General features: G+C 70.1%; 45 protein-coding genes and 1 pseudogene (2 of these 46 only partly in view). 21 read left to right on the forward strand and 25 right to left on the reverse strand.

The window, feature by feature from the left end:
- Both Q664_RS32165 and Q664_RS32170 read right to left on the reverse strand, forming a co-directional pair.
- Positions 1-121, reverse strand: partial view of a xanthine dehydrogenase family protein molybdopterin-binding subunit gene (locus Q664_RS32165; RefSeq protein ID WP_043404122.1) — the start only. 2,042 nt of this gene lie to the left of the window's left edge; only the first 121 of its 2,163 coding nucleotides appear in the window; its start codon is at positions 119-121; its stop codon lies beyond the left edge, outside the window.
- Entirely contained in the window at positions 118-627 is a 510-nt protein-coding gene (locus Q664_RS32170) for a (2Fe-2S)-binding protein (RefSeq protein WP_043404124.1), read from the reverse strand. The genes Q664_RS32165 and Q664_RS32170 overlap by 4 nt, the downstream gene beginning before the upstream one ends.
- A gap of 438 nt (positions 628-1,065) precedes the next feature.
- Between Q664_RS32170 and Q664_RS32175 the strand changes: the two genes are divergently transcribed.
- The gene (locus tag Q664_RS32175) at positions 1,066-2,394 is read left to right on the forward strand and encodes an aminotransferase class V-fold PLP-dependent enzyme (RefSeq protein ID WP_200883795.1); all 1,329 of its coding nucleotides are present in this window, start codon (positions 1,066-1,068) and stop codon (positions 2,392-2,394) included.
- Positions 2,395-2,630: 236 nt separating this feature from the next.
- Here the strand turns inward: Q664_RS32175 and gndA are convergent, their stop codons facing one another.
- The 3 genes from gndA to zwf all read right to left on the reverse strand — a co-directional run bounded on the left by gndA (position 2,631) and on the right by zwf (position 6,375).
- Positions 2,631-4,052 carry an NADP-dependent phosphogluconate dehydrogenase gene (gene gndA, locus Q664_RS32180; protein ID WP_043404125.1) on the reverse strand — a complete coding sequence of 474 codons (1,422 nt, stop codon included), beginning with the start codon at positions 4,050-4,052 and terminating at the stop codon, positions 2,631-2,633.
- 113 nt (positions 4,053-4,165) lie between these two features.
- A complete protein-coding gene (pgl, locus tag Q664_RS32185; protein ID WP_043404127.1) occupies positions 4,166-4,834 on the reverse strand; it encodes a 6-phosphogluconolactonase in 669 nt (222 codons plus the stop codon).
- Positions 4,831-6,375, reverse strand: coding sequence for a glucose-6-phosphate dehydrogenase (gene zwf / locus Q664_RS32190; RefSeq protein WP_043404428.1), 1,545 nt, complete (start codon positions 6,373-6,375; stop codon positions 4,831-4,833). Before zwf ends, pgl begins: the two co-directional genes overlap by 4 nt.
- Positions 6,376-6,628: 253 nt before the next feature.
- Here zwf and Q664_RS32195 point away from each other — a divergent pair, with 253 nt between their 5' ends.
- The 6 genes and pseudogenes from Q664_RS32195 to Q664_RS61380 all read left to right on the forward strand — a co-directional run bounded on the left by Q664_RS32195 (position 6,629) and on the right by Q664_RS61380 (position 11,548).
- Positions 6,629-6,970: a hydrogenase maturation nickel metallochaperone HypA/HybF gene (locus Q664_RS32195; protein ID WP_043404129.1), complete on the forward strand. Its 342-nt coding sequence runs from the start codon at positions 6,629-6,631 to the stop codon at positions 6,968-6,970.
- Positions 6,971-7,077: 107 nt separating this feature from the next.
- A complete protein-coding gene (locus Q664_RS32200; RefSeq protein ID WP_052518934.1) occupies positions 7,078-8,736 on the forward strand; it encodes a serine/threonine protein kinase in 1,659 nt (552 codons plus the stop codon).
- 24 nt (positions 8,737-8,760) lie between these two features.
- Entirely contained in the window at positions 8,761-9,657 is an 897-nt protein-coding gene (locus tag Q664_RS32205; RefSeq protein WP_043404131.1) for a DUF2381 family protein, read from the forward strand.
- Between the two features lie 30 nt (positions 9,658-9,687).
- Positions 9,688-10,374 carry an imm11 family protein gene (locus tag Q664_RS63140; RefSeq protein ID WP_043404133.1) on the forward strand — a complete coding sequence of 229 codons (687 nt, stop codon included), beginning with the start codon at positions 9,688-9,690 and terminating at the stop codon, positions 10,372-10,374.
- A gap of 235 nt (positions 10,375-10,609) precedes the next feature.
- A pseudogene (locus Q664_RS63215) lies at positions 10,610-10,899 on the forward strand (hypothetical protein); the annotation flags it as partial.
- 157 nt (positions 10,900-11,056) lie between these two features.
- Positions 11,057-11,548 carry a hypothetical protein gene (locus Q664_RS61380; protein WP_235216959.1) on the forward strand — a complete coding sequence of 164 codons (492 nt, stop codon included), beginning with the start codon at positions 11,057-11,059 and terminating at the stop codon, positions 11,546-11,548.
- A 49-nt stretch (positions 11,549-11,597) separates the two neighbouring features.
- On the opposite strand, the gene Q664_RS32225 is transcribed toward Q664_RS61380, so the two are convergent.
- The 6 genes from Q664_RS32225 to Q664_RS32250 form a co-directional block, all read right to left on the reverse strand.
- The gene (locus Q664_RS32225; RefSeq protein WP_043404135.1) at positions 11,598-13,616 is read right to left on the reverse strand and encodes an ABC transporter permease subunit/CPBP intramembrane protease; all 2,019 of its coding nucleotides are present in this window, start codon (positions 13,614-13,616) and stop codon (positions 11,598-11,600) included.
- Positions 13,617-13,626: 10 nt separating this feature from the next.
- Positions 13,627-14,352 carry a heme ABC exporter ATP-binding protein CcmA gene (gene ccmA, locus Q664_RS32230; RefSeq protein WP_043404137.1) on the reverse strand — a complete coding sequence of 242 codons (726 nt, stop codon included), beginning with the start codon at positions 14,350-14,352 and terminating at the stop codon, positions 13,627-13,629.
- A gap of 131 nt (positions 14,353-14,483) precedes the next feature.
- Positions 14,484-16,196 (reverse strand): GNAT family N-acetyltransferase, encoded by a 1,713-nt coding sequence (locus Q664_RS32235; RefSeq protein ID WP_043404139.1) that lies wholly within the window; start codon positions 16,194-16,196, stop codon positions 14,484-14,486.
- 64 nt (positions 16,197-16,260) lie between these two features.
- Positions 16,261-17,448, reverse strand: a complete 1,188-nt coding sequence (locus Q664_RS32240) for a tetratricopeptide repeat protein (RefSeq protein ID WP_043404141.1) — start codon at positions 17,446-17,448, stop codon at positions 16,261-16,263.
- A gap of 106 nt (positions 17,449-17,554) precedes the next feature.
- Positions 17,555-18,505 carry a hypothetical protein gene (locus Q664_RS32245; protein ID WP_043404143.1) on the reverse strand — a complete coding sequence of 317 codons (951 nt, stop codon included), beginning with the start codon at positions 18,503-18,505 and terminating at the stop codon, positions 17,555-17,557.
- A 79-nt stretch (positions 18,506-18,584) separates the two neighbouring features.
- Positions 18,585-20,144 carry an FAD-binding oxidoreductase gene (locus Q664_RS32250; RefSeq protein WP_063934792.1) on the reverse strand — a complete coding sequence of 520 codons (1,560 nt, stop codon included), beginning with the start codon at positions 20,142-20,144 and terminating at the stop codon, positions 18,585-18,587.
- A 161-nt stretch (positions 20,145-20,305) separates the two neighbouring features.
- Here Q664_RS32250 and sitA6 point away from each other — a divergent pair, with 161 nt between their 5' ends.
- Positions 20,306-21,025 carry a SitA6 family polymorphic toxin lipoprotein gene (gene sitA6, locus Q664_RS32255; protein WP_043404145.1) on the forward strand — a complete coding sequence of 240 codons (720 nt, stop codon included), beginning with the start codon at positions 20,306-20,308 and terminating at the stop codon, positions 21,023-21,025.
- A gap of 25 nt (positions 21,026-21,050) precedes the next feature.
- Positions 21,051-21,773: a SitI6 family double-CXXCG motif immunity protein gene (gene sitI6 / locus Q664_RS32260; protein WP_043404148.1), complete on the forward strand. Its 723-nt coding sequence runs from the start codon at positions 21,051-21,053 to the stop codon at positions 21,771-21,773.
- 10 nt (positions 21,774-21,783) lie between these two features.
- Here the strand turns inward: sitI6 and Q664_RS32265 are convergent, their stop codons facing one another.
- Positions 21,784-23,856, reverse strand: a complete 2,073-nt coding sequence (locus tag Q664_RS32265; protein ID WP_043404151.1) for a neutral/alkaline ceramidase — start codon at positions 23,854-23,856, stop codon at positions 21,784-21,786.
- Positions 23,857-24,181: 325 nt separating this feature from the next.
- On the opposite strand from Q664_RS32265, the gene Q664_RS32270 reads away from it, so the two are divergent.
- A complete protein-coding gene (locus Q664_RS32270) occupies positions 24,182-24,964 on the forward strand; it encodes a hypothetical protein (protein ID WP_043404154.1) in 783 nt (260 codons plus the stop codon).
- A gap of 67 nt (positions 24,965-25,031) precedes the next feature.
- On the opposite strand, the gene Q664_RS32275 is transcribed toward Q664_RS32270, so the two are convergent.
- Both Q664_RS32275 and Q664_RS32280 read right to left on the reverse strand, forming a co-directional pair.
- Positions 25,032-26,051: an alpha/beta hydrolase family protein gene (locus tag Q664_RS32275; RefSeq protein ID WP_063934790.1), complete on the reverse strand. Its 1,020-nt coding sequence runs from the start codon at positions 26,049-26,051 to the stop codon at positions 25,032-25,034.
- 75 nt (positions 26,052-26,126) lie between these two features.
- Positions 26,127-28,076: a metallophosphoesterase gene (locus Q664_RS32280; protein ID WP_043404159.1), complete on the reverse strand. Its 1,950-nt coding sequence runs from the start codon at positions 28,074-28,076 to the stop codon at positions 26,127-26,129.
- 232 nt (positions 28,077-28,308) lie between these two features.
- Between Q664_RS32280 and Q664_RS32285 the strand changes: the two genes are divergently transcribed.
- The 4 genes from Q664_RS32285 to Q664_RS32300 all read left to right on the forward strand — a co-directional run bounded on the left by Q664_RS32285 (position 28,309) and on the right by Q664_RS32300 (position 32,113).
- Positions 28,309-28,842 carry a type II secretion system protein gene (locus tag Q664_RS32285; RefSeq protein WP_043404162.1) on the forward strand — a complete coding sequence of 178 codons (534 nt, stop codon included), beginning with the start codon at positions 28,309-28,311 and terminating at the stop codon, positions 28,840-28,842.
- A complete protein-coding gene (locus Q664_RS32290) occupies positions 28,839-29,243 on the forward strand; it encodes a type IV pilus modification PilV family protein (protein ID WP_043404165.1) in 405 nt (134 codons plus the stop codon). Before Q664_RS32285 ends, Q664_RS32290 begins: the two co-directional genes overlap by 4 nt.
- Complete coding sequence (locus Q664_RS32295) at positions 29,237-30,283, forward strand: prepilin-type N-terminal cleavage/methylation domain-containing protein (RefSeq protein ID WP_043404168.1); 1,047 nt, start codon at positions 29,237-29,239, stop codon at positions 30,281-30,283. The genes Q664_RS32290 and Q664_RS32295 overlap by 7 nt, the downstream gene beginning before the upstream one ends.
- Before the next feature lie 90 nt (positions 30,284-30,373).
- Positions 30,374-32,113: a hypothetical protein gene (locus Q664_RS32300; RefSeq protein ID WP_152622459.1), complete on the forward strand. Its 1,740-nt coding sequence runs from the start codon at positions 30,374-30,376 to the stop codon at positions 32,111-32,113.
- Here Q664_RS32300 and Q664_RS32305 read toward each other — a convergent pair.
- A complete protein-coding gene (locus Q664_RS32305) occupies positions 32,107-32,820 on the reverse strand; it encodes a YqiA/YcfP family alpha/beta fold hydrolase (RefSeq protein ID WP_043404173.1) in 714 nt (237 codons plus the stop codon). The genes Q664_RS32300 and Q664_RS32305 overlap by 7 nt on opposite strands.
- Before the next feature lie 294 nt (positions 32,821-33,114).
- Between Q664_RS32305 and Q664_RS32310 the strand changes: the two genes are divergently transcribed.
- The 4 genes from Q664_RS32310 (at position 33,115) to Q664_RS32325 (ending at position 40,164) form a co-directional block, all read left to right on the forward strand.
- Positions 33,115-33,906: an SDR family oxidoreductase gene (locus Q664_RS32310; RefSeq protein ID WP_043404176.1), complete on the forward strand. Its 792-nt coding sequence runs from the start codon at positions 33,115-33,117 to the stop codon at positions 33,904-33,906.
- 15 nt (positions 33,907-33,921) lie between these two features.
- The gene (locus tag Q664_RS32315; protein ID WP_043404179.1) at positions 33,922-34,713 is read left to right on the forward strand and encodes a PhzF family phenazine biosynthesis protein; all 792 of its coding nucleotides are present in this window, start codon (positions 33,922-33,924) and stop codon (positions 34,711-34,713) included.
- A 424-nt stretch (positions 34,714-35,137) separates the two neighbouring features.
- A complete protein-coding gene (locus Q664_RS32320) occupies positions 35,138-36,382 on the forward strand; it encodes an exonuclease SbcCD subunit D C-terminal domain-containing protein (RefSeq protein ID WP_043404182.1) in 1,245 nt (414 codons plus the stop codon).
- Positions 36,379-40,164, forward strand: a complete 3,786-nt coding sequence (locus tag Q664_RS32325) for an AAA family ATPase (protein WP_043404186.1) — start codon at positions 36,379-36,381, stop codon at positions 40,162-40,164. Before Q664_RS32320 ends, Q664_RS32325 begins: the two co-directional genes overlap by 4 nt.
- Before the next feature lie 4 nt (positions 40,165-40,168).
- On the opposite strand, the gene Q664_RS32330 is transcribed toward Q664_RS32325, so the two are convergent.
- Positions 40,169-41,056, reverse strand: coding sequence for a TIGR02266 family protein (locus tag Q664_RS32330; RefSeq protein WP_043404442.1), 888 nt, complete (start codon positions 41,054-41,056; stop codon positions 40,169-40,171).
- A gap of 229 nt (positions 41,057-41,285) precedes the next feature.
- On the opposite strand from Q664_RS32330, the gene cglD reads away from it, so the two are divergent.
- Positions 41,286-44,615, forward strand: a complete 3,330-nt coding sequence (gene cglD / locus Q664_RS32335) for an adventurous gliding motility lipoprotein CglD (RefSeq protein WP_043404188.1) — start codon at positions 41,286-41,288, stop codon at positions 44,613-44,615.
- Positions 44,616-44,696: 81 nt separating this feature from the next.
- Here cglD and Q664_RS32340 read toward each other — a convergent pair whose 3' ends face one another.
- Positions 44,697-45,440, reverse strand: a complete 744-nt coding sequence (locus Q664_RS32340; RefSeq protein WP_043404191.1) for an SAM-dependent methyltransferase — start codon at positions 45,438-45,440, stop codon at positions 44,697-44,699.
- 130 nt (positions 45,441-45,570) lie between these two features.
- Here Q664_RS32340 and Q664_RS32345 point away from each other — a divergent pair, with 130 nt between their 5' ends.
- A complete protein-coding gene (locus Q664_RS32345; protein WP_043404193.1) occupies positions 45,571-46,320 on the forward strand; it encodes a YceI family protein in 750 nt (249 codons plus the stop codon).
- Positions 46,321-46,401: 81 nt separating this feature from the next.
- On the opposite strand, the gene Q664_RS52955 is transcribed toward Q664_RS32345, so the two are convergent.
- The 7 genes from Q664_RS52955 to Q664_RS32375 all read right to left on the reverse strand — a co-directional run bounded on the left by Q664_RS52955 (position 46,402) and on the right by Q664_RS32375 (position 55,548).
- Positions 46,402-46,785, reverse strand: a complete 384-nt coding sequence (locus Q664_RS52955) for a DUF2914 domain-containing protein (RefSeq protein ID WP_052518939.1) — start codon at positions 46,783-46,785, stop codon at positions 46,402-46,404.
- Between the two features lie 26 nt (positions 46,786-46,811).
- Positions 46,812-50,147, reverse strand: coding sequence for an ATP-binding protein (locus Q664_RS32350; RefSeq protein WP_043404196.1), 3,336 nt, complete (start codon positions 50,145-50,147; stop codon positions 46,812-46,814).
- 107 nt (positions 50,148-50,254) lie between these two features.
- A complete protein-coding gene (locus tag Q664_RS32355) occupies positions 50,255-52,012 on the reverse strand; it encodes a M14 family zinc carboxypeptidase (RefSeq protein ID WP_043404200.1) in 1,758 nt (585 codons plus the stop codon).
- A 48-nt stretch (positions 52,013-52,060) separates the two neighbouring features.
- Positions 52,061-52,999 (reverse strand): MBL fold metallo-hydrolase, encoded by a 939-nt coding sequence (locus tag Q664_RS32360; RefSeq protein ID WP_043404204.1) that lies wholly within the window; start codon positions 52,997-52,999, stop codon positions 52,061-52,063.
- A gap of 96 nt (positions 53,000-53,095) precedes the next feature.
- Complete coding sequence (locus tag Q664_RS32365) at positions 53,096-53,413, reverse strand: hypothetical protein (protein WP_160174546.1); 318 nt, start codon at positions 53,411-53,413, stop codon at positions 53,096-53,098.
- A gap of 168 nt (positions 53,414-53,581) precedes the next feature.
- Entirely contained in the window at positions 53,582-54,241 is a 660-nt protein-coding gene (locus Q664_RS32370; protein ID WP_043404211.1) for an HNH endonuclease, read from the reverse strand.
- Positions 54,238-55,548 carry an AAA family ATPase gene (locus Q664_RS32375; protein ID WP_043404214.1) on the reverse strand — a complete coding sequence of 437 codons (1,311 nt, stop codon included), beginning with the start codon at positions 55,546-55,548 and terminating at the stop codon, positions 54,238-54,240. Before Q664_RS32375 ends, Q664_RS32370 begins: the two co-directional genes overlap by 4 nt.
- A 239-nt stretch (positions 55,549-55,787) precedes the next feature.
- On the opposite strand from Q664_RS32375, the gene Q664_RS32380 reads away from it, so the two are divergent.
- Positions 55,788-56,306: a GFA family protein gene (locus tag Q664_RS32380; protein ID WP_043404219.1), complete on the forward strand. Its 519-nt coding sequence runs from the start codon at positions 55,788-55,790 to the stop codon at positions 56,304-56,306.
- 27 nt (positions 56,307-56,333) lie between these two features.
- Here the strand turns inward: Q664_RS32380 and Q664_RS32385 are convergent, their stop codons facing one another.
- Positions 56,334-56,824: the 3' portion of a biotin transporter BioY gene (locus tag Q664_RS32385; RefSeq protein WP_052518941.1), read on the reverse strand. 106 nt of this gene lie beyond the right edge of the window; only the last 491 of its 597 coding nucleotides appear in the window; the start codon falls outside the window, past its right edge; the stop codon is at positions 56,334-56,336.

Here is a 56,824-nt window from a genome sequence, read left to right on the forward strand (position 1 = left end):
CGGCCAGGCGCATGGCGGGCAGGCCCAGGGCGAGCGCCCCCACGCCCCCCACGCCGAGGCCCAACAGGAACTGCCGGCGCGTGGGGCGCCAGCTCTTCTTCGGAGCCACCGCGTCACTCATGGCTTCGTCTCCTGGGTCAGCGGCTTCGTCTCCTGCGCCAGCTGCTGCGCCGCCGAGAGCACGGCCTTCTTGATGCGGCAGTAGGTGCCGCAGCGGCAGTAGTTGTTCTGCATGGCCTCCACCACCTGGTCGGGCGTGGGGCTCGGGTTGCGCTCGAGCAGGGCGGCGGCGCTCATCATCTGCCCGCTCATGCACCAGCCACACTGGGGCACCTGCACGTCGAGGAACGCCCGCTGCACGGGGTGCAGCTGGGGTTGGCCATCCGGCCCCGGGGTGGACAGGCCTTCCACGGTGCGGATGCGCGCGCCGGCCAGCGTGGACACCGGGGTGAGGCATGCGCGCGTGGCCACTCCATTCACATGGATGGTGCACGCACCGCAGATGCCGGCACCGCAGCCGAAGCGGGTGCCAACCAGGCCCAGCTCGTCCCGAAGGACCCACAGCAGCACGCGGTGGGGGTTCTCCTCGGGAACCTCGTACTCCCGGTCATTGATGGTGAGCTTCATGTGTTTTTCAGGGGGGCGGGCAGGGGTTGTGCTTCCTCTGCCAGGGGGGTGAGGAAAGATAACCCAGCGGGACGGAGTGCGCCTCGGGTTCTCATTCCTCCGCCTGCCTCCATGCTCGCCGATACTCCGGGTGCGCATTCCGTGGGGTGTGCTTCTTTTGCGTGTTGATGGACGCCACCGGAGCCCTTCAGCATGGCACCACACATGAAGACCGCGACCTCCGCTCGTTTCCTGGCCGGGCTCCGCCGTGGAGCCGCGTGGCCGCCGTGCGTACGTGGTTCCGTGGACGGCGGGTCGGGAAATCCCCCGAGTCCCGGTGAACGCGGGCCCAATGACGTGAAACACTTGCAACGTCGGAGAATGTGAGAAGTGCGTATGGAATGCCCATGCGCGGACCGTTAGGCTTTGCATGACAATCCTTGGCAAGGAGTTGCGTGCATGCTGAGCCGGCGCGGTTTCCTCCTCACCAGTACGCTCGCCGCGGGGGCGGGTGTCGTTCCCACCGGAGTCGCCGCGGAGAAGAAGCCGGGGGGTGCTCCTTTCGACTCGAAGAACTGGGGCGCCGTGCGGCGGCAGTTCGACCTCGACCCGAATTACATCCACCTCAGTCTCTTCTTCCTCTCGTCGCATCCTCGCCCGGTGCGCGAGGCCATCGCCGCCTACCGCCAGCAGCTCGAGTCCAATCCGCTCCAGACCGTGGAGCGGCTGGCGTTCGGCGGGCCGCCCGAGGAGTACGTCCCCGCGAAGGTGTGCAACGCGATTGCCTCGTACATCGGCGGGAGCGCGGATGACATCGCGCTGACCCAGAACACCACCACCGGCCTCGCCGTCATCTACCAGGGTCTGCCCCTGAAGCCGGGGGATGAGATCCTCACCACCACGCACGACCACTTCGTTCACCACGAGGCCATCCGCCTCGCGGCCGAGCGCGCTGGCGCGACGTGGCGGAAGATTCCGCTCTTCGACTCGTACGACAGTATTTCCGCCGATGACATGGTCGAGCGTCTGCGCAAGGCCATCCGTCCGGAGACACGCGTGGTGGGCGTGACGTGGGTGCACTCGAGCAGCGGGCTCAAGCTGCCCCTCCGGCGCATCGCCGATGCCCTCGCCGTGGTGAATCGCGAGCGCTCCCCGGATCGCCGGGTCTTCTTCGTCGTCGATGGAGTGCATGGACTCGGCGTGGAGTCGCCGGACATCGTGGCCATGGGGATGGATGCGTTCTCCGCGGGGACGCACAAGTGGATATTTGGTCCGCGCGGCACCGGCTTCGTCTGGGCCCGCCCCGAGGTGTGGTCCGTCATGCGGCCCCTCATGCCGAGCACCTCGTCCGCCGAGCTGTTCTTCGCCTGGGCCGGCGAGAAGCCTCCCGATATGCCCGCTCGCGCCACCTGGTTCTCCCCCGGCGGCTTCCAGGCCTTCGAGCATTATTGGGCCGTCCCCCCTGCCTTCGAGTTCCATCGGGCCATCGGCCCCGCTCGCATCACCGAGCGCATTCATGAGCTGAATGCCCAGATGCGCGAGGGTCTGGCGAAGATGCCTCACGTCACCTTGTACACGCCCCGCTCGAAGGAGCTGTCCTCCGGCATGGTCTGCTTCGATGTGAAGGGCATGTCGCCGCAGCAGGTCGTGCAGCGGCTCGCGGAGCGGAACAGGGTGCTTGCCTCGACCACGCCCTACGCCGTGCCCTTCGCGCGGGTGGCGTTCGGCATCCAGAACACCACGGCCGAAGTGGAGAAGACGCTCGCCGCCATCCGCTCCATGGCCTGAGTGGGCGCCGGGCGCTACGGCTCGATGGAAGATTGGCCAGAGACGGTGGGGAACACAGACGAGCTCCTCCGGTAGGAAGAGCATCGTCTGGTTCTTGAACCCGTCATGGGAGAACACCGGGCCGGCGACGAGGTGCGGCGTCATGGGTTCAACCCGGGAAATGCATACCCTCACCCTGTCCCTCTCCCAGAGGGAGAGGGGATTGGGGCGAAGTGGGGAATTGGAAGCGCTTGATTTCAGCTCCAGTCCGAGTGGACGAAGCCCGCCTCGGGCTTGTCCCGGCGCTGGTAGGTGTGCGCTCCGAAGGCGTCTCGCTGCGCCTGCGTCAGGTTCTGCGGCAGCTCCGCGCTCCGGTAGCTGTCGAAGTATGCCAGGCTCGCGCTGAACACCGGCACTGGGATTCCCAGCCGCGCCGCCACCCCCACCGTCCGCCTCCACGCCGGCGCCATCTTCCCCAACACCGGCGCCAGGCTGTCCGCCAACATCAGGTTCGACAGGTCCGGTTTCTTCTCGAAGGCCTCTCGCAACGGCGTGAGCAGCTTCGCGCGGATGATGCACCCCGCCCGCCAGATGCGCGCCATCTCCGCCAGCGACACGTTCCACTTGTACTCGTTCGACGCCGCCTGGATCAGCCGCATTCCCTGCGCGTACGTCACCACCCGCGCCGCGTACAGCGCGTCATGCGCCCACGCCGCCAGGTTCGTCTTCTCCTCCGCCGACAGGCCCTCTCCCTGCGGTCCCGGCAGCACGCGGCTCGCCGCCACACGCTCGTCCTTCATCGAGGACAGGTTGCGCGCGTCCAGCGCCCCCGCGATCGACGGCACCGGCACCCCCAGGTCCAGCGACACCTGCACCGTCCACTTCCCCGTCCCCTTCTGGCCCGCCTTGTCCAACACCATGTCCACCAGCGGCTTGCCCGTCTCCCCGTCCTTCTTGCGCAATACCTTGATGGTGGTTTCCAGCAGGAAGGACTCGGCGATGCCCTCGTTCCACTTCGCGAAGAGGTCCGCCACCTGCTCCGCCGGCAGCCCGAGCCCACGGCGCAGCAAGTCGTACGTCTCCGCCAACAACTGCATGTCCGCGTACTCGATGCCGTTGTGCACCATCTTCACGAAGTGTCCCGCTCCATCCGGACCCACGTGCGTGACGCACACCCCCGCCTCGCTCTTCGCCGCGATCGCCTCCAACACCGGACGCACCGCCGCGTACGCCTCGGCCGGGCCTCCCGGCATGATCGACGGGCCGTACCGCGCTCCCTCCTCGCCACCCGAGACGCCCACCCCCATGAAGTTCAGCCCCTTCTGCTTCCACGCCTCCTCGCGCTTGCGCGTGTCCTGGAACCAGGAGTTGCCACAGTCCAGCACCACGTCCCCCGGCTGCAGCAGCGGCTCCAGCTTCTCCATCATCGAGTCCACCGCCGCCCCCGCCGTCACCATCAGCATGATGCGGCGCGGCCTCTCCAGCGCCGCCACGAAGTCCTCCAGCCTCGCGTGGCCCTTCAGGCTCTCGGGTGCGCCCTTCGTGCGCAGCTCGTCGAAGCGCTCGGGGTGCCGGTCCCACACCGCCACCCGGTAGCCGTGGTCCGCTACGTTGAGCGCCAGGCTCTGCCCCATCACTCCCATCCCCGCCACTCCGAACTGCGCGTGTGCTGTGGTCATTGCGTTGACTCCTGTGCCCGCCGTGGGCTCACGGCGTCCAACCCTGGGTTCTCGATACCCTCACCCCGTCCCTCTCCCGGGGGGAGAGGGGTGATTGGCGGGGGAGGGGACTGTTACTCCTGGCCCGCCGCGCTCCGGTCCATCATCCACTGCGCGTGCTCCACCTTCGCCGCCGGCAGGTCCTCCCCCGCCAGCACCCGGCGCACCATGTCCCGCTTGCCCGCTCCACTCACCAACCCCAGCACCTTCCTCGCCGACCTCAGCACCGGCAACGTCAGCGTCATCCTCCACGGCGGCGGCTTGGGTCCCACCACCGCCAGCACCCGCTGCTCCTCCTCCTTCAACGCCTCGTGCCCCGGGAAGAGCGACGCCGTGTGCCCGTCCTCGCCCATCCCCATCACCACCACGTCCAGCACCGGCGGCAACCGCCGCGCGTAGTCCCGCGCCGCCTGCTCCCGGTCCGCCCGCTCTCCCTGCATCCGGAAGATTTGATGCGGCGCCACCCCCAGCGGCTTGAAGAGCGCCTCCTCCGCCAACAGGTAGTTGCTCTCCGGGTGGTCCGGCGGCACGAAGCGCTCGTCCACGAAGTAGAAGTCCACCAGCGCCCACGGCACGTCCCGCTTCGCCAGCTCCCGGTACACCGGCTCCGGCGTGCTCCCGCCCGACAGCGCGAGGCTCGCCCGCTGGCCTCCCGCCACCGCCTCCACCAGCTGCCGCGCCACCCAGTCCGCGCCCGCCCTCCCCAACTCCTCCTTCTCCACCACGATGGGCGCCGGCCTCATCCCTTCAGCTCCATCCACCGCCGTCCGTCCCGGCCCAGCAGCGCAGACGCCGCGTCCGGCCCCGCGCTCCCCGGCTCGTACGTGTGCAGCGCTCCTCCCTTCCCCGAGTCCAGCGACTCGATGATGGGCGTCACCCACCCCCACGCCTGCTCCACGCTGTCCTCCCGCGCGAAGAGCGTCGTGTTGCCCCGCATGCAGTCCAACATCAGCCGCTCGTACGCCTCCGGCACCGGCTTGTGGAAGCTGTTGGCGTAGTCGAAGTCCATGGTGACTCCGGCGATGTTGATGTCCTCGCCCGGCACCTTCGACTCGAAGCTCAGCGCGATGCCCTCGCGCGGCTGGATGCGCAGCGTGAGCACGTTGGGCTGCAACCGCTGGCACGTGTCGCTCGTGTTGAAGAGGCAGTGCGGCACGGACTTGTAGTGGATGGACACCTCCGTCACCCGCTTGCTCAGGCCCTTGCCCGCGCGCACGTAGAAGGGCACCCCCTGCCAACGCCACGTGTCCACGTACGTCTTCAAGGCCACGTACGTGGGCGTCCTCGAGTCCTTCGCCACCCCCTGCTCCTCGCGGTAGCCCCGGTACTGCCCCTGCACCACGTACTTCTCCACCTCGCTCCCCACCATGGGCCGCAGCGCGCGGAACACCTTGTTCTTTTCGTCCCGGATGTCCTCCGCCGCGAACGACACCGGCGGCTCCATCGCGCACAGCGCCAACACCTGCAACAGGTGGTTCTGCACCATGTCCCGGATGACGCCCGTCTCGTCGTAGAAGCGCCCGCGCCCCTCCACTCCAATCTTCTCCGCCGCCGTTATCTCCACGTGGTCGATGTGCTGCCGGTTCCACAGCGGCTCGAAGATGGCGTTGGCGAAGCGGAAGACGAGGATGTTCTGCACCGTCTCCTTCCCCAGGTAGTGGTCGATGCGGAAGATCTGCTTCTCGTCCAGCACCGCCGCCAGCGCCCGGTTGAGCTCCTTCGCCGTGGTCAGGTCCCTCCCGAAGGGCTTCTCGATGACGAGCCGCCTCCAGGGCCGCTTCTCCCCGGCGCTCTCCCGGTACAGCAGCCCGGCGCTGGACAGGCCCTCCAGCAACGAGGGGAACGTGGAGGCCGGCGTGGCCAGGTAGTAGAGCTGGTTGCCCTGCGTCCCGAAGCGCTCGGCGGTCCGCTCCAGGTGCTCTCTCAGGCGCTGGTAGGAGGCCGGGTCGTCGTACGCCCCCGTCATCATCTCCAGCTTCGAGGACAGCCGCTCCCACGTGGCCTCGTCCAGCGGCTGCGTGCGGGCGAACTTCTTCAGCCCCTCCTTCACCTGCGCGCGGAACTGCTCCAGGTTGTGCTCCGAGCGGCTGAAGGCCACCACCGCGAAGTGCTCCGGCAGATTCCCCTGCCGCGCCAGCTCGAAGAGCGCCGGGAAGAGCTTGCGCTGCGCCAGGTCCCCCGTGGCCCCGAAGAGGACCATGACGCAGGGGTCCGGCCTGCCCGCGAGCAGCAGTGGATCTCCCTCGCGGGGATGGGTCTCGATGTGTACGCCCTGCTCGTCCATGTCACCCTCCGGAACGCGGATGCGGGGGAACATATGCGCTCGGCTCCTCGCGGGTGCATCAATACGTCGTCACATGCCCCCTCCCACTCGGCCGAGCCCTCAGTCCGGTGCCGGATGTGGGAGGGCAACCGTTGGCCGGATGACGTGCCTTGTCCCCCCCGCTCGCGGCGCCTCGGGGCGGACACGTACGCTGGCACGGACTCCTCCCGCGTCCTTCCCCCCGGAGGCCCCGCCTCCCCCCGAGAGTGTCCCCATGTACGAGTCCGCGCTTGCCCGGCAGGTGCTCGACACCGTCCTCCAGCGGTCCGTCTTCCATCGGACCTCGCGCATCCGTGTGGTGCGCGGCTGGGTGGCTGAGACGGAGTCCCTGTCCTCGGAGCGGCTGTCCTCCCAGTTCGCCACCCACGCCCGGGGCACGCCGGCCGAGGGGGCCCGGCTCCTGCTCCACCTCATCCACGTGGAGGCGCGCTGCCGCACCTGTGGCCGCACCTACGCCCCCGAGCACCACCTGCTGCGCTGCCCCGTGTGTGGCAGCGGCGACGGCGAGCAACTCGGGCAGACGGGCCTGGCCGTCACCGCCATCGAGGTGGACTGAGCTTCCCACCGGGCTTCTCAAAGACGTCCTGTGAAACAGCCCCTACCCAGTGCGTCCGGGGCCCCCACCCACCGGTCGGGTAACCTGACCGCTGGAGGTGGGTGTGGATGCACGATGAGATGGACGGGCCCGGTGTGGGCGGGCGCGTGGCGGGCTTCACCCTCGAGGGGGAGATCGCCACCGGCAGCTTCGGCACCGTCTTCAGGGCCTCCCGGGATGGGCGCCGCTTCGCCGTGAAGCTGGTGCGCATGGGCCCCCGGAGCGAGCGCGAGGTGGACGCGCTGCGCCGGGCCCAGGTCCCCAATGTCGTCGGCTTCCTCGGCTACAGCCTCTGGCCGGAGGACGCGCCCCGCTTCCTCGTCCTGGCCCTGGAATTGGTGGAGGGCCGCCCGCTGGACGTGTGGGTCCGCGAGGAGAACCCGTCCGCGCTCGAACTGGTGGAGCGGGTGCTGGTGCCGCTGGTGGACACCCTGGCGGACGTGCATGCCGCGGGCGTGGTGCACCGGGACGTGAAGGAAGCCAACATCGTCATGCGCGAGGCGGACGGGCAGCCGGTGCTGGTGGACTTCGGCGCCGCCGCGTACGAGGGCGCCCGGCGCCTGACGATGCAACTGCCGCCGGGCACCCCGGAGTACCGCAGCCCCGAGGCGCTGCGCTTCGCGAAGCAGTGGGAGGGCGAGCCCTATCCCCTCGGCCCCTCGGACGACCTGTGGGCGCTGGGGGTGATGCTCTACTGGCTCCTCACGCGCGAGCTGCCCTTCGGGGACAGGAAGAACCCGGGCCTGGTGCGCGTCATCCTCGAGGAGACGCCACCGGCTCCCCAGGTGCTCAACCCGCGGGTGCCCCCGGCGCTGAGCGCGCTGTGCCTGCGTATGTTGGAGAAGACGCCCGAGGCCCGCTTCGCGGATGCCGTGGCGCTCGAGGACGCGCTGGAGGACGCGGCGGCCCGGGCGGATGACTCCTGGCGCGTGCCGCTGTTTCCCGGCGGGAAGCGCTCCGAGCCGGCTCCGGTGCCACGTCCCCGTCCGGAGGGACGGAGATGGCCCTGGGTTGCCGGGCTCGGCGCCGCCGTGCTGGGGGGCGTCCTGTGGGGGGCCTCCCGGATTCCAGAAGCCATCCAACGTCCCGCGTCCACCACCCCTCTCCCGTCGCAACAGGCTGTCCCACGCCAGGAAGTCGCGTCCGCTCATCCGACGGGAGACGTTGGCCAGGGCGCGGCTTCCGAGGCGTCACCCCCTTCCACTTCCGCGCCCGTCGCCCGTGCGACGCCGCGAAGCGAGGAACCCGCCATGAAGAAATCCCAGAAGACCCGCTCCCTGCTCGCCGCCGGCTGCCTCGCTGGCTCCGGCTGTGCGAGCGGTCCGCCGCAGCGCCCGCCTCCCGCCCCGGCCGAGTGCCCACCCGGCGCCGCCGCCACCCGCGAGCGGTTCCAGATTCCCGCGGGAGAGGTGCAGCCCACCATCTTCCCCGACTCCTGGAGCTCCCGGATCGCCGTCATCCGCGAAGGCGAGGTCACCGTCGAGATGCTGGGGACCTGGGGAAAGCTTCCGGAGCACACCCGCTTCAGGGGCCAGGCCATCTTCGGGACGGGGCGAGTCTATGGCCGCTTCAGCGAGGCCCTCCTGCCAGGAGGGGAGATCCTGCCCGTCTGCCTGGAGTGGGTGTCTCCCGCGGGCGTTGGCTGGGAGATGCGGCCGGGGAGCACGGCGAAGGAAGCGCGCATCTGGTGGGATCCCCGCATCATGTCCGTGTTCAGCTTCCGCTAGTCCCCGCGCTGGAGGACGTCTTCCGTGCTCTCATCTCCGCTCTGGTCCCTCCTGGCACTCCTGCCCTTTCAAGGCGCCGTCGTGGAGCAACCCCCGTTGGCTCGCTGCGAGGACGTCCAGCGCATCGAGCTGGCACTCGAGCCGTCCGCCGCGGCCCGGGAGATTTGTGTCAGTCCCGGGCTCACGACGAGCCTGCACTTCGACGCTCCCGTGAGCGTGGATCTGCAGGACGAGGTGCACTTCGAGGCGGTGGTTCGTGATCGCAAGCTGCTCACGGTGATGCCGCCCCCCGAGATGAGCGCGGGGGAACGGCTGCGGCTCACGGTCCGCTTCGAGGGAGAACCGGCCTCGAGTGGTACCACGTTGATGCTGGTGGGCCGTTCGGGGCAGGCGACCCACCAGGTGGAGGTGTCTCGAGACGAGCGCACCCGGGAGTCGCTCCGGCGGGAATTGCTGCAAGAGCGCGCCAGGACGGCACAACTGCGCGAAGCGCTGGCGAGAACCCAGGCCATGCTCGAGCAGTCGGGGGGATTGCGCAGCCTCATCGCCAGCAAGACGATGGGGCCCAGCGGAGTCCAGGCCCAGGCGATCCTCCTGGAGTTGCCCGGGCAGCCGGAAGGAGGCCTCTCCTGGGTGAGCGGGATCAGCTACCGCGCCAACAAGACCGTGGCGGCGGAGGTGTGGCTGCTCAACTCAGGGCCGGAGCCGTGGCGGGTGGCCGGAGGCTCGCTGGTGGACGCGCGGGGCGTGGAGATGAAGGGGTTGAAGTTCCGGCAGGACGAGGACATCGCGCCCGGCCAGCTCAAACCGGTCATCGTGGAGGTGGATGCGTCCTACGCGCAGGCTCGCGGCGAGTTGACGCTGACGCTGTGGGACGAGCGGGGCCGCACCATCACCCTTCCCAAGGTCACCTTCCCGTAGACGGGGCTCCAGGACGGGCATGGTTCTCCAATGGCCATTGAATCCCCCACATCGCCGCGCTTCTTCGTTTTGAAGCATGAAAGAAGGGGGAGTCACGATGTCGAGTTCACCGGCATTGATAACAATGTAGGTGAAGCATCGAGATGCCCGCGGTGTAGAGACTTCATCGGCTCGCTGCCGTGGTTGCCACCCTATCGCGGTACATTGGAACTTTACGGAAAGGACCCTGGCGATTTGGTCAGAGGCGTCGGTGATGAAGTCCTCATCAGCGAGCGTCTGGTTGAAGCCTTTCGTGCGGAGGGGCTCACTGGCTTGCGAGGTTTCCATCCAGTGGAAGTGCTGCGAGTACGCAGGCAGCGCCGTGGTCCCAAGACACCCATGACACCCAGGTACTTCGTGGTCACTCCCGTCTTTGGTAGTGCGGCAGTAGACGAACACCGCAGCCGCATCCGGCGCTCCTCGGCCATCACTTGTAACTGGTGCCGAGAGACCGGAGTGGACTCCATCCACGGGGTGGTTCTCGAGCAGCACAGCTGGAATGGCGATGACATTTTTACCGCCCGCGGTCTGCCCGGCTCCATTGTCGTCTCCGGGCGCTTCGCGGACTTCGTGGCCCGGCATGGCTTCACCAACATGAAGCTGACGCCCACGGAGGAGTACACGTGGGATCCCCTGCGGCGCGGCCCGCCGCCCTCGGATGCCAGCGGACAGGCCTGAGTCTCCCTGGCACATCGGTCTGGCCTCTCAGGGGATGGCCACGGCCTGTGAGGCGTTGCGCCAGACGGACAAGAAGCTGGCGGATGCTCTGGAGGCGGCGGCCAGGCAGGAGGCGAGAAAGGTGGCGGAGGCCGCCCATGCGCGGCAAGGCGCCGAGGAGTCAGGGGCGTCGGAGTCCGAGGTGGAGGAAGCCACGCAGGCGTCCTCCGATTCACCCGAGCCTCCCGAGTGCAAGGGCCAGAATCACCACGTCATTTCCAAGCGCATCGCCAGGGCCCTGAAAGCGCACCCCGTTCTCAGAGGGCTCTACAAGGCTCGGGATGAGCGTTTCGTCGCCCGGGCCACAAGGACGAGGAATCACACTGCGGGTATCAGCGGTGGCACCGAGACGTGGATGATGAGGTGGTAGCATGGTTGCGCAAGACCGAAGACGCGACTCGCGAGCAATTCGAAGCCTTCCTGCGTGAGATCTATTCCCGGCCAGACATGCTCGCGAGATTCCCCAATGGGTATGGCGTCCTCTAATTCCCCGCGCTTCTTCGTTCTGGACAATGAGAAGTGGGAGAGTCACGACACCGAGTTCTACAGAGTCGACGAAGACGACGACGTAGGCGAGGCGCCTCGATGTCCACGGTGCGGAAGATTCATTGGAATGCTGCCCTGGCTCCCCCCCTACCGTGTCGTGTTGGAACTCTATGGCAAGGAGTTGGGCGACTTCGCGGAGGGAGTTGGTAATTCGCTTGTCAGTGAGCGCTTCGCCGAGGCCTTTCGTGCGGAGGGACTCAGGGGGTTGGAGGGCTTTCACCCCGTAGAGGTGCGGCGGGTGCGCAGGCAGCGCCGGGGTCCCAAGCCTTCCATCGTGCCTGGTTATTTCCTGGTCACGCCCATCTTCGGCAGTGCGGCGGTGGACGAGGCTCGCAGCCGTTTCCGGCGCTCCGCGCCCATCTCCTGTGATTGGTGCCGCTTGACCGGAGTGGATGGCATCTACGGATTTGCTCTCGAGCAGGGGAGTTGGAATGGCGATGACGTCTTCATCCCCCGTGGCTTGTCCGGCACCATGGTTGCCTCGGAGCGCTTCGCGGACTTCGTCGCCCGGCATGGCTTCACCAACATGAAGCTGATTCCCACGGAGGAGTACACGTGGGATCCCCTGAGGCGCGGTCCTCCCTCCTGAACTCCGGGCGGACAAGCCTGAGACTCCGTGGCTCGTCGCGCCTCGCCGCTCAGTCCGCCTCGGGCAGTGGCACGGGCGCGGCCTGTTCAGGGGCCGGCACCGTGGCCTCCCCGCGCAGCAGCCACAGCGCCACCACCCCGGGCACGCACAGCGCGAGCGCCACCTGCCACGACTGCGTCCACACCGGCGGCGTCTCCATCCGCGCCCACAGCACGCCGCTGGCGTTGTTGACGAAGTGGAGGACGACTCCGGCCAGCAGCGAGCGCGTGCCCAGCGTGGCGTAGCCGAGCACCAGCCCCACCACCGCGGCGATGAGCACGTGCACCGGGTGGATGTGGAGCAGGCCGAAGGTCAGCGCGCTTCCCACCACCGCCACCGTGCGCGAGCCCGTGCGGGACAGCCCCGACAACATCACCCCTCGGAAGGCCGCCTCCTCGCACACCGCCGGAGCCACCGCCACCACCGCCAGCGCCAACGCGAGCGGCCAGCGGGCACTCTCCTTCATCAGCAGCTCCATCAGCCGCGCGAACTCCTCCGTCCCCGGCGGCGACACGGCCTCCAGCACCCGGCCCAGCACCCCCTGCAGGCCGAGCACTCCCGGCACCAGCAGCACCACCGCGAGCGCCCCGCGCCCCGTGGGCAGCCGCAGCGAGAACACCTCCCGCATGTCCGCTCCCGAGCGCTTCACCCACAGCACCGCCACCGCAAGGAAGATGCCCACCTGGCTCACCGCCAGCACGCCCCACAGCGGCAGCCGCTTCCACAGCAGCACCCCCGCCAAGAGCGAGGCCACCAGCACCACCGCGAAGTAGAGCAGGGCGCTCCCGGGCGAGAAGTGGTCTCCCCGCCCCACCTTCCGGCCGAACACGTCCCTCCACGGCTTCTCTCCCGACAGCAGCACCTGCTCGCTCTCGAAGATCCGCGCCGCGAGGAGCAGCCCCGCCACCGCCCACGCCAGCGTGCTCGTGAACACCACCCCGAAAATCCCCGCCGACACCTTCGCCATCAGCAGCTCGCGCAGCAGCAGCGACACGTTGACGATCGGCACCAGCGCCAGCGTGGGCGTCAGCTCCAGCCCCGGCACGATGGCCGCATAGGCCGCCACCATCACCAACAGCAGCAGCGGGGTGAGGTAGTTCTGGCCCTCCTTGAAGCTGCGCGCCATCACCCCCACCGCGAGCATCATCGCGCTCACCAGCAGCGCCAGCGGTACCAGCGCGGCGAACACCGCCACCAGCACGCCCATGCTCACCTGCACCTGGCCCACCGCTCCTCCGGCGATGGCCGCGATGGCCAGTCCCAGCGCTCCCAGGTTCATCAGCGCCCCGCCCAGCGTGAAGAGGCTCACCACGCCGTACTTGCCCAGCACCACCTCCAACGGACGCACCGGCGCGCACAGCAACGTCTGCAGCGTGCCCCGCTCCTTCTCGCCCGCCGTCACGTCGATGGCCGGGTAGAAGCCCGACATCACCAGCGCGCACAGCAGCAGGTACGGCAGCCCCCACGCCAGCCATGTGCCCGGCGAGCGGAAGTCCGTCTGCTTCACCTGGAGGGGCTCGGCCAGCTCCGGGGACAGTCCCAGCTGCGTGAAGCGCGCTCGCACCGTGTGCTGCCCCACCTGGTCCAGCGCCCGCCGCAGCCGCCCGTGCGCCACCCCGGCCTCGGGACGCCCCGTGTCGACGTAGAGCTCCACGTCGAGGTTCTCCCCGCCCCCTTCCACCGGCACCCCCTTCAGCGCGAGCACCGCCTGCACCTGGCGCTCCTCCAGCAGCGCCAGCGCCTCCCGCCCGGGGGCCTCGGGAATCGTGTCGCGGCGCTCCACCCACTCCACGAGCTCGGCCTCGTCCATTTCCTCCAGCAGCCAGGCCGGGGCGGGCCCCCAGAGGGCCAGCTTCAAGGGCCGCTCCCACAGTTGCTGGGTGGCCGCACCGGTCACCATCGCGGAGCCCACCAGCAGCAGCGGGTAGAGCAGCAGCGGTACCCCGACGAGCAGCGCGAGCGTGCGCCGGTCCCGCAGGGCTTCCCTCAAGTCCTTCCGGAAGAGGGTGGAGGTGATGGACCAGCGCATGCGAAACCTCTCAGGTGGACCGGGAGGGCAGGTAATGGAGGAAGGCCTCGGTGAGCGTGCGGACTCCGGCGCGGGCGCACACCTCGGGGATGGGGCCCTGGTCGAGCGCCTGGCCCTGGTGCAGCAGCACCACCCGGTCACACAGGTAGTCCACCTCCCCCATCACGTGCGTGGAGAAGAGGATGGCCTTGCCCGCGTCCCGCGCCGCGCGGAGGGCGTCCAGCAGGAAGCGCCCGGAGAGCACGTCCAGCGCCGTGGTGGGCTCGTCCAGGATGAGCGCCGGTGGGTCATGCAGGAAGGCCCGCGCCACGTTCGCCCGCTGCTTCTGCCCCGCGGACAGTGTCCCACAGGGCTTGTCCGCGAAGGGCCCCATCTCGAAGCGCGAGATGAGCTCCTCCGTGCGCCGCTCCAGGTGTGCCGGCTCCAGCTCGTGCAGCTGGCCGAAGAAGGTGAGCACCTCGCGCGGGCTCAGCCGCTGCGACAGCGCCGTGTCCCCCGACAGGAAGCCCAGCCGCTGCTTGACGCGGAAGGCGTCCGCCGCCGTGCTGGCCCCGTCCACCAGGCCCTCGCCCCCCGAGGGCGTCAGGACGCCGGCCAGCATGCGCAACAGCGTCGTCTTCCCCGCGCCGTTGGGGCCCAGCAGCCCCACCACCTCTCCGGCGGCCACCGTGAAGCTCACCTCCCTCACGGCGGTGAAGTCTCCGTAGTGCTTCGTCAACCCCCGGGCTTCGAGCATGGCATCCCCCCGGACCTCGCCGCACGGCCGTTTCAGCGCCAGGTGTCTTGACGGGTCGTGCCTGGAGGAGGAGGTAGGCCTCCCCCCTGCTCGGCGTCAATGCGCGGGCCGTGGGGCGGAGGGACTCCTGTTCACCAGACGCCGATGCCCAGGTGCAGCCCGCCACGGGCCTCGATTTCCTCCAGCAGCGCGGAGCCGCCGAGCGCCAGGGCGTAGGCGGGCATGGACTCGGTGACGAGCCGGCCGTCGTCCCGGGCGAGGTACGTCACCGGAGCGCCGAGGCGGGAGAAGCCGGAGGAGCGCAACAGCTTCTCCCCGGCGCGGGTGATGAGGAAGGCGAGGGCGAGCTCCACGCCGCGCCCGGCGAGCAGCCCCAGCACGTGTTGGGTGAGGAGCGTGCCCAGTCCCCGCCGCTGGTGCTCGGGCGCCACGGCGATGCCCAGGCCCGCCACCTTCACCATCCGGCCGCCCAACATCACCTCGCGGAAGGTGACGGCGCGGAAGCCCGCGAGCGCTCCGCCCCGCCGCACCGTCACCACCAGGTCCGGCCGCGTGTCGTAGTAGTAGCGGCCCCGCAGCGCGGGCTCTCCCGGGATGCAGCGGGCCACCAGGGCGCACAGCTCCGCTTCCAGCCCGGGCGGCAGCTCCCGGGTGTCGTGCACCTCGAGATCCTCGCCCACGCTGACGGTGGGTTTGGCCCTCCCCCGTGCCTTCACCGTCTCGTTGTAGAGCACCACCTTGTGCAGCTCCACGGTGCCGCCGAAGACGGAGAGGCACAGCAGGTCGCGCAGCATTCCCTCGGCGCCTTCACCCCGGCGCAGGCCCTTGCCTCCGAGAATCCGGATGAGGCCCTGGGCCGCGTCCACCGCCGCCTCCACGCCGTGCAGCTTGAGGATGGAGAGGGTGCCGAACACCTCCTCGCCCCGGGCCAGCGAGCCGAGCGTCGCGTCCAGCAGCGCCTCCAGCGTCTCCTCGGCCACGCGCATGCGCACCAGCCGCTCTTGAATGTACTGGTGGCGTCCCAGGGGCTCGCCGAAGGTGCGGCGCGACTGCGCATGGGCCAGCCCGCGCTCCAGGCAACGGCGCACCGCCGCGAGGTACAGCACCCCGGTGAGCAGCCGCTCCTCGGTGAAGGTGGCGCGGAACAGGCGTACGCCGTCCCCCAGCTCGCCGAGCCGCGCGTCCTCGGGCAGCACCACCCGGCGGGCGATGAGGCTGCCGGTGGCGGAGGTGGCCAGGCCCGTGAGGTCCCTCACCGGGCGCAGGTGCACGCCCGGCCAGGCCGTCTCCACCAGGAAGAGGTTCACCGCGTGGGCCGGAGGCACGCCGCCCAGCCGCGCGGAGACGATGGCCAGGTCCGCGGGCCCCACGTTGGTGATGCTGCACTTGCGCGCGTCCAGCCGCGGGCCCTCCGGCGTGGGCACCACGCGCGCGCGCAGGGCGAGCAGGTCCGTGCCCGCGCGGGGCTCGGTGTTGGCCACCGCGCCCACCCACTCGCCGGACAGCAGCCGGGGCAGGTGCCGTGCGAGCTGGGCCTCCGTGCCGGCCCGGGCCAACAGCCGCACGCAGACGAGGTGCGCGAGCAGCGAGGTGGCCAGCCCGAGGTCCCCCGAGCCCGCCGCGAAGCCCGCGAGCGCATGCACCGCGCCCGGCAGCCCCTCGCCCCCCAGGGAGGGCTCCAGGGCCACGCGGAACAGGCCCGCGTCGCCGAGCCACCGGAACGCCGCGCGATCGAAACCCGGGGCCGCCGCCTCGCCCTCGCGCCGCTGGCGGCCTTGCTTCGTACGCTCGGTGCGGTAGCGCTCACCCAGGGTGCGGAACCGCTCGTGAAGCGCGCTCCTCATACCGGCCTCCTGTCGAGGCCGATTCTACACCCGGGCGGTTCCCCTGGCCGGGGCCGCCAGGGGGTCAGGCCTTCGCCAGCGCCTGCTCCAGGCGGGCGGCCTCCTGCCGCACCTCGTCCGTCTCGGGCAGGGGCAGGGCCAGCACCTTCTTCACCTGCTCGCGCGCCTTGGCCGGCTGTTCCGCCCGCGCGAAGGCCAGGGCGAGGTTGAGCAGGGGCTCGGGCCGCTGGGGAGCACGCCGGACGGCCTCCTCCAACACGGTGAGGGCGCGGGTGAGGTGTTGCGCCCCGTTCTCCTCGGCCATGCGCAGCAGCAGCTGGCCGAGGTTGTTGGCGGCACGCCAGCCGTCGGGCGCCAGGCCCATGCCCGCCTCGTAGGCCGCCACCGCCTTGTCGTACGCGGGCGGCTCCTCCGCCTCGTAGCAGGTGGCCTCCGCCATCTTCAGGGACTCGGTGGCCAGGCCCAGCGAGTCCATGGTGCGGCACAGGTGCAGCACCTGCTGGTACTGGCCGCGCGCCAGCATGAGCTGCGCCAGGTTGGCCTGCGCGTCCGGATCCCTGGGCCGGCTCGCCGCCAGCGCCGAGGCCGCCTTGTAGGAGGCGTTCACGTCGCGCAGCGCCATGCTCAGCACGGTGAGGGTGCCGAGCAGGCGCGGGTGGCGGGGAATCTCCTTGAGTCCCTGCTCGAGCACGCGCTTGGCCCCCAGCAGATCATCCCCCGACGCGAGCGCGTGCGACAGGCTGAGGTAGGCGGGCATGAAGCGGGGGTGCTGGGAGATGACCTGCCGCAGCGTGGCGAGGCCCTCGGCGTCCTTGCCCGCCTCCAGCTGCACCTGCCCCAGCCGGTAGTGGAAGACGGCGTTGGCCGGGTCGAGCTGCGCGGCCTTGGCGAGCGACTCGAGCGCCTGCTCCGTCTTGTCCTGCTTGATGAGCATCATCCCGCGGCCGAAGTGGGCCTCGGCGCGCTTGGGCTCCTTCGCCATCACCTGCTGGTAGGCCTTGAGGGCCACGTCCAGCTGACCCTTCTGGGCGGCGACGTTCGCGCGCAGCAGCAGGGTGTCCCCGGTGGGGCCCTGGGCCTCGGCCTTGGTGATGAGCTCCTCGGCCTGCGGGAGATTGCCCTGCAGCAGGGTCAACCTGGCCAGCACCACCAGGGCGTCCCGGTTCGTGGGCTGACGGGCGAGGATCTTCTTCGCCTCCGCGTGGGCCTGGGCCAGCTGCCCCGCCGCGAGGAGCTTCTCGAGAGGATTCATGGAGTGGGAGTGTCCCCCAGGGTCCGGGGGCTGTCGAGCGTGGGCTGGAAACGCGAAGGGGCCCCGCCGAAGCGAGGCCCCTGGGTACAGCGGTCAGCGCGAGGGACTACCAGGAGGTGACGAAGTCCTTGACGCCCTCGGCCGCGTCCTTGATGCCGCCGCCGATGTCCTTCACGGTGTCCACGGCCTTGCCCACGTCCAGCTCCACGCCGAACTCCACGCTGCCGCCGATGCCCAGCGCGGCGCCCACGTCGAAGTTGGCCGACAGCTTGCCGTCCTGCAGGCCCACGTTGGCCTCGAACTCGGCGCCGATACCGGCGAAGGCCTCCGCGCCCACCGTGGCGGTGGCGGGCCCAATCTCCTGCGACACCTCGCCGCTGGCGCGGGCGCCGGCGAACGCCTCGCCGCCCACCGTGGCCGCCACGTCACCGTGCAGCGGATCCACCACCACCTGGCCCTGCACGCTGGCCTCGGCGCCCACGTTGCCCTCGGCCTGCCACGAGGTCTTCCCCACGGGGCTGTCCACGTGGCCCTCGACGGAGCCGCGCACCAGGTTGGCCTGGGCCTCGGCGCCGCCCGAGGCGATCACCTTGCCGTTGGCCGGATCGAAGGCCACCGAGCCGTTGGCGCTGGCACCGGCCGTCAGGGCCTGGCCCTCGACCGTGTTGTGGAAGGAGCCGTTCACATCACCGGAGGTGTGCGAGCCCTGGAAGGCCGCCCACTCCGCGCCCACGCTGCCGGAGGTCAGCTCCTGCTCGAAGCCGCTCGTCTCGAGCGTCTTCTGGGTGGCCGTCTGGCCGGGGCTGTTGGTCTGCGTGGTGCTGGTGGTGCGGCGCTGGCCGTCGATCAGCCCCTGCTCGTGCGGGTTGAGCGTCTCGCCACGCTTCTGCTTGGCAACGGCGGCGTCGATGTCCGCCTGGCGCGCCGGGTTGTTGTCCGCGCGGAAGTCACGCTGAACCTCGCGGTACGCCTGGTTGCGCTCCGCACCCGGCTCAGCGCGGCTCTGCGACACGGGACGGTAGCGGTTGAACTCAGCGGAACGCGAGATCGAGGTCATGACGGGGGGCTCCAGGGGATTTGGCGAGTGCGGCGTTGAACAGGTTATCGGCGGTGATCGCGGGGAGTTTCCTGCACACTCATTTTTCGTGAATTATCCCGGCCTGCTCCGGGCCATCCCCAGGGATTCCGGGCACATAGCGCCCCGGGGCCAGGATGCCGGCTGGATCAACGGCCTGTTTCAACCGCCGCAGGAGCGCGGCCGAGTCATCCCCCGTGGGCAGGGAGTCCTCCGCGGACTGGAGGCCCAGCCGGGTGGGATGGTACCCGGCGGTGGTCAGCTCGCGCGCCAGCGCCCGGTAGCAGGCCAGGGCGCGCTCGTCCTCGCCGCGCTTGTCGCGATCAAAGGCGAGGGCCACGACGAGGTACAGGCAGCGGGCGGAGTGGGCCAGCAGCGCCAGGTTGGGCTCGAAGCCGAACATGCGGGGGAGGCGATCCGCGATGGCCACGGCGCGCTGGGCCTCCTCGCCCGTGAAGGGCAGGGCCACCGAGCACCAGATGAAGCCGCAGCGATCCCTGTCCGGGTGGGGCTCGTCCGGCCTGGGCGTGCGCTTGCGCCAGTACGTCATGGACAGGTTGATGTCCGTGGGGACGCCCTGGAAGGGGCTCTCTCCGTCCTCGGGAGGAGGCGAGAGGCGCAACGGGCGCGGCAGTCCCTCGAGCGCGGAGGCCAGCCGCCGCTCCAGCACCGCGCCCATGTCCACGTCCGGGGCGTGGAGGGCGCCGCTGATGGCCCAGCGGCCGAAGCCCTCGCGGAACTGGTCCAGCAGGAAGGCGGGCAGGGGCGTGCGCCCACTGGTGGCGGCATACGGGTACTGCCGCGCGATGCTGAGCGCCTTGATGTCGTTCCAGAAGAAGAAGCTGCTGCGCAGCGTGCCGTCCAGCGCGAGCTCCTGGAGCGTGTCCAACCGCTCGAAGAGCTGCGCGTCCTCGTCCACCGAGATGAAGAACTCGCGGAGGTAGGGTTGCTTGCGCGCGAGCCAGAACGTCATGCGCGTCACCACGCCGAGCGAGGACTGGCTGAAGAGGCCGTCCAGCGAGGGGCCCACGCCCCAGCGGAAGACGGGGGCGGCCCGGGCGCCGGGGAAACGCGCCAGCCCCGTCTCCACCCGCTCGCCCGTGGGAAGCACCACCTCCAGGGCACACACGTGCTGGAAGATGTCCGCGTGCGGGCCGCGCCCGTCTCCCCGCTCGAGCGCGTTGCCCACCATGCTCGCGTCCGGGGAGCCACCGATGGAGGTGATGAAGGTCCGGGAGCCCTGGGCCCGCAGCCACGCATGGGCCTGGCGGAAGGTGACGCCGGGCTCCACGGTGAGGTACGCGAGCTTCTCGTCATGGGCGAGGATGCGGTTCATCCGGCCCAGCTCCATCAACACACTGCCGTCCCGGGGCGGCACGCGCGAGCCGTAGCCCCAGTTGCGTCCGGTGCTCACCGGGTAGACGGGGACGCGGTGCTCCTGGGCGATGCGCAGGCAGGCCTGGACCTCGGCGGTGCTCGCCGGGCGGAGGATGGCGGGGATGCGCTGGGTGGTGGCGAAGGTGGCCGTCTCCGCGGCCGCGAGCGCCTCGGGCTCGGTGACGACGTGCTCCTCGCCCAGCGCGGAGCGCCACGCGGCCAGGGCGGACTCCAGCGCGCTCATGGGCGCCTCCAGGAGGGAGACGGGCACGGGCTCGGGGGCGGGGGGCACGGCTCGAGGTGATGGAGGCTCACGCTCCCCAGTATGCCAGACACCACGAGAGGGGTCGCACGGGCCTCCGCGTGCGTCGCGGTGCCTCCGCGTCATTGGTACAAGGGGAGGGGATGAACAGTCTCCTCCCACTCCGCTTCCTGCTGTCGCTGTTCCTCGCCGCGCTGCTGCTGGCCGCGTGCGCCACTTCTTCACCCGCGGTGCGTGAGTGGGAGGGCGCGGAGCATGGTGACGCCAGCGCATGTGAGGACGCGGAAGCGGATCAATGTGTCGTGCTGGCCTGTGAGGATGGCGAGTGCGGCATCTTCGGCTGTGAGGATGTGGCGCCGGAGGCGGTCGCACGCGCGCCGCTGAGCCATGGTGCGGAGCTGGCTCGTAGCTACCGCCCTTCCTTCCGCACCCCTGGCACGCAGCGCAACTGGAGGCGTGCCGGGCTCAGGGATGGTGTCCGGCCCCGCATGACGTTCCACTTCGAATACCGCCACGGCTACCTTCCGGCCTTCCCCCGGCTCGAAGGCAGGCTGATCAAGCACCACTTGTTCCCGCAGCAGGCGAAACTGGCGAAGTGGATCACGCGCCAAGGCATCAACATCCATCAATGGACGATGCTCATCCCCGAGCACGTGCACCTGCGCATCCACCGTGGCGCGCGGGGCGGCGCGTGGAACGCGGCGTGGGATCAGTTCAGGATTGCCAACCAGCATCGCCGCGTGCCGCCGGAGGAGTTGTTGCGCACGGCCTTCGAGTTCGCCTTCCGCTTCGACATCGTCGGTCCCCTCATGCCGTACTCCGCCACGGTTTCCCCACCAGGCCCCCAACTCCTCGCTCCGTGACCGCCGAGGATGTAGACACGAACGCATGAAGTTCTATCGACTCGAGCGAGACCCTTCGCCGCGCTACACGGGTTATTTGAACGCCGATCACAAATGGGGGCTACCCGGTCTGGAGCCCTGCCCGACATGCAAATGCGGGGGGGCGGGGAGTGGCCTCGAATACCCGTGCGTGGACCTGTCCAGCCTGCCACCGCATGAGCTGGCGAAGCTGTCCGACCCCTGGCCCGTCCCACTCAAGGAGATCGAGCGGCTGCGGGAGGTGGTGCGCCCGTTGGTCCCTCCGGGAGCCATGCTGGAGCCAGGAACACTGTTCGGACCCCTGCAAGGCACCGGGGTGGGCTACTTCGGCCAGTTGGATCTATATGTGCCCTGGGCGCTGTGCCTGCGCCGCGAGGCGTTGGAGCGCTTACAGGAAGCGGGCGTGCGGGGTTTGCAGGGGTGCCCTACCCGCATCCGCTTCCGCACCAAACATGCCCCCACGTTGCTCGAGATGCAGATGGAACTGCACGGCCAGCTCCACCCCGACTGCCTGCCGCCAGACCTCCAGCCCCCATGCCCCACCTGCGGCAATGAGTTCCTCACCCGCCCGGACCCCATCATCCTCGACGCCGCCACGCTCCCCCCGGAGCCCGACCTCTTCCGGTTGAGGCAGGGCGCGACGCTCATCGTCGCCAATGAGCGTTTCGTGGAGACGGTGCGGCGCCTGGAACTGGATGGAGTGCTCTTCCACGAGCTGGAGGTCCGCTGACGCGTACGGCTCAGTTCACGGTGAACTCGCGTGACGTGCCGCTGTAGGCGCGGATGAGCCCATCCCATCCGGACTTCCAGTCGCCGTCATGGCGGATGCGGTAGGTGCCCGGCACCGCGTCCGCCGGAATCGTCCACTCGGTGGTGACGTGCGAGCAGCCGTAGGTGGGGGCGCAGTCGTACCGCTTCCAGCGGTACTTCGTCTCCCAGTCCCAGTCGTTGGCCACCGTCACCCACGTGGTGCCCGACTTGCGCTGCACCTGCAGGAAGCTGCCCTGGCGGCGGAGGTTGTTCTTCGGGTGGCCTCCCCAGAACTTCACGCTCACCGTCTGGCCCCGGGTGTAGCTGGCGAGCGCGTTCGTCACGACGCTACCGAAGCTCACCGTCAGCAGCTTGTCGTCGTACACCACGCCCGTCTGCAACGTGGACTGGTTGTTGCGGAGATCTCTCGGGGTGGGGCCCGGGGCCACCGTGGCGCCCGTGCGGAGGGCGCTGGCCAGCTTGTCCACCTCCTGCTGCACCGCCGCCAGCGTCCACGGGCCGAAGTGCGTGGAGGCACCCTCGTAGTCCTGCTTCGCGTACTCCTCGCGCGTGGACAGGTAGCCCGCGTAGGCGTTGGACAGGCCGGCGATGAGCACCTGGTTCACCCCCACCGGGGACAGTTGCGCGAGCACCTGCTGCCGCACCCGCCGCCCCGCCATGGTGGTGGGCTCGAAGGGCAGCGCCACCAGCGCCACGTTGCCCAGCCGCACCACCTGCAGCGGCAGCACCTCGGGCGTCCACGGGTAGGGCTGCAGGGTGCCCATCTCCAGGACGATGGGCTTCTCCCCCTGGCATGCCGTGGTGAAGAGGGCGCAGTTGAAGACGCCCCAGGCGTCGTCGATGGTCTCACAGGAGGAGCCCTCGTAGCCGTAGCCCGGGCCGTCCTCGGCGCCCGCCAGCATGGAGTCTCCAATGGCCGCCTCGCAGGTGGTGCGCCACACGCCATCCGTGTACGCGGGCGCCACCTGCACCGAGTCCATCGCCACGTACGCGTGCCGGAAGTCCACCCCGCCCGTCAGCGGCGCCGAGGCCGTGTCATAGAGCGTCTTCGCCAGGTTGTACTGCTTGCGCCCGGAGAGCTCCGTGCTCTCGAAGTCGTTGGCGCCGCCGCCGTTGGTGCCGCCGTAGATGTTGGGCGTCACGTCTCCCTCGTTGCTCTGCGCGAAGGCCGCCACGAAGGTGCGCTGCGCGGTGTAGTTCGTCCCCTTGAGCTTCTCGAAGAGGTAGGAGGCGTAGCCCTTGTTGTCGCCGCTGATGAGCAGGTTGTCGTTGCCCATGGAGGTGGCGTGCACGGCGAACCAGTTGATGAGGCCCACCTCGCCTCCGTCATCCGTCTGCAGCCGCAGCAGCGTCATGCGCTTGTCGGTGTCGTGGGTGTACTGCGCGCGCTCGGTGGCGGAGTTGCGCAGGTAGGCCCCGGGGGAGCGATTGATGCTCGTGTCGAGGAGGTCCCCGGAGGCGACGCGGATGGTGCCGGGCGCCAGGTTGTCGTGGGCGCGGACGATGGACTGGAAGATGCCGTCCACGATGGCGTCGAAGCCCTGCTTGTCGTAGCCGAGGATGGTGAGGTTGTAGAGCGCGTAGTGCGAGTGCCCGCCCGGCCCCGAGTGCGTGTGCGTGGCGCTCAGCAGCACGTTGTCGTCCGTGTAGAGGGTGCCGTAGCGGGCACGCAGCTTCTCCACCACCTGCTGCCGCACGCCCTGGTAGATCTGACCCAGGTCCGCGCTCACGAACACCGCGCGCTTGCCGTTGCAGGGCGAGGCGATGACGAAGGCGCGCGAGCGCAGGCGCTGGTGGATGCCCGCCGTCTTCTGGTCCACCATGGCGTAGCCCATCATGCCGAGCTCCGCCGCCGGGCCGGTGATGTCATGGAGGCCCGCGCCCACCTGGAAGCTCTGGTTGGTCGCGCACGGGTCGGCGAGCGCGTCGCTCCGCGTGGAGAGGGAGTCCTCGTCCGGGGACTGAGTGTCGCAGGCACCCAGGGTGAGCGCGAGCACCACGGCCGCCAGCAGGCGTGGAGAGGAGAAGAGACGTCGTTGCATGGAGACTCCTGTGTCGGAATTCGGAGATTGTCGGCGAGAGTCTGCCCGGGTTGCCGCCCGCTTCGGTTGGTGCGGTGCGTCGAAGGGGAGGGTTTTGTCCGCGACAATGAAGCCGCTTCCGGCCCCCGAGCACTGACCGGGAGCGGAGGCCCCATGCTCTCCTGTCCTGCTCTTCGGGCGGCGGGAGAACAAGGACGGCGCTGGAAGCAACGCCGTGCGGCTCATCTTCTCCACCCGCGTCTTCTACTGAGCCGTCACCCGGCCCTATCCTACGGGCCCGTAGAATCCTGGAATACGCAGCCCGTTCCTCCGTCTGGATGACATCATGAATCGATTCCTTGGCCCCGCTTCCCTCGGTCTGTCCGTCCTGGCGCTCGCGATCGCCCTTTTCGGCGGGCGAGGCGAGCCGGCGGCTCCCCCTCCGGCCAGCGAGCCGGCCTCCGATGTCGATACCTTCGCTTCACTGGAGTTGGAGGCGCTCGAACGGAGAGTGGAATCCCTCGAGCAGAGCTCGCTGAGCCTGTCCAAGCGGCTGATGTTGCTGGAGCATCGGCCGGTGGTGGCTTCCGACGGGGGCGTGGTGGCCGCGGTCCCGGCTTCCCTGGCCGCCGAGGTGGAGCAGCTCCGCTCGGAGGTGCGCGGTATGATCGCCGGCGAGGCCCTGAACTCCCAGGGCGGCCGTGATTACCTCAAGGACGCGGTGCGCTCGGTGCAGGAGGAGATGCGGACCGAGCAGCGGGAGCTCCGGCAGCAGCAGATGATTCAGGCCCAGGCCCAGGCCCAGGCGGGTCGCGCCGAGCGCCTGCGCCAGTTCGTCTCCGACGCGAAGTTGAGCTACGGCCAGGAGCAGACGCTCACGCAGCGCATGCAGACCGAGGACACCCAGCGCCAGGCGCTCTTCGATTCGGTGCGGGACGGGAGCAAGTCCTTCCGGGATGCCCGGCAGGAGCTCCGCCAGCTGCGCCAGCAGACGGACAAGGAGATGGCGTCCGTGCTCGATGAGTCGCAGCGGGCTCAGTACGAGCAGATGCGGCGCGAGGAGCGGCGCGAGGATCGTCCCCGGGGAGGAGGGCAGCGGGGGCGGGGGCAGGGGGGCGATCAGCCCTGACGCCGCGTCCGGCCTCCCGCGGACGTACGTCAGGCGATGTGCCACCGGCCAGCCCACCGGGGCGTGCTCACGCGGGCTGCTCCTCGGGGGGAATCTGGAGGGGCTCGATGCGGGAGAAGGCGTCGAGGATGGCCCGGATGATGGTGCTCCTCCCGGTGAAGAAGGCGCTGATGTGTCCCCCCGTCAGGTAGCGCAGCTCCGCCCCTCGCCAGTGCTGCAACAGGCGCAGGGTGGAGGAGGAGGGGACGAAACCATCCTGGCGCGCGGCCAGGAGGATGGCGCGGCGCGGGTTGGACAGGGGCGGCAGCGCGGTGGTGGCCGCCGCCGAGAGCAGCTCGGCCAGCCGCTGGCGGGCCGCCTCGGGGCCCCCGGTGGTGCGGCCCAACGTCTCCCAGTCGGGGACGGCGGACAGCACGCCCTCGGTGAAGACGGGCGCCGACGAGTGCGCCGCCGCCAGGGGGATGACGGCCGCGGGCAGTGGGAACATGGCGGCGGCATAGGCCGCGATGCTGCCCCCCATGCTGTAGCCGGAGATGCCCACCTTGGGGTGGCCGGTGGCCAGCAGCCACCCGAGCAGCGCCGTCGCCTCCACCGCCGTGGCGCGGAACATGAGCAGCAGCTCCACCACCGTGCGCACCGCCGCGCCCTTCTGTCCGGGCGGGCGGCGCGAGCCGTAGAAGGGATTCTCCAGCAGCAGCGCGCCCACGCCCTCCCGGGCCAGCTCCTTCGCGATGAAGCGGCGCAGGCCGAAGCCCTCGTCTCCGGAGGCGGCCAGGAAGACGCACACCGGTGGACGGGGGCCCGCGTCATGCGGCAGCAGCAGTTGGAAGCGCGCCTCCCGGCAGGCCTCGGGCAGTGAGCCCACGGCGGCGGGGCTGGGGAAGCGGCCCTCCTGGACGAGCAGGTGCCCCTCGCGCCGTGCCTGGCGCACCGTCACCTCGGAGAGCTCGGGGAAGGCGAAGCCCTGGGGGCCCCGGGTGAGCTTCTCCAACAGCGCGTTGGAGCCCCAGCCGTCTTCGAAGAAGCGGGGCTGGCGCGCCACCGTCACTTTCGCGGCGAGCGCGTCCAACCAGTGCATGCGATTCATTCTCGTGGGACTCCCGGGGAATGCCGCCCGGCATCCTCGCCGCGTCCGGGCAGCATTCCAACCGGAAGTACCAGGTTACTGCTGCTCGAGGGCGGTGGCGGGCACCGGCTCGGGCTCGTCCGCCACGGACTCCAGCGTGTCGGCCGGAGGCACCGGCTTCTGGTCGCGCAGGAACTCGGGCTGATGCTTGGGGTCGTACGTGGGGCCCTGGGGCGCGTCCACGGACATGGCCGAGACACCGGACGGCGAGGCCACCGCGGCGGGCAGCGTCTTCGTCAGCGTGAGGCTGTCTCGCACGGTGCCGCTCGAGGTGATGAACTTCGTGGTCAGCGTGCCGCCGTCCACCACCACATCCAGGTAGCCCACGTTGGTGTTGTCGCGGAAGGCCGTCCAGCTCGGCTGCGCGCCGGGGAAGGGGCGCAGGGTCGCGCCGCCGCTGCCCACCACCAGGTAGGGGATGCCGCGCGTGCCCGAGGGGGCCACCGCGTCACCCTTCATCGGCCTGGTGCGCTCGTAGTTGTGGTCATGGCCCGTGAGGACCAGGTCCACCCCGTACTGCTCGAAGAGGGGGGCGAACTCGCGGCGCATGGCCGTGGTCGAGAGGTGCTCGCCGCTGGACCAGGGCGGGTGGTGGAAGAAGACGATCTTCCAGGGACGGCTCGTGGCGGCCAGGTCCTGGGCGAGCCACGTCTTCTGCAGCGCCGTCGTGCAGTCGGCGATGGTGAAGTTGCGGCAGTTGGAGTCCAGCGAGGCGAAGTGCACCGGACCCCAGTCGAACGAGTAGTAGCGCTCGCTCTTCGCGGAGTTGTTGGCCGGCAGGTAGAAGTTGTCCAGGTACGGCTTGGCGTTGCTGGTGACGTACTCGTGGTTGCCCGGCGTGGGGAAGAGGGGCACCTCGCGCAGCAGGGCCGCCATGGGCTTGAACATGTTGCTCTGGAACTCCGCGTCCGTGCCGGAGGAGTACGCGTTGTCGCCGAGCGTGAGGAGGAACTCACCCGCGCGCGCGACCGTGAGCTGCTGGAGCACCTTGGTCTGCAGCGAGCCGCCCGTGCCGAAGTCACCCATGGCGGTGAAGTGCACGCGCGTCGTCTCGGGACCGGAGGCCGTCTGGAAGCGCCGCACGCCGGTGACGGAGCCGCAGGCCTCGACGACGTAGCTGTACGTCTTGCCCGGGAGCAGGCCGGTGAGCTTCACCGCGTGCTGCCACCCGGCCGCCGTGGCCGTGGCGGTGCGCGAGATGTCCGAGCCCTCGCCATAGCGGACGAAGGGCGTGCAGGACACGCCGGTGCGGAAGACCACCAGGGCGCTGGTGGTGCCCACGCTCTGCAGGTACGGCTGGCGCGGCAGCGCCGGGCCCGAGTCGGTGGTGGGGGCGGTGGGCGGCGTCGTGGTGTCATCGCCACAGGCGCGCGCCTCGGTGATGGAGGCCCAGTCGTTGACGGTGTTGCCGTTGACGGTGACGCGCAGGTAGCGCGCCTTGCGCGTGCTGGTGAAGCGGTACGTCTGGGCGTCGGCCGTCAGCGCGCTGGTGGCCGCGTAGGCCTGGGTGTAGGTGGTGCCGTCCTCGGAGGTCTCCAGCGTGAAGTGATTCTGGCGCTGGGCGCCCTGGTGCCAGGCGATGGTGGCGCCGGCGAGCGTCTGCGAGCCGCCCAGGTCGAGCTTGAGCCACGAGCCCTTGCCGGGGCCGCTCCAGCGCGTGTCCAGCTTGTCGTCCTGGGTGTTGGCGGCCACGCTGCCCGCGCCGTCATCGCCGCTGGCGGTCGCCTTGGCGGAGGTGAGTTGGCGGCAGTTGCTCGCGGTGAGCCCGGAGCTGCTGCTGCCCAGGTTCCCGGCGGCCGGGGTCTCGGGCGCATCGGAAGCGGGCGGGCTGGCGGCAGGTGGGCTGGCCGGAGCCTGAGCCGGGGCCGCGGGCGCCTCGGAGGCCGGAGCCGCCGAGGGAGAAGGGGTGGAGGGCGCTTCACACGCCGTGGTGAGCAGGACGCCCAGCAGACACGAGGAGGAGAGCAGTCGGTTTCGTTTGTGCATCGTGGGTGCCCAAACGGAAGCTCCGGACGGGCATTCCCCGGCGCGGCCTCCCTCTCCGGATGCCCGGCTGCTGGGCTGACGGGCCCGTTGCGGGGGTTCTCGTCCCGCCGCGGCCCGGCTCCGGGCCCCCCGGGCACGTTTTCGGTGAGCGATGCACGTCCTGTGGGGTCTTCTCCCACGTACGAATTTCTCAGGACAGGCCACAGGGATTCACACGATGCGTGCACCCTCCATGCCACGGAAGACACGTGGATTCACACTGACCGAGGTGCTCGTGACGGTGGCGTTGCTGGGCCTGTTCGCGGGCATGGCCGTGGTGGCGCTCGGGCCCCTCAACGGGCGCTATCGCCGGAGGCAGGCCGCGGAGCTGGTCGCGGCGGGAGCGGCGCGGGCCCGGCTCTTCGCCCGGGACTCGGGGCGGTGCTTCCACCTGGACGTCTACCAGGACGACACCCCCGTGAGCACCGGGACTCCGGGCAACCGGCTGCGCCTGTCGCGCCGTCCTACCGCCGACTGCGAGCGCTCCGTCACCGTGGCGGAGCTGCAGCCCGTGGAGTGGATCCCCATGCCCTCGTTGACGACGGTGCGGGTGGAGACCGGGGCGGAGGCGGTGTGGCGGCCCAGCGGCCGGCTGCACACGGAGGACATCGCGAAGACGCCCGCGAAGCTGCGGGTGACGTCCGGGGGCGAGGAGCTGTCCATCCTGCTGGCGGTCCACGGCCCGGTGTGCGTGAGGGAAGAGCCCTCGTCGGAGGTGTGCCCATGAGCGGAGCGAAGCGCAGGCGGGGGTATGTGCTCGCCGAGGCCCTGGTGGGCGGGGGGGTGATGATGCTCGCCCTCGTGGGGGTGTTCGGGGCCCTGTCGCGGGGCGGCGAGGACGTGGGCCGGGCCGTGGCGGATCAGGACGCGGCGCAGCGGGCCACCGAGCAGCTCGAGTGGATGCGCGCGCAGCCTTCCACGGCCGGGGCCTGGGTGGCTGGAGGCCCCAAGCCCTGTCAGGCGTTGCAGGTGCCGCTGCCCACCGGGTGGACGTGCACCGTCACCGTGACGGAGGTGGCGGACACGGACGTGGGCGCGCCCGTCTCCGGCGCCCTGTCCTACAAAAAGGCCGTGGTCCAGGTGAGCTACCGCGGCACCTCGCTGTCGCTGGAGGCGCTGCGATGGTGAAGGGGCGCCGGGGCTTCACGCTCATCGAGCTCCTGGTGGGCGGCGCGGTGGCGCTCGTCGTGTTGGCCGTGGCGTTCGCCGCCTTCGCGCGCACCACCGTCATGCATCGCCGGCAGGTGGAGCTCGCGGAGATGAAGCGGAGCGCCGCGCTCGTGCTGGGGCAGCTGGGCACGGAGCTGCGGCAGGCCGGGCTCGGATGTCCCCGTCACGCGCGCGCCGATGGCCCCGCCGAGCTCTTCCCGCCCACCTTCCTGGTCGCCGAGGAGCATCAGCTCGGCTTCCTCGCGGACCTGCCCCGGCGGGATTCGAACTTCAACGGGTACTCGCAGCTCGCGGATGATCAGACCACGGGGCTCCCCGCCAATGGGATTGCCCTGCTCAACGAGCTCAACGGCGGCTGTGACATCTCCTCCGCCCCCGCCCACTGCTCCTCCAGCGAGGAGAGCCTGCTCTTCGGCTCGGGCCTGGGCATCGACGACTGCGCGAGCGAGCCCACGTCGCCCACCTGCCCCTGGGGCCTCAACCGCTACCAGGGCAACGAGTACCTCATCGTGGCCAACGCGAAGGGCCGTTGGGTGGAGCGGCGCATCCAGCCGTCTCTGTATGCCGAGGTTCCCGGGGGCCGCAGGACGCTCGTCCTCGAGCAGGCACCCCCGCCGGACTTCCTCTTCGGCGCCAACCGGGGTTTCGTCTCCACGCCGGACCGTGTGTACTACGGGCTCCAGGACGGCCAGGTGAGGCGCAACCAGTGCTGGGGCAGCCTCTTCTCCTCGCCGGGCGGCCCCTTCGAGCTGGGCTGTCCGGACCTCTACGCCTCCAACGCGACGGGCTGGGAGGCGCTGACCACCCACGTGGCCGCCAACGGGTTGCGCTTCACCTATTGGAGCGCCAACGGAACCCTGCTCCCCGTTCCCGTGACGGACCCGACCGACCTGCGCGGCATCCGCCGGGTGGACATCGAGCTCGAGCTCGAGCGCCCGCTGCCCGATGGCGAGGTGCTGCGTTACTCCGCTTCCCTCTCCGTCTCCCTGAGGCAATGAATGCGTCCGCCCGTGTGTAGTGCGAGAGCAGAACCGAGAGGTGGGCGCGCCGGCTTCACGCTGCTGGCCCTTCTCCTCGTCCTGGCCGCGATGACCCTGGTGGTTGCCACGACGCTGCAACTCGGTGAGGACGAGCGGCGCAGCGCGAGCCTCGTGCGTCATGACGCGCGTGCGCTGGCGCTCGCCGAGCTCGGCGTGGAACGCTCCCGCGCGTACCTGGCCGCCCTGCTCGCCACGGACGTGGACCTGGACCGGGCGTTGGACCCGATGCTGAACACCGAGTGCATCCTGCTGCCCACCCTCGGGGCCGGGCAGGAGGATGACCACCTGCCCGTCTTCACGGATCCCGGTTGGGACGAGGTGGAACTGCCGGGCACGGGCAAGTCCTTCCGCCTCGTCCCCCACGAGGGCGGAGCGTACCTGGTGCGCTTCGATGACAACGACGATGACGGGGATTCACCCGCCTCCGAGGCCGCGACCCTCAGCAACCCGGGCCTCGGCTGCGTGGAGGGGGATGACCTGGCGCCGGGAAAGAGCAACCCGGTGCGGGACAGGGATCAAACGGTCATCCTCACCGTGGTGGGCATCTACCCGGGCACGGACCCGGCCACCGCCCAGGCGCGCAAGGTGCTGCGCGTGCGTGTCGGGCCGCGGCCCGCGGCGGGCATCATCGCCGGAGGCACCATCGAGATGGATGGCGCCTCGCACGTGTGCGGCGCCCATGGCGACATCTTCGCCACGGGGGACATCTCCGGCACCGGCTGCATGTGCGGCACCGGCTGCACGGGAGGCCCACCGGCGAAGCAGGCGTGCGATGCCAACACCACCTGTGTGGCGCAGTCGGGCGGGGACGTCTGCTCCGCCACGGGGGGAGGCTCGTCGAGCCAGTGCATCCCCGGCACCTCCGTGCCCCAGCCTCCGCCCGTGCGGGTGTGGAGCAGCCTCAACGCGCCCCCGGGCTGTGTCAGCGGCCTCTGCACGCCCTTCTACTATCTGCGTGAACAGAGCGGTGGGGCGCAGGTGTTCATGTGGAACTACTCGAAGCCCGGCTGTGAGAAGCCCCAGGCGTGCTCCCGCATCTTCCATCCTGGGGAGGCCGCGACCACCTGCGGCGGATGCTGGAAGAGTGTCTACGATGCCTCGACCTGCACGGGCGCCAAGACCAAGGAGGTGCGCAAGACCGAGGACCCGGGCCTGACGGCGCCAGACCCCGCTCCCTGGACGCCGTGTGGCAACTCGGCTCCGTTGATCTGGAAGACGAGCAACCCGGCCTTCGCCTCCATCGTGAGTGGCTGTGACCCGAGCGGTGGCCTCTACCCGGAACCGTCGCCCGGTAAGTGGAGCAAGGACGCCTCCTTTTCCGGGAGCTTCCAGTCTCAAGGCGCACTGCTCCCTGGGGTCTGGATGGTGGAGGGCAACGTGGAGTTCCTGGGCAACTCGCCGTCCTGTACGGCTCCGGCCAGTTGGAAGGCCTCCGTCCTGGCCCAGGGGTACATGGACATTCAAGCCGAGCTGAGCCTGCGCCCCGCCCTCCCCACGGGGGTCGCCCTGCTCGCCGGCCGCGACATGAAGGTCTGGCAGGGCAACACCTTCATCGACACGTGCGGCGAGAGCGCGGCCCTGCTCGTCCACGAGCAGTTCTACATGGGCGCCAACACCCACCTGACGGGGCAGCTCGTGGTGGAGAACGCGGGGGCCTGCTCCGGGTTTGTCACCGGCCCCTCCGGCGTCACCCTGAAGGGCAACGCCACCATCGAGGTGACGGCGCAGCCGCCCATCTCCTCGGGCCGGCCCGCCTCCGTGCTCGAGTGGAGCGAGTCCTCCTACTGAGGCCCCGCCGCCCCTTCCGTCGGGACGAGGAAGGGGCGCAGGAAGTCATCCGCCTCGGCGGCGATGCGCCCGAGCGACTCCACCAGCTCGTGGCCATCATCCACCTCGACGAGCCGGACGTGGCGCTTGCCGTGCGCCCACTCGCGCGAGTAGCGGATGTGCGTCGTCGTGTCCTTGCGTCCGTGGATGAGGAGCGTGGGCACGCGCACGTCCGGCCAGCCGCCCGAGCGGGCGTCGATGGTGTCGAGGTCATGGATGAGGCCGAAGTGCACGCGCACCGGGCGCTTCTCCGCGTGGTCCTGCGTCTCCATCCAGCCCGTTTCCCGCCAGCGGCCCATGCCCTCCTCGCCCACGTTGCGCCGCATCTGCTCCGGGGAGCGCAGGGCGGGCGCCAGCAGCACCAGCGCGCACACCCGCGCGTCCTCCTCCGCCACGCGGCAGGCCGTCAGCCCGCCCAGGCTGGAGCCGAAGACGATGGCCCTGTCCCGCTCGCCGCCGATGGCGTCGCGCACCGTGCGCATCATCGCGCTCAGGCTCAGGTGCTCGAGCGAGGGCTGCCGCAGGTTCAACCGCTCCAGGTGGATGCCCTGGCGCGCGTAGTGCTCGGCGAGCGCCACGCCCTTGGCGGACTGGGGCCCCGAGGCGAAGCCGTGCAGGTAGAGCCAGCGGGGGCCGGCGGGGGAGGACGGGGCAGGGGAGGTGCTCATGGCGGCGCACTCTACCGTCCGCGAGGATGAGAGCCCCGGGTGGGTGGGAAACCCGGGGCCCCCTCCTGGAGCACTGTCCGTGCCAACCTCCAAGTGCCTGGAGTTCCTGGCTCGGACCCGCCCCGGGCCTGGAGGGGTTGCGAAAGCCAACCTCCGGGATTCCCTCTGGAAACCCGCCGTGCGCGGACCTGTCCCGGAATGGGACACGCGGACGGGCGGGTGATCGGAAGCAGGACACCCCGCGAGGGTGGGGAGGCGCGCTCCCCGGCCGGAAGATGGTATGCCGTGGGTCATATGACTGCACCCGTGGCGCTCATCACCGGTGGCTCGCGAGGCGTGGGCCGCGCCCTCTCGTTGCGGCTCGCGAAGGCGGGCTACGACATCGTCTCCACCTACCGGCGTGACGCCGAAGCCGCCGCCGAGCTCACCCGGGAGGTGGAGGTGCTCGGCCGCCGCTGCCGCACCGTCATCGCGGATCAGCTCGAGCCGGCCAGTCTCCACGCGGCCTTCGATCTCATCCAGGAGGAGTTCGGCGGGCTGGACGTCTTCGTGGCCAATGCGGCCTCCACCGCCTTCACGCCGCTGATGCTGATGAAGCTGCACCAGATGGACAAGACCTTCAACGTCACGGTGAAGAGCTTCCTGCTGGGGGCCCAGCGCGCGGTGCCGCTGATGCAGGGCCGCAAGGGCCGCATCGTGGCGGTGTCCGGCATGGACTCGCGCATGCCGCTGCCCTTCCACGGCTTCCTCGGGGCGATGAAGGGCTCCATGGAAATCCTGGTGAAGTACCTGGCCGCCGAGCTGGCGTCCTCCGGCGTGCGCGTCAACGCCGTCAACCCGGGCTACATCGACACGGACTCCAGCCGCTTCTACATGGGCGAGGCCTGGGAGGCGCTGGAGGCCAAGGTGAAGGACAGCGTGCCCGTGGGCTACGTGGCCAGCGCGGATGAGATCGCCAAGACGATTGAATGGCTGTGCTCCGAGGGTTCCTCGTACGTGAACGGCCAGACACTGGTGGTGGATGGTGGCCTGGAGGTGAACTACGCCATGCAGTTCGCCAGCGCCCTCACCCAGTCCAGCAAGTAAAGGAAGAGGTCATCCATGCCCACCCGCCTGCGCCTCTACCAGGTCGATGCCTTCTCCTCCCAGGTCTTCGGCGGCAACCCCGCCGCGGTGTGCCCGCTCGACGCGTGGCTGCCGGACGAGGTGCTCCAGGCGATCGCCGCGGAGAACAACCTCTCCGAGACGGCGTTCGTGCTGCGCGATGAGGTCCGCGGCTGGCAGATCCGCTGGTTCACCCCCGCGCAGGAGGTGGACCTGTGCGGCCATGCCACGCTGGCGGCGGCCTACATCCTCTTCACGCGGCTGGCGCCGGGACTGGAGCGGGCCCAGTTCAACTCGCGCTCGGGGCCGCTGGTGGTGACGCAGCAGGAGGGGGAGTGGATGGAGATGGACTTCCCCTCGCGGCCGCCGGAGCCGTGCGCGATACCGGAAGGGCTGGTGGAGGCCCTGGGGGCCGCGCCACGGGAGACGCTGCTGTCGCGAGATCTGCTGGCCGTCTTCGACACCGAGGATGAGGTGAGGGCGCTGGCCCCGGACATGGCGAAGCTGGCGCAACTGGAGTACTTCGCGGTGACGGCGACGGCGAGGGGCTCGGAGGCGGACTTCGTTTCGCGCTTCTTCGCGCCGCGGGTGGGTGTGCCGGAGGATCCGGTGACGGGCTCGGCGCACTGCACGCTGGTGCCCTACTGGGCCCAGAAGCTGGGCAAGCGGCAGTTGCTGGCGCACCAGATTTCCCACCGGGGCGGCGTGCTCCAGTGCGAGGACCGCGGCGAGCGCGTGGGCATCTCCGGCCAGGCCGTGCTGTACCTCGAGGGCCACATCACGCTGTGAGACTCCCTCTCCCTCTGGGAGAGGGCTGGGGTGAGGGTCTGCACCACTTGTCACCGGTGACAAGTGAAACGAGGGGCTCGCATTCCACTTCTCACCGGTGAGAACCGGAATGGGAGGGGTGCATTCCACTTGTCGCCGACGACAAGTGAAACAAGGTGCCCGCATTCCACTTCTCGTCGGCGAGAAGTGAAACGAGGGGGGTGCATTCCACTTCTCATCGATGAGAAGTGAAACGGGTCGGGCGGGCCGCGCGGCATTTTTTACAGGCTGCCCTCGCCCTGCCGCCGATGGATCCGCCATGTAGGTGTATGCCCGGGATTGGCGCCGGGCCCCCCAGCGGGCACACTGCGCGCCGCCTGAACGTGCGAGCAGGGCGGGGACCCGCCCCACCCCCTCGCAGCGGACACAGGAGGGGATGGCTCGGATGCGCCTGCTGCACACGTCGGACTGGCACCTGGGACACACGTTGTACGACACCTCTCGCGAGGCCGAGCACGCGGCCTTCCTCGAGTGGTTGCTCGACATGCTGGAGGCCCACGAGGTGGATGCGCTCCTGGTGGCCGGCGACATCTTCGACACCGCCAACCCCAGTGCCGAGGCCCAGGCCGCCTGGTACCGCTTCGTCGCCCAGGCCCGCATCCGGTGCCCCAAGCTCGATGTCGTCGTCATCGGCGGCAACCATGACTCGGCGGCCCGGCTGGATGCGCCGGACCCCCTCTTCGCCGCGCTCGAGGTGCGCGTGGTGGGCGGCCTGCCCAAGGCCCGGGGAGCGCTGGACCTGGAGCGCCTGCTGGTGCCGCTGAAGAACGCCCAGGGCAAGGTGGGTGCGTGGGTGGCGGCCGTGCCGTACCTGCGCCCCGCGGATCTGCCGCTCGTCTCCGTGGAGGCGGGGGACAAGCTCATCGAGGGGGTGCGCTCGGTGTACGCCGAGGTGCTGGAGGGCGCTCGGGCGAAGCGCAAGCCGGGTCAGGCGCTCGTGGCCATGGGCCACTGCTACATGGTGGGCACCGAGCTGTCCGCGCTCAGTGAGCGCAAGATTCTCGGTGGCAACCAGCACGCGCTCCCGGTGGACCTCTTCCCCGAGGACATGGCGTACGCGGCGCTCGGGCACCTGCACAAGGCGCAGCGCGTGGGCGGACGCGAGGGGGTGCGCTACAGCGGCTCGCCCATTCCCCTGTCGCTCTCCGAGGCCAGCTACGCGCACCAGGTGCTGCTGGTGGAGCTGGACGGTGCTCAGCTCTCCTCCGTGAGGCCGCTGCACGTGCCGCGCCGGGTGGAAATCGAGCGCGTCCCCAAGCGCGACGCGGCCACGCTGGATGATGTGGTGCAGATGTTGGAGGCCCTGCCCCCGTTGGAGGCGGACACGCCCGATTGGCGGCGCCCCTACCTGGAGGTGTGCGTCGCGCTGCCCCGCCCCGAGCCCGCGCTGCGCCGCCGGGTGGAGGCCGCGCTCGAGGGCAAGGCGGCGCGGTTGGTGAAGCTCACCCCCGCCTATACCGGCAGCGGCCATACGCTCGCGGACGCGCGGCCGGGGGTCTCCCTCAAGGAGCGCACTCCCGAGGACGTCTTCCGGGCCCGCTACGCGCGCGACTACACCGAGCCCCTGGAGCCCGCGCTGCTCGAGGCCTTCCACTCGCTGCTCACCCAGGTGCAGGAGGACGCGTCATGAGGATTCTCGCCATTCGTGGCTGCAACCTGACGAGTCTCGCGGGTGACTTCGCGCTGGAGTTGGATCAACCGCCGCTCGACAAGATGGGGCTGTTCGCCATCACCGGTGCCACCGGCGCGGGCAAGAGCACGCTGCTGGATGCCATGTGCCTGGCCCTCTTCGACCGCACCCCCCGGCTGGGCGAGCGTGGCGGTGTCCCCGTGGGGCGCGCCGACGAGGACGAGGACGCGCGGCTGATGGCCAACGACGTGCGCGGCATGCTGCGGCGCGGAGCGGGCGAGGGCTTCGCGGAGGTGGACTTCCTGGGCAAGGACGGCCGGCGCTACCGCGCGCGCTGGTCCGTGTGGCGGGCGCGCAAGCTCGCCGAGGGCCGTTTCCGGCCGCAGGAGATGAGCCTCACCGACGTGGTCAGCCAGCAGCAGTTCGGGCGCACCAGGTCCGAGGTGCTCAAGGCGATTGAAGAGCGGCTGGGGCTGTCCTTCGACCAGTTCCGGCGCTCGGCGCTGCTGGCGCAGAACGAGTTCGCCGCCTTCCTGCGCGCGGACGCCAACGAGCGCGCGGAGCTGTTGGAGCGGATGACGGGCACGGAGGTGTACAGCCGGGTGTCCATGGCCGCGCACCAGCGCCACAAGGAGGTGCAGGAGGAGCTGTCCAAGCTGGAGCAGGGCGTGGCGGCCATTGCCCGGCTGTCCGACGAGGACCGCTCGGAGGTGGAGGCACAGCGCGCGCGGGAGGAAGCGGCGCTGGGCGAGGCGCAGGTGGCACAGGCGCGGGCCGAGCAGGCGCTGCACTGGTACACGGAGCGGGCGCGGTTGGTGGCGCAGGAGGCCGAGGCGGAGCAGTCGCGCCAGCGCGCGGCCCAGGCGCTGGAGGCCGCGGAGCCCCGGAAGGCGGAGCTGGAGCGGGTGCGCGCGGCGGAGGTGCTGCGGGCGCCGCTGAACCGGGTGGACGAGGCGTCCCGGAGCCTCGTGGAGGCGGAAGCGGCGCTGGCGGCGCGGCGCGCGGAGGCGGAAGCGGCACGGGCCTCGGCTCTGGTGTGCGAGGAGGCGAGGGCGAAGGCGGAGGCACGGAAGACCGCGGCGGAGGAGGCGGAGACGGCCGCGCGCCCGGCGCTGGAAGAAGCGCTGAAGCTGGACGCGGAACTGGCACGCGCGCGGAGCGACGAGCAGGAGGCCGCGCGCAAGCTGGAGGCCGCCCGCGAGTCCGAGCGCGTGGCGCGGGAAGCACTGGCGCGGGTGGCCCGGGAAGAGGAGGCCGCGCGCGCGGAGCAGAAGGCGGCGGAGGCGTGGCTCGGCGAGAACAAGCGCCTGGAGGCGATGGCCCGCGAGTGGCCCCGCTGGGAGGCGGAGCTCCTCCGCTACGGCCGCGCGGCCCAGGACGAGACGAAGGCGCGCAACGCCCTCGAGCAGGTGGGGTCGCGCTCTGGAGCGCTGCGCGCGGAGGCCGAGCGCCGCGGAGGGGAGAAGCGCGAGGCGGACGCGGCCCTGGAGGAGACGAAGGCCCGGGTGGCCAGCGCCGAGGCCGCGCAGGGCAAGGAGGCCGGCGCGGAGCGGCGGGCCCGCCGTGTGGAACTGCAGTCCCGGCAGGAGGGGCTGCGGGCGTTGACGGACGCGCGCAAGGGCGCGAGCGAGGCGGCCCGGGCGGAGCAGGAGGCGGCCGAGGAGGCCGGCGAGGCCCGGGCGGAGCAGGCGTCCGCGACGGCCGAGGCCGAGGCCGCGAAGGGGCGCCGCCTCGAGCGGGAAGCCGCGCTGAAGGAGGCTCGCCGGGCATCCGCCGAGGCGCGGGCGACGTTGGACTTGGCGGAGCACCGTGCGGAGCTGCGGGAGGGCCAGCCCTGTCCGCTCTGTGGTGCCACCGAGCATCCCTACCGGCGGACGGGGAGCGCGCTGGAGGGGCTCGCCACGAAGGCGCGGGCGCGGGTGGAGGAACTGGAGGGAGCGGTCGCGGAGGTGACCCGGGCGGAGGCCGAGGCCCGTGCGCGCGCGGCGGCGGCGGGCCCTCGTGCGGAGCAGGCGGAGGCGCGGAGGGAGATCGCTGCACAGCGGCGTGTTCGGCAGCGCGCGGCCTGGAGCGACTCCCGCGCGAAACTCGGGGGGGCGCTGCCTTCCGAGGACGTGGAGGCCGAGGGACTCGAGGCCTGGCTGGAGACGGCGCTCGCGGAGGTGAAGGCGCGGCAGGCCGGGCTGAACGCCGAGGAGGAGGCGGCGGAGAAGCTGGAGCGTGTGGCGAAGGAGGCTCGCGCGGCGCTCACCGCCGCGCTCGAGCGCCAGGAGGGGGTGGAGAAGGCCGTGCGTGAGGCGGAGGAGGCGCTGCGCCAGAACACGGACGCCGAGACCGCCGCCGGGCGTGAGGTGGAGCAGGCGGCGCGCATCCGTCAGGAGGTGTTGGAGGTGCTGGCGGTGCCCTTCAAGGACCTGCCGCGCTGGCAGGAGTCGTTGTCCGCGAAGCCTGGCGACTTCCGTGCGCACTGCGCGAAGCGGGTGGCGGAGTGGAACACCCGCGAGCAGGCCTTGAAGGACGCGGAGGCGCGCGTCGCGCGGGCCCGGGACAAGCGGACGCCGGCGGAAACGGCGGCCGGCGTGCAGCACGCGCTCACCGAGAGCTGCGCCCAGGCGCTCTCCGGGGCCCAGGAGGCGCTGCGGGAGAAGCAGGCCGCGCGCGGGTCGGTGCTCGGCGGGCGTCCCACCGCCGAGGTGCGTGAGGCGCTCCAACGGGAGGTGAAGGAAGCCGCCCAGGCCTTCGAGTCCGTTCGAGATGGGGCCGAGAAGGCGAAGCGGGATGCCGCCACCGCGGCCGCGCGTGTCGAGGACGCGGTGCGGGCCCATGCCTCCGCGGGAACGGCCAGGGCCGAGGCCGAGGCGGCGCTCTCGGCGCTGCTCTCCGCGCGGAGCCTCACGCTGGAGGCCGCGCGTCTCCTGCTCGCGAGGGATGCCGCCTGGTGCGAGGCCGAGGAGCGTGCGCTGTCGGCCCTTCGTCAGGCGCATGAGCACGCGCAGGCCGTGCGGATGGAGCGCCAGACGCAGCGCACCCGCCACGAGGCCTCCGGTCTCCCCTCCATCTCCGAGGAGAATGCCCCCGCTGTCTGCAAGGAGGCCCGCTCGGATACCGAGGTCCGGCGTCAGGCCGTCGCCACGTTGAAGGCCCGGCTCGACCAGGACGATGAGGCCCGCCGCCGCCACGGGGAGCAGGCCCGGCTCCTGGAGGAGAAGCAACGCGCCAGCGGCGTGTGGCGCACCCTCAGCGAGCTCATCGGCTCGCACGATGGCCGCAAGTTCAAGGTGTTCGCCCAGAGCCTCACCCTGGACGCGCTCCTGCATTACGCCAACGCCCACCTCGAGGAGCTCGCCCCGCGCTACCGCCTCATGCGCGTGCCGAAGTACGACCTGGATTTGCAGGTGGTGGATGGGGACATGGGTGACGAGGTGCGGGGTGTCTCCAGCCTCTCGGGCGGAGAGAGCTTCCTCGTCTCCCTGGCGCTCGCGTTGGGGCTCGCCTCGCTCTCCTCGGAGACGACGCAGGTGGAGACGCTCTTCATCGACGAGGGCTTCGGCACCCTGGATCCGGAGACCCTGGAGATGGCGCTGGCCACGCTCGATGCGCTCCAGGCCACGGGCCGGCAGGTGGGCATCATCTCCCACGTGTCCGGGCTCGCCGAGCGCATTGGCGCGCAGGTGCGCGTGGTGAAGCAGGGCGCCGGGCGCAGCCGGCTCGTCGTGATGGGCGAGCCGGGACTCCTGGCCCCGGTGGTTTCCGAGCCACGGCCCACGGCGTCGGTGGGGTAGGGCGTCAGCTCGCCGGGGAGTTGGCGAGGCTCGCCAGGTAATGGTCCAGCGTCTCGGCGAAGGTGGGGTCGTCGTTGAGGAAGGCGAGCCCCACGCCGCCCTTGTACGGGTCATCCACCACGTGCACCACCAGCGCGTCTCCCTGCAGGCGCTCGCCGTTGGGCAGCTTCACCTGCACCGTCACCACGCTGTCCACGGGGGGCCGGTGCGCGGTGCGCACGAAGAGGCCGCCGTTGGAGATGTTCGTCGCGTGCTCCCGCACGAACTCCAGCTCCGTGCGGAACACCATCTCCAGCTTCACCGCGAAGCGGCGCCCCTGCCGCTGCGTGTCGAACGTCTCGTAGGCGCGGGAGGACTCCTGGGCCGTCTCTTGCGCTGGAGCGGGCTCGGCGGCCACCTCCGGCGTGGCTGCTTTCGGGGCTTCGGCCGGCGCGGGGGGGGCCGCGGCTTTGTTCCCCTGGGCGAAGAAGTCGATGGGGACGGAGGCGGGCCCCGGGGGTGGCCCCTCCGGAACGGGCTCTCGCACGGCGAGCTGCTGCAGGTGTCCGTGCAGGACGATGGCCGCGGCTTCGAAGTCCTCCAACTGGTGGGTGTCCGGGCCGGTGAGCGAGTCCTTGCGGAATGCGTCGCGAGACGCCTTGGGCAGGCGCCACAGCTCCACCAGCGTGCCCCCGCTCTGTTGCACCTGCTGGGTCAGCTCCTCGAGCGCGGTGCGCGGGTAGCTGGGGACTTCCAGTTTCAGCTCCAGGGTGGCTTCGGCTTCCCGCAAGGCCACGACGATGCCTGGCGGTTTCGGCGAGGGCAGCAAGGCCCCCAGCCCCTCCACCAGCTCTCTCACCCGCTCCGCACGGGATGAGCCATTCCACAACGCCGCGAGACCGAACACAGGCACGTCGACGGACAATAGCCGAGCCCGCCCGGGGGTGGGTCAACCATCGTGCATTTCCTCTCACTGAACGCTCCGCGGGCAGGCGAGCGCAAGGGGAGGGGCCACCGGGAGGCGGTTCGTCCTGGCTCGGGCATGCCGGGCCCTGCGCCTAGACACCCACCTGGGCAACGGGGGGCCGCGTTCCCAGCTTGGCGGACTGTTTTCCTCCCCATTTCCCCCGGTGTTGACTGCCATGAGTACTCCCTCCCGGTTGCTCGCGGCCGTGTTGCTCGTGTCCGCGTTTGTCTCAGGCTGTGGTGGAACCGACGTGGTCCATGAGCCCCCACCGGGTGGTGGACAGTCCGAGGAGCCTGTTGACGAGCTGCCTCGGCCGCCCCCACCTCCGCCTCCACCGTTGCCCACGGAGGAGGATCCGTTCGGAGAGCCTCCGGGCCCGGTCAACCCCACCAACGCGCTGATCGACACCGACTGTGACGGCCTCACGGACGAGGAGGAGCACGGCAACGTCTACCCCGGTGGACTGAGGACGGATCCGGGCCGGTGGGACACCGACGGAGATGGCGTGCGTGATGGTGTCGAGGTGGGCCGTACCACCACCGTCAACAAGAGCGCGGAGTGTCAGGCCCTCTTCATCGCGAGCGCGGATCCTTCCCGGGCATCCAGGATGAATCCGACCGTCGCGGACTCGGACGGCGATGGGCTGAAGGATGGCCTGGAGGACCGCAACTACAACGGCAAGCTGGAAGCGGGCGAGACGGATCCCGTCAACCCCGACACGGATGGGGATGGACTGAAGGACGGTGTGGAGGATGCCAACCAGAACACCGTGGTGGACTTCGGCGAGACGGATCCACGCAAGCGGGATACGGACGCGGATGGTCTCTCCGACTCCATCGAGCTGAACATCACCCGGACGGATGCCCTCAAGGCCGACACCGATGGTGACTCGTGCATGGATGGGGCCGAGGATCGCAACGGCAATGGCGTGAAGGACCCGGGTGAGAGCGACCCGAAGAACGGCTCCGACTGCGGTGGCAGGACCAGCACCCAGGACACGGACGGCGATGGCCTGCCGGACGAGGTCGAGGACGCCAACGGTAATGGAGCCAGGGACGCGGCCGAGACCGACTTCCGTCGTGCGGACACGGACGGAGATGGCCTGATGGACGGTGTGGAGGACCGGAACCACAACGGCGTGGTGGACTCCAGCGAGAGTGATCCGCGGGTGAAGGACACGGACTGCGACGGCCTGCTCGACGGCGCGGACCAGGGGGGGTTCAAGGGGGAGGACACCAACGGCAACGGCCTGCGCGACGTGGGGGAGACGGACCCCACCCAGCGCGACACGGACGGGGATGGCTTGTTGGATGGCGTGGAGCGCGGCATTCCCGCGGGCTCGGCGCCCATCACCACCTGCGGCTACCCGGGTGACGCGAACCCGGGCACCACCACGGATCCACTCAACCCCGACTCCGACGGTGACGGCATCGCCGACGGTGCCGAGGACTCGAACCAGAACGGCCAGAAGGATCCGGGCGAGTTGGATCCCCGCGACCGCTCCGATGGTGCCGCGAACACGCCGGCCGGCCAGGCCTGCGCGGCGGGCAACCTGCGGCAGGTCGTCTTCAAGGAGGACAGCGGCGGTGACATCCGTCTGGCGCTCCGGCCCTCCTTCACGGAGGTGAAGCAGCTCGTCCTCGGCGGCAAGGGCCGGGGCTTCATCGGCTACGACGACACGAACAAGGTGGCCTTCATCGCCTACAAGCGGGGCCAGGCGGGCTCATCCACCACGGTGGTGGGGGACGAGCTGTTCGTGCGTGGCCAGTTCTCCCCAGCGGTGACGGCGGGCACCACGCAGACCTTCACCACGTGGGATGGCCACCCCGCGCTGCAGGCCTTCTACGACCAGGGGGCCACCACCAACCTGCGCGACTACGCCAACGCGGTGGCCAACCAGCTCGTTGGCGCGGGCGCCGGGACGCTCACGGGCGGCTCGGGCGTGAGCGGGGGCTACAAGCTTCAAGCGCAGTACGTCCACCGCTCCAACGCGAGCGTGCTGGTGGTGCTGGCCATCACGCCGGCGAGTCTCTACAAGGCCCCGGGCCTCTTCGTCATGGGAGACACCGCGGGCGGCACGGCGCTGGCCCAGTTCGGTGACGCGGACGCGGTGCAGTGCGAGACCTTCACCACGGGCAACGGCATGGCCGACTTCCTCTTCGTGGTGGACGACAGCGGCTCCATGCAGACCTCGCAGGGCGCCCTGGGCGATGCCGCCGCGGCCGTGGCCAACCGGCTGGGCAACTCGCAGCTCGACTGGCGCATCGCCATGGTGACCACGTCGTACACCCAGCCGGACTACACGTGGCCCAACCGCGACGTGTTCCGCGGCTTCACGCGCGACATCGACCAGTTCAAGGCGTGGCTGCAGCAGGGCGCGAGGTGCCCGGACCCCACGCAGCACTGCTGGGTGGACATCAATGGCGCCAGCGAGGAGCGCTCCCTGGAGGGCGCGCGCGTGGCGGTGGACAACATGACCCGTGCCAGCACGCCCGCGGACAAGAAGTACCGCCCGGGTGCCCGGCTCGTGGTCATCCTCCTCACGGACGTGCGAGACCAGCCCGACACCGTCCCGGTCAGCACGTACATCGACTACTTCAAGGGGGCCAACCCCACCGGTGGGCTCATCCAGATGCATGGCATCATCTGTGACCCGGCCGGCGGGGACTGCTACCCGGGCGAGCCCTCCGCCAACCCGCGGCACCTGGACGTCATCCAGGCCACCGGCGGCATCGTGGGCAGCATCCGCAGCACCACGTCCATCCAGAACGCCATCAACACCATCGTGGACAGCGTCATCGCCTCCACGGGCTACCGGACGCTCAAGCCGCCCATTGGCGCCTCGGTGCGGGTGGCGCTGGAGTCGGTGCGGAACCCCGCGGCGTGCACGGCGAACGACCTGCCCCGCGGCCGGACGAACGGCTTCGACGTGGACGGCATCAGCGGGGCGCTGTCTTTCTACGGCGCCTGCCGCCCGGCCTCCGCGGGGGCGACGAAGGCCGCCGTCTCCTACCGCTACTGGAGCGACCTCACGCCCAACAAGGACGGCAATCCGCCGCCCTGCTCGACGGACACGGGCTACTACGACCCAGCGGCTCCGGATTTCTGCAAGGGCAACCTCACGTGCAACCGCCAGACGAACCTGTGCGAGTGCCCCTCGGACTGCGGCGGAGGGGGCGCACCGGGCCAGGTGTGCAACACCAGCAAGGACGTGTGTGACCTCACGTGCACGGCGGACTGCGGTGGCACGTGCGGCGGCTACCAGACGTGCAACACGTCCACGTGCACCTGCCAGTGCATGGCGAGCGCCACGTGCGCGCCGGGCTTCACGTTCGACCCGGCGGCCTGCGCGTGCGTCTGTGACACGGCGGCGCTCGACTGCGGCTCCACCTACCGCGCCGACGCCAACGCTTGTGCCTGTGTCTGCGAGGCCGACTGTGGTGGCTGCCCGGCGGGGACCGAATGCAGGCAGAGCCTCTGCCGGTGTGATCCCAAGCTGAACTGAGCGTTCCTCGAGGCACGGCCCCGAGGGGCTCGGTACCGGGCCGGAGCCGCGGAAGTCCCCGCGGTCTCCGGCCCTCGTGTTTCAGGGCTTCGCCGCCACGCCCCCATTCATGTAGGGGCCCACGCTGGCGGGCGTCTCCGGGTTGCGCCAGAGGGCGACGGGCTGGATGCCGTCCTCGGTGAGCCGCCACGGGCCGAGCACCGCCTCGAGCTGCGCCGGAGTGCGCATGTGGAAGTTGGGCCCCATCATCCGCACCAGCTCCGGGTGCTCCAGGGCCTTGGGGCTGTCGCAGTCGAAGGCGAGGTAGCTGCCCGGCGGCGCCAGGTCATGAAGCTTCTGGAACGAGTCGCGGACCTGCTCGTCGGTCATGAAGGCCTCGACGCCCACCACGATGATGCCGAGCCGGCGCAGGGGGCCGAGCACCTGCCGCAGGAGGCCCAGGTCGAGCGTGGACAGGTCCGTGGCATCGCACCGGGTGTAGCCCGTGCCCGGCACGCCGGCGAGGATGCGCTGGCCCAGCGCGACGTTGGAGTCGTCGATGTCCGTGTACAGCACGCGCGCCCCGGGCACCGTCTCGTGGACATTGCCCTGCGTGGGCAGGCCGGCGCCCAGCACGAGGAACTGATCCACGCCCTGGGCCTGGATGTAGCGCGAGGCGCGTCCGATGAAGTCTCGCAGCGCGCGGAACACCGGGCGGAAGTCCTTGAAGACGACCTCGAAGGCTTGCGCCGCCGCCACGTCGACGGGGTAGTGGTGACTGCCTCCGAGCCAGTAGTCGAACATCCGGCCCGTGTTGGGAGCCGTCGGCTCCGCTTCGTGACTCATCGCTTCCTTCCTCCCTCTCCCGCCATGGCGGGGAGGCGTCACCATAGCCGACGGGAAAGGGAGGTGACGGGGCTGCTAGACTCCTCCGCTCCGGGCTTCCGGATCCTTCCCCTTGTCACGGAGTTCATCCATGCAGCACCGATTCCCCCTCGTGCTGGCCGCGACGCTTCTTGGCGCGGCCTCCCTCACCGCTTGCGGCACCACCCCCACCGAGGACCGCGAGCGCGTCACCTTCCCCGCCCGGGACGACTTCCCGGGCCTGGGCGACATGGAATCCCTCTCGCACCTCTCGCGCACCTATACGTTCGACCCGGGCCTGGAGAGCAGCCACCTCTTCGTGCAGCTCTTCAGCGCCTCGCTCGGGCATGACCACGTGGTGCGCGCCACGGACTGGTGGGGCTCGCTCGCCTTCGAGCCATCGAACCTGTCCGCGTGCGCGGTGTCGGTGACGGTGCAGGTGGAGGGGCTCGATCCCGAGCGTGACGAGATGCGCGACCTGACGGGCCAGGAGCGCGTCACCCGGACGGACCGGGAGCAGATCCGCGAGCACCTGCGCGCCAGCGAGCAGCTGAACCTGGACGAGCACAAGAGCATCGAGTTCACCTCGAAGTCCTGCGCGCTCACCGGCGAGAAGGGCCAGGACGGGCGCTCGGTGGTGGCGGTGACGGGGGACCTGAAGCTGCGCGGCGTCACCCGGGAGGTGGTGCTTCCCCTGGAGGTGGCGGTGGACGAGGAGCGCGTGGCGGCCCGGGGCGTGCTGACCACGCGCCACTCGGACTTCGGCTTCGAGCCCTATTCGATGCTGGGCGGGCTCTTCAAGAACAAGGACGAGCTCTACTTCGTCGTCGACGTGCGCGGCCGGCGGGTGACGGGCAAGTGAGGGGGTGAAGCGTCTTCGGGGCGCCCCATGCTCCCCTGGAGGCAACGAGGGGAGACAGGGCACCCCGGGTGCGGCGGGGTGTTACTGGACGGTGACCTGGAAGCTGGCGGTGGCCAGCTCGGTGCCGTCCGCGCCCACCACCCTGGCCGTCCAGGCGCCGCTGTCACCCTCGCGGAAGGTGCGGTAGGCGTGCGTGCGGTACGACGCGCGGGGCACCTTCAGCTCCGTCTTGGAGACTTCCTTGCCGTCCTTGGACCAGACGACGTTCACGACGCCGGGCTCCACGCCGGTGAGCCTGGTGGCGGCGTAGATGCGGGTGTTCGGGGCGACGGTGAAGCTGTCGGAGGCGCCGGTGATCTCATACTTCTCCACGCCCGTGCCGACCTTCACGGTGGCCTCGGCGGAGTAGGCGGTGGTGGCGAGCAGCAGGGTGGGCAGCAGGAGCTTCAGGGCAGTCTTGAGCATGGTTGTGTCCTCGGTGAGAGGAACACCTACGCTAGTCCATCCCCCTGACGCGTCGAGCTTTCGGAGTGGCGGCCGGCCTCCTCCAGGAGCGTGCGGTGCGCGGAGATGGCGAGGAACGAGCGCCGCAGTCCCTCGTCCTGGAGCTTCGCGGCCCGTTCCTGGAGTTGACGGTGGGCCGTCTCCAGGACGCGGGACGCGCGGGGGTCCTCGTGGTCGCTCAGGACGCGGAAGCACGTGAGCCACATCCCGAAGGGCTCCTCCACGCCCTGGAGCGAGCCCTGCTCCAGGTACGAGAGGAGCTCCTCGGCGTACCCGAGGGCCCGCTGCCGCTCGCCGGCCGCCAGCGCGACGGCGGCCAGGCCGGCGATGGACTCCATCTCCAGGTGCCGCATCCGCGTCTCCACCCGGATTCTGCGGGCCTGCTGGAAGGACTCCTGGGCCTCGGGCAGGCGCTCCAGGGTGAGCAGCACGTGGCCCCGGGCCATCCAGGCATAACCCTGGTTGCGGGGGCTGCCGATCTCCTGGGCGATGCGCAGGGCCTGCTCGGCGCTCTCCAGCGCGGCGGGCTCGTCGCCCAGGTGGTGGTGGACGAGCGCCAGCGTGCAGTGGTCCACGCACTCCCAGAAGCGGTAGCCGATGACGCGGCTGAACTGGAGGGTCTGCTCGAGCTCGGCCCGGGCTCCGGTGAAGTCACCCAGGCTCTTGCGCACGTACCCCAGGTGCCGCAGGGCGGAGAACTCCAGCCAGCGGTTGCCCATGGCCCGGCAGAAGGGGAGCACCCGGAGGATGTAGCCGAGGCTCGGCCCCAGGTCCCCCATCTCGTTGAGGGTGGCGCTGAGGTTGAGGATGCTCTCCACCTCCAACTGCTCGAGCCGCGCGGATTCGGCGAGCGCCAGGCTGCGCTCGAACTGGGTCCGGGCACTCTCGAAGTCGCCCTGGTGGTGGCGCAGCATGCGTCCCCAGCGCAGGTGGCCGAGCGCCTCGCTGGCCACGTCTCCCGTCTGCTGGGACAGCCGGATGGCCTTGCGCACCGCCTCCACGCCCTCGGTGATTTCGCCGATCTCCGTGGCGTAGAGGGCGCGGCGCAGGGCCACCTCCGTCTGCCGCCGATCATCGGTGAGCAGCTCGGCCAGTGCCTCCATCAGCTCCAGGTCCAACCGCTGCGCCTGCCGCTCGCCGAGCACGCCGTGGACCTTCTCGAGCGCGGCCACGATGGCGTAGCGCTCGGGGAGGTCCGCCTCGGACGTCACGTCCAGGGCCCGGTCCAGGAAGCCACGGGCCTCCGCGTTGGCGAAGAGGGACAGCGCCTCCTCGCCCGCGCGCCGCAGGTAGACGGCGGCCCGGGCGCCCTGGCCGGAGGCCTCCAGGTGGTCGGCGATGAGTCCGAGGTGCTCCCGGGAGCGCTCGCCACCGCGGGCCAGCAGCCACTCGGCGATGCGTCCATGGAAGGTGCGCCGCTCCCGCTTGAGCACCGTGTCGTAGGTGACCTCGCGCACGATGGCGTGTTTGAAGATGTACTCGCGCGTCCCGGAGAAGGCGGGGGTGGACTGCTCGAAGATGAGCTCGCGCTCCTGGAGGGCGGTGAGGGCCTGGTGGATGGGGATGGGGGGCTCCTCGCCCTGTCCCATCCGCTCGAGTGCCTCGTCCCAGAAGATGCGTCCCACCACCGAGGCGCGCTGGAGGACGTCGCGCTCGAGGGCGGGGAGGCTGTCCAGGCGGGCCTGCAGGACGCCGCTCAACGTGGAGGGCACCTTGAGCGAGGTGAGCCTGCGGGGCTCGACGCGCCAGTGCTCGCCCTCGGCGAGGATGACGCCCTCCTCGAGCAGCATCTGGATGAGCTCCTCGAGGTAGAAGGGATTGCCCTCGGCGCGGGAGACCACGAGCTCGTGGAGGGCCGGGGGGATGGACTCCACCTTGCGCAGCAGCTCCGCCACGAGCACCTGGCTGTCCTGCTGGGAGAGGGGGCGCAGCTCGAGCCGGGTGTGGTGGAGGGCGGTGGCCCACTGGGGGCGCCGCTCGAAGAACTCCGGCCGCGCGGTGCACAGCACGAGCAGCCGCTCCGGGGCGAGCGTCTGGAGCAGGCGCTCCAGCAAGTCGAGGGCGCTGTCATCCGCCCAGTGGATGTCCTCCAGGAAGAGGACCATGGGCTCGCGGCTGAGCAGGGCGCGGAAGTACTCGCTGAGGGCGGCGAGGCCGCGGGCCCGGAGGCCCTGCTCGTCCAGGGGCGTGCCCTTCAGAAGGGGGCTGTCGCTGAAGTCGAAGCCGATGAGCGAGCCGGCGAGGTGGGCGCGGAAGCGGCTGGAGGTCTCCGGGCCGAGCGCCTCGAAGAAGCTCTCCTCCAGGCGGGCGCGCACCACGCTGGGCACATCGCTCTCCTGCACCTGGAGGTGGAAGGAGAACAAGTCCCGGAGCAGGGCGTTGGGGTGCCTGCGCATCTCCGGGCTGGCGCGGCCGCGCAGACAGCGGGGGGGCGAGGGCAGCGATTCGAGCCACGTCTCGAACTCGCCGAGCAGCCGGGACTTGCCGATGCCCGCCTCGCCGGTGAGGGTGACGCGCTGACAGCCTGCGCCGGAGAGCGCGGTGGACAGGGCGGAGCGCAGCTGGCGCGACTCCTCCTCGCGTCCCACCAGCCGGGCCCAGATGCCGTCCAGACCGCGTCCCTGGCGGTGGAAGCTGCGGGGCCGGGCGGCCGTCACCCGGTACACCTGGAGCGGCTCCTGCTTGCCCTTGAGCCGGAGGGGTTGCTGGGGCTCGACCTCGAAGGCCCCGCTCACGTGGCGGTGCGTGGCGTGGGAGATGAGGATGCCGCCCTCGGGCGAGGCCTGCTCCAGGCGGCTGGCGGTGTTGACGGTGTCCCCCATCACCGTGAGCTCCCCGAGCGTGCCCACCACCCCGAGGAGGACGGGGCCGGTGTGGATGCCGATGCGCATGCGCAGCCCCTCGGGGGGGCCGGCCAGGAAGGAGTCGAGCTGGGCCTGGATGTCCAGGGCGGCGTGGATGGCTTGCTCGGCGTCGTCCTCGCGCGCGCCCTCCGCGCCCCAGAGCGCCATCACGGCGTCTCCGATGTGTTTGTCGATGCGGCCCCCGTGCCGGACGATGGCGGCGTCCACGCGCGCCCAGAGCTGGTTCATCAGCTCACTGACGTCCTCCGGGTCCATCTGCTCGCTCAGGGAGGTGAAGCCGCACAGGTCGCCGAAGAGCACCGTGACGTGGCGGCGCTCCAGGGGAACGCGGGAGGCGAGGGCCGCGAGCCGAGCGCGCAAGGCCGCCAGGGCGGCCTCGGTGGCCTCCTGGCCCAGCATGGGGCGCTGGGCCTCCAGCAGGGCCATGGCCTGCTCGAGCAGGTCGCGTTCCTTGATCATCGTCCTCCCGGAGCCGACATGGGCCGTATTCCACCACATGCCCGGCGATCGACCCACCACCATAACGGGGGGCTCCGGGGTGTGCCACCTACACGGAGTGAGGGGCGTCAGCGCGCCGGTTTGAGGCCCGCGGGGGCCGAGTCGGTGCGGAAGACGGGGTAGAGGTTGAAGCGGGTGTCGTGGGCGGGGTGGCGCTCGTAGAAGAAGCGCAGGCGGGCGCGCGGGTTGCGAGCGAACTCCGGGTCTTTCAGTTTCTCCTCCCAGGCGGCCTTCACGGCGGCGTCGCGGGCGAGCAGCTCGCGCGCGAAGGGCTCCAGCACGTAGTCCTCGACGTACTCCTTCTGCTCGAAGTGGTTGTTGAAGAAGCCCCAGGAGAGGAGCGAGTCCGGCCCGAGCGGCTCGAGCATGTGCGCCAGCAGGGGGACATTCGTCTGCGTGGCGGGCACGTAGAGCGTGCCGGCGGGGAGCGGTCGGGTCTCCTTCGTCCACTGGCCCTTCACGGAGAGGCCCTGGCGGCCCTCGACGGAGGCGGGGCGGAACTTCGCCTCGGTGGCGCGGAACACCTCCACCTGGGCGGAGGGGACGTCCTGGCCGAGCCGCTGGAAGCGCAGGCCGTGCGTGGTGAGCTTCTGCGCCACCCAGCCCGCGTGCGCGGGGGGAACCAGGTAGCCGCCGGCGGGCAGCGACGCGGTGAGGACGGGGCGGAGCTCCTCGTAATAGGGGATGGTCCACACCTGGGGCTTCGAGTCGTCGTAGCGGATCCACGGCTGGGTGGTGAGCTCGGAGGGGGAGCGCTCGTAGGCGTAGCCGCGGAAGGCGAAGGGGCGGCTCTTGTCCGTGTTGTCCCAGGCGAGCACCACCTCGCGGACCTTGCCGGAGGTGGCCTCGGTGTCGGCGGCCTTCACGGCGGACAGCAGGGCCTGGGCATCGCGGGCGGTGAGGCGCAGCAGGCCCTCGAGCACATGGCGCGTGGTGGCCACGCGGTGGGCGTAGGGCTTCCAGGAGTGGGTCTCCACCAGCACGCCGTAGCGCCGGTGGGCGGCCCAGTACTGGTGGCTGAAGCGCGGGGGCGACACGCCGTAGCTCACCCCCGAGGTGGGGTCATCGTCCTCGCGGAAGGACGGGTAGAAGGGGAGGGGCAGGTGCTTCTTGGACTCCAGCTCGGTGAGGAGCTCCTCGAGCAGCTTCGCGCCGAGGGTGCGCATGGCCTCCGGGCCCACCTTCTGGGGCTCCATCTGCACGCTCACGTCGTGCTCGAATTTGGCGCCGTCGGTGACGTGCAGGTCCACGTAGAAGAGCGGGTTCCAGGAGTGGAGCAGCTTGAGCAGCGCCACCATTTCGGGGGCATCGGCCTTCACGTAGTCGCGGTTGAGGTTGAGGTTCTGCCCGGTGACGCGCCAGCCCATCTCCTCGGGGCCCACCTGGTTGGGGCGGTGGTTGGGGCCGAAGTGCTCGTGGCCATCCACGTTGAAGACGGGGACGAAGACGGCCGTCACCTGCTTGAGCACGCCGGGCAGCGCCTTGCCGTCGAGCATGTCTCGCAGCAGCCAGAAGCCGGCGTCCTTGCCGTCGATCTCCCCGGCGTGGATGCCGCCCTGGAAGAGGACGACGGGGCGGCCCTTCTTGGAGGCGGCGGCGGGGGTGAGGGTGCCATCCGCGCTGGCCACGAGGGCGAGCATGGGGCGGCCCTCGGGGGTGGTGCCGAAGGTGTCGCAGCGCACCTTGCCGGGGTAGCGCTGGGGGAAGGAGCGGCAGAGGGACTCCACCTCCGCGTAGCGGCCGGTGCGGGTCCATCCGCTCTGCTCGGCGACGGTGGTGAGGGGAGCCTGGTGGAGGGTGAGTGCGAGGAGGACGGGCAGGAGCATGGCACCCCCCTCACAGCACACCGTCCGCCCTCCCTCAACCCTGGAGCGTCATCCCGCGCGGCGTACGGAGAGGCTCTCTCCCACGGCGAGTACGTGGAGTGGCTCGCGGGGCAGCTTCCGGCGGCCCCACTCGGTGTCCAGGCGCTGGGGTGGCTCGTCGAGGGGCTCGTCGGTGAGCTTGAAGGTGCCCCAGTGCATGGCGAGGAAGCGCCGGGCCCCGAGGTCCTCGTAGGCTTGCACCGCCTGCTCGGGGTTCATGTGCTGCTTCTCCATGAACCAGCCCGGGTCATACGCGCCAATGGGCAGCATGGCCGCGTCCAGCGCGGGGAAGCGCCGGCCGATTTCCTTGAAGCCGTCGAAGTACGCGGTGTCGCCCGAGTGGTAGACGCACGCGCTGGAGCCCTGCACCACGAAGCCGCCCCAGAGCGTCTCGTTGACGTCGTTGAGGCCGCGCCGGCTCCAGTGCTGGGCGGGGACGAAGTGCACCGTCACGGGGCCCACCTTCGTGGAGCCCCACCAGTCCAGCTCGGTGACGGGCGGCGAGCCGGGGCGGAAGTAACGCGTCATGCCCAGTCCGCTGACGACAGGCGCGCCTACCTGGAGCACGGTGGGCATGTCCAGGTGATCGAAGTGGTTGTGCGAGACGAGGGTGGCGGTGATGGGGGGCAGCTTCTCCATCGGCACGCCCGGGCCCACGTTGCGGCGGATGAAACCGGTGATGGAGTCGCGCAGGGCGGGGTCGATGAGCAGCGACACCCCATCGAGCTGCACCAGCCAGCTCGCGTGGCCCAGCCAGGTGAGGCGCGCGCCCTCTCCCGTGGCCGGAGGCGTGGCCAGCGCGGCGAGGTCCGGCTCCACGCGGCGCACGGGGGCGGTGTCCGGGCTCTTGCGCCGCCTGCCCGCGAGCTTGTCCCCCACGGCCCACTTGAAGACGTTGCCGAGCGCGTGGGGGAGGCTGCCATCCAGGTTCTTGAAGCGCGCTGCCATGACGCTCTCCCGTGGGCCCGGAGCGAGGTGTGGGCCCAGGCACTGTCTTGTCCCGGCGCTGGCCTCGGATGCAAGGGCGATGTGTGAACGCGATAGTCACCACTCTCGCGGCCACGGGTACGCCTCGAGCTTCTCGGCGAGCGCGTCGCGCGTCGGCGCTTCGATGAACACGCGCCCGGTAGGCTTGCCGAGCGCGTAGTGCTGCTCCGGCGTCCAGAGACCGCGTTCATTCATCGACTCCCTGGCGGCCACTTCGGCTTCGGCGGGAGCCACGACCAGTTCTCGCACCCGGAAGACACCGTCCTGCTCGACGACGGCGACGGTGGGATGAGGTGAGCCAAAGGTGAACGGCAGCTTCCCGGCGCGCAGGAGCGCGAGCACGCGAGGCTTTCCTAGCGGAGCGATGGGGGCCATGGACCCTGCATATTGGTCTCCGCTCCCGCCACCATCAACTCTCTGTATTGAGGAGTTGCGCCAGCCGTTCATGAAGCGCTTCCTGCTTGCTCATCCAGGTGGAGATCGGCACGACTCGTACAGCGTGTCCCATACGAAATGCCCGACACCCTTCCGGACACCCTTCCGTCAGGTATCTCCTCTCAGCAATCGCCCCTGGCGACGGAGTTCCTGGGCGATGAAGGGAGCATGCCGCGTGAGATACGACAGGCGGATCTCATCCTTCTCATAGGCTTCGACGTATGCCTGGCGCGCCTTGCGGCAGTCGCGCACGTTGAGCCCGAGCGTATTGATGCTCGCGGTGACTTGATCGACCTGGTTGCCTTGGGCGGCGGGACCCACGACAACCTGGAACTCCACGAACTCGAGCGCGAACAAGCCAGGGCTGATCTGGAAGGGATCCAGCGCCAACTCCACGTCGTTCTTGCGCGCGTTCACCAGTGCGCACGCCAGCCGGTAGTTCGACCACTCGTAGACCTTGTCCCAGGACTTGGATTTGGGGACGACATGATCAACAGATGGGCTTCCCGTCGCGGAATGGATGTACAGCGCGAGGTAGGCGCAGAGATGGTGGTAGGACTCGAGCATCTCGGGCAGCACCTCGCGCCAGTACGGAGGGAATTGGTCCGCTGGAATCTTCTCGCGCGTGTCCGCGAGCTTCTTCCGCTTGGGTCCTCTCCTCGTCCGGGCTGGCTTTTCGCCGACCATCTCCGCGATGGCGTTGAGCCCCTTCTGCCGGACGCGGAGATCGAAGTCAGGAGGCTCGGGGGCAGGTGCCACGGGAATCATTTGAGGCCTCGAAGCTCTTCCATGAAGTTGCCCCAGCGCACCCAGAAGGGATCGATGTCGGAGAGGGCGGCCTTGCGCAGTTCCGCATCCACCGCTTTGGCCTCCTTGAGGGTGGGCGGCGGCTGGGTGCGTCGCAGCAGGGCTCGCGCCTGCTCGATGGCGGCCTCGGCCTCGAGCGAGCGCGCGCTCTTGAGATCAAAGGCCTCGCTGGTGAGCCAGTTGGAGACATCACCCCGGCGGACGAAGTCGCGCCGCCGCAGCGTGACGACCGGCTCGCCGTGTCCTTTCTCCAGATCCAGATCGAACCAGGCATCCTTGTTGGCGTCGAACAGGGGCTCGGCCGACGCCAGGATGAGCGGTGAGTGCGTCGCGGCGATGAGCTGGACCGTCGCTTTCGCGTGGAGCGATTCGGAGATGTGGAGCACGGACTTCAGGATGGAGCGCTGCCACAAGGGGTGCAGATGGCTCTCGATCTCGTCGAACAACATGACGACTTGCGAGGTGCGCTTTTCGCCCAGCTGCTCCGCGGCCCGGGCGTGCTCGTTCCATGACCACAGCAGCATGTAGGCGAGTCCGACCATGCGACGGACTCCCGACGACGCATGGAGGATGGGGACCCCGGCCGAGTAGGCCGTGTGGATGGAGGGGATATCGCGGGCATCATTGATGGAGAGGCGCTTGAGCGGCCCCACCCGGAGATGTTCGCCTTGGGCGGACAGGTTGCCGAGGATCTCCTCCATCCGCTTCGCGGTCTCCCCTTTCTCCCGGATCCATGCCGACCAGTCGCTCAGCAATCCGTTGCAGACCAGGGTGGGCTTGCCGTCGATGTCGACCTCGAGCCCATTCCAGACCTCTTTCGCCGAGAAGACATATCCAGGGAGTCGCTCCTGGATATCGATGCTGCCTTTCTTCTTCCAGTAGTTGCGGGCGGGATCCCAGACAGAGAAGCCGCCGTCCGCATGGGCGTAGATGACGAGCCCTGGGTTCCAAGGGCGCCCCGCTTTGCCCAGCCAACTCTCGTCTCTCGGCACATATTTGCTTTGATAGAAGACGCTCTTGGTCTTGGACGTCAGCTTGAAGTCAATACTGGCCGCCTTCTTCACGTCGGAGGGACGGGCCGGGTAGCCAGACGTCAAGTTCGAGTTGAGATCGTGCGGCCACCTTCGTGTGAGTGCCCACCACGCCACGTCCAGCAGGAAGCTCTTGCCCAACCCGTTGTCGCCCGTGAGCAGGTTGAGCCTGGGTGCGAACTCCATCTCCGTCTCGGGCATGGGCCCGACGTTCTTCAGGTGCAGGGCCTCAAGCACGACTTGCCTTTCAGCTCGATAGCGAGGTGCATCAATGGGCGCCCGAGGTTATCCGGGGGGCATGGTGGCAACAAGGCGAGAGAATCCGGTCTTTGCACATAAATGGATGTAGCAAGGCGCCGCCATGATTTCCCCACGTCCCCTCACGCACCGAAAGGGTGGCAGCATGCCCCAACGGCCGCGGGCCACGATGACCCCCGCCCGTGATACCAGAGCAAGCGCATCACACCGAGGAGCCAATGCCCGCCAGGACCGACATCATCCGAACCGCTGCATGTGCCTGTGGACAGGTGGAGCTCGAGGGACGCGGAGCACCCATCATCCACACCGAGTGCTACTGCGCCGACTGCCAGGAGGGTGGACGCCGCATCGAGGCGCTCCCGAACGCGCACTCGCCTCGCGGCCCCACGGGTAGCACGCAGTTCATCCTCTACCGGAAGGATCGCTTCCGCGTCTCCCGCGGCGAGTCGCTGCTCTCGAGCTTCACGCTGAAGGACGATTCACCGACGAGGCGGTTCGTCGCGACGTGCTGCAACTCGGGGATGTACATGGACATGGGCAAGGGGCCGCACTGGGTCTCGGTCTATGGGAAGCGCTTCACGGGAGAAGTGCCGCCGCTCGAGCTGCGCACCTGCACCCGGTACAAGCCCGCGGGCGTGGAGCTGCCCAACGACGTCCCGAACCATCCGAGCTACCTCTCGGTCACGTTCATGACGAAGCTCTTCCTCGCGTGGATTCCAATGCTGCTGCGGCGCTGAGGAGGCCCTCGCAGGGCAGGCGCACCTTCATGGCTCGCGAGGCCGTATGAGCCTCCAGGCGAGGGGCATCCCCAGTCCGGCGATGGTTGCCTTGAGCAACCCACCGGGCAGGAAGGGCAGGAAGCCCTTGTGCAGGGCCGTGGCGAGGTCGAGCGGGGCCACCACGCAGAGCCAGGGCACGCCAATGGCCAGGATGACGAGCTGGCCAGCGAGGAAGAGCGGAACCGCTTTCCACGCCACCCTGTCAAAGCCGTGCCGCGCCGCCGCGAGGCCCATGAGGAAGGCCGCGGGGATGAAGCCCACCAGGTAGCCGCCGGTCGGCCCGAGCACCTGTGCCCAGCCGCTGGCCCCCTTGGAGTAGAACGGCAGTCCCACCGCCCCGAGCAGGACGTAGGTGAGCTGCCCGGCCGTGCCACGCACGGGCCCGAGCGCGGCGGCCGTGAGGACGACCGCGAGCGTCTGGCCCGTGATGGGCACCGGGGAGCCAGGCACCGCGATGGCAACCCGCGCGAGCAACG

Origin of the sequence: Archangium violaceum Cb vi76, assembly GCF_000733295.1 — a bacterium.
GTDB lineage: Bacteria > Myxococcota > Myxococcia > Myxococcales > Myxococcaceae > Archangium > Archangium violaceum.

Coding starts and splice junctions, on each gene's coding strand:
- Q664_RS32380 (WP_043404219.1), top strand. CDS start 55,788: ATGCCCGCCAGGACCGACATCATCCGAACCGCTGCATGTGCCTGTGGA.
- Q664_RS32270 (WP_043404154.1), top strand. CDS start 24,182: ATGAATCGATTCCTTGGCCCCGCTTCCCTCGGTCTGTCCGTCCTGGCG.
- Q664_RS32200 (WP_052518934.1), top strand. CDS start 7,078: ATGCACGATGAGATGGACGGGCCCGGTGTGGGCGGGCGCGTGGCGGGC.
- Q664_RS32320 (WP_043404182.1), top strand. CDS start 35,138: ATGCGCCTGCTGCACACGTCGGACTGGCACCTGGGACACACGTTGTAC.
- Q664_RS32240 (WP_043404141.1), bottom strand. CDS start 17,448: ATGAATCCTCTCGAGAAGCTCCTCGCGGCGGGGCAGCTGGCCCAGGCC.
- Q664_RS32245 (WP_043404143.1), bottom strand. CDS start 18,505: ATGACCTCGATCTCGCGTTCCGCTGAGTTCAACCGCTACCGTCCCGTG.
- gndA (WP_043404125.1), bottom strand. CDS start 4,052: ATGACCACAGCACACGCGCAGTTCGGAGTGGCGGGGATGGGAGTGATG.
- Q664_RS32250 (WP_063934792.1), bottom strand. CDS start 20,144: ATGAGCGCGCTGGAGTCCGCCCTGGCCGCGTGGCGCTCCGCGCTGGGC.
- Q664_RS32235 (WP_043404139.1), bottom strand. CDS start 16,196: ATGAGGAGCGCGCTTCACGAGCGGTTCCGCACCCTGGGTGAGCGCTAC.
- Q664_RS32225 (WP_043404135.1), bottom strand. CDS start 13,616: ATGCGCTGGTCCATCACCTCCACCCTCTTCCGGAAGGACTTGAGGGAA.
- Q664_RS32315 (WP_043404179.1), top strand. CDS start 33,922: ATGCCCACCCGCCTGCGCCTCTACCAGGTCGATGCCTTCTCCTCCCAG.
- Q664_RS32305 (WP_043404173.1), bottom strand. CDS start 32,820: ATGAGCACCTCCCCTGCCCCGTCCTCCCCCGCCGGCCCCCGCTGGCTC.
- Q664_RS32175 (WP_200883795.1), top strand. CDS start 1,066: ATGCTGAGCCGGCGCGGTTTCCTCCTCACCAGTACGCTCGCCGCGGGG.
- Q664_RS32355 (WP_043404200.1), bottom strand. CDS start 52,012: ATGCTCCTGCCCGTCCTCCTCGCACTCACCCTCCACCAGGCTCCCCTC.
- Q664_RS32275 (WP_063934790.1), bottom strand. CDS start 26,051: ATGAATCGCATGCACTGGTTGGACGCGCTCGCCGCGAAAGTGACGGTG.
- Q664_RS32265 (WP_043404151.1), bottom strand. CDS start 23,856: ATGCAACGACGTCTCTTCTCCTCTCCACGCCTGCTGGCGGCCGTGGTG.
- Q664_RS32280 (WP_043404159.1), bottom strand. CDS start 28,076: ATGCACAAACGAAACCGACTGCTCTCCTCCTCGTGTCTGCTGGGCGTC.
- ccmA (WP_043404137.1), bottom strand. CDS start 14,352: ATGCTCGAAGCCCGGGGGTTGACGAAGCACTACGGAGACTTCACCGCC.
- cglD (WP_043404188.1), top strand. CDS start 41,286: ATGAGTACTCCCTCCCGGTTGCTCGCGGCCGTGTTGCTCGTGTCCGCG.
- Q664_RS32195 (WP_043404129.1), top strand. CDS start 6,629: ATGTACGAGTCCGCGCTTGCCCGGCAGGTGCTCGACACCGTCCTCCAG.
- sitI6 (WP_043404148.1), top strand. CDS start 21,051: ATGAAGTTCTATCGACTCGAGCGAGACCCTTCGCCGCGCTACACGGGT.
- pgl (WP_043404127.1), bottom strand. CDS start 4,834: ATGAGGCCGGCGCCCATCGTGGTGGAGAAGGAGGAGTTGGGGAGGGCG.
- Q664_RS52955 (WP_052518939.1), bottom strand. CDS start 46,785: ATGCTCAAGACTGCCCTGAAGCTCCTGCTGCCCACCCTGCTGCTCGCC.
- Q664_RS32345 (WP_043404193.1), top strand. CDS start 45,571: ATGCAGCACCGATTCCCCCTCGTGCTGGCCGCGACGCTTCTTGGCGCG.
- Q664_RS32310 (WP_043404176.1), top strand. CDS start 33,115: ATGACTGCACCCGTGGCGCTCATCACCGGTGGCTCGCGAGGCGTGGGC.
- sitA6 (WP_043404145.1), top strand. CDS start 20,306: ATGAACAGTCTCCTCCCACTCCGCTTCCTGCTGTCGCTGTTCCTCGCC.
- zwf (WP_043404428.1), bottom strand. CDS start 6,375: ATGGACGAGCAGGGCGTACACATCGAGACCCATCCCCGCGAGGGAGAT.
- Q664_RS32170 (WP_043404124.1), bottom strand. CDS start 627: ATGAAGCTCACCATCAATGACCGGGAGTACGAGGTTCCCGAGGAGAAC.
- Q664_RS32350 (WP_043404196.1), bottom strand. CDS start 50,147: ATGATCAAGGAACGCGACCTGCTCGAGCAGGCCATGGCCCTGCTGGAG.
- Q664_RS32285 (WP_043404162.1), top strand. CDS start 28,309: ATGCCACGGAAGACACGTGGATTCACACTGACCGAGGTGCTCGTGACG.
- Q664_RS32360 (WP_043404204.1), bottom strand. CDS start 52,999: ATGGCAGCGCGCTTCAAGAACCTGGATGGCAGCCTCCCCCACGCGCTC.
- Q664_RS32340 (WP_043404191.1), bottom strand. CDS start 45,440: ATGAGTCACGAAGCGGAGCCGACGGCTCCCAACACGGGCCGGATGTTC.
- Q664_RS32295 (WP_043404168.1), top strand. CDS start 29,237: ATGGTGAAGGGGCGCCGGGGCTTCACGCTCATCGAGCTCCTGGTGGGC.
- Q664_RS32325 (WP_043404186.1), top strand. CDS start 36,379: ATGAGGATTCTCGCCATTCGTGGCTGCAACCTGACGAGTCTCGCGGGT.
- Q664_RS32365 (WP_160174546.1), bottom strand. CDS start 53,413: ATGGCCCCCATCGCTCCGCTAGGAAAGCCTCGCGTGCTCGCGCTCCTG.
- Q664_RS32290 (WP_043404165.1), top strand. CDS start 28,839: ATGAGCGGAGCGAAGCGCAGGCGGGGGTATGTGCTCGCCGAGGCCCTG.
- Q664_RS32300 (WP_152622459.1), top strand. CDS start 30,374: ATGACCCTGGTGGTTGCCACGACGCTGCAACTCGGTGAGGACGAGCGG.
- Q664_RS32370 (WP_043404211.1), bottom strand. CDS start 54,241: ATGATTCCCGTGGCACCTGCCCCCGAGCCTCCTGACTTCGATCTCCGC.
- Q664_RS63140 (WP_043404133.1), top strand. CDS start 9,688: ATGGCCATTGAATCCCCCACATCGCCGCGCTTCTTCGTTTTGAAGCAT.